Annotated in this window: 53 protein-coding genes and 1 tRNA gene (1 of these 54 running past the window's edge); 22 read left to right on the top strand and 32 right to left on the bottom strand. The window is 67.6% G+C overall.

Annotation, left to right across the window (positions count from 1 at the left end):
• The 6 genes in view from GBO37_RS06775 to GBO37_RS06800 are tightly spaced (at most 17 nt apart) and all read right to left on the bottom strand, a layout consistent with a single transcriptional unit that may run on beyond the window.
• On the bottom strand, positions 1-58 hold the start of the coding sequence (locus GBO37_RS06775; protein WP_252928012.1) for an acetyl-CoA C-acyltransferase. It extends 1,118 nt beyond the left edge of the window; 58 of the gene's 1,176 nt are visible here — the first part of the coding sequence; its start codon is at positions 56-58; its stop codon lies off the left edge, out of view.
• Positions 55-2,139: a 3-hydroxyacyl-CoA dehydrogenase NAD-binding domain-containing protein gene (locus tag GBO37_RS06780; RefSeq protein ID WP_252928015.1), complete on the bottom strand. Its 2,085-nt coding sequence runs from the start codon at positions 2,137-2,139 to the stop codon at positions 55-57. The genes GBO37_RS06775 and GBO37_RS06780 overlap by 4 nt, the downstream gene beginning before the upstream one ends.
• Before the next feature lie 17 nt (positions 2,140-2,156).
• The gene (locus tag GBO37_RS06785) at positions 2,157-2,858 is read right to left on the bottom strand and encodes an IclR family transcriptional regulator (protein WP_252928017.1); all 702 of its coding nucleotides are present in this window, start codon (positions 2,856-2,858) and stop codon (positions 2,157-2,159) included.
• Positions 2,858-4,186, bottom strand: a complete 1,329-nt coding sequence (locus tag GBO37_RS06790) for a TRAP transporter large permease (protein ID WP_045980969.1) — start codon at positions 4,184-4,186, stop codon at positions 2,858-2,860. The genes GBO37_RS06785 and GBO37_RS06790 overlap by 1 nt, the downstream gene beginning before the upstream one ends.
• Entirely contained in the window at positions 4,186-4,692 is a 507-nt protein-coding gene (locus GBO37_RS06795; RefSeq protein WP_252928019.1) for a TRAP transporter small permease, read from the bottom strand. The genes GBO37_RS06790 and GBO37_RS06795 overlap by 1 nt, the downstream gene beginning before the upstream one ends.
• Positions 4,693-4,696: 4 nt before the next feature.
• Positions 4,697-5,755 (bottom strand): C4-dicarboxylate TRAP transporter substrate-binding protein, encoded by a 1,059-nt coding sequence (locus tag GBO37_RS06800; RefSeq protein WP_046000728.1) that lies wholly within the window; start codon positions 5,753-5,755, stop codon positions 4,697-4,699.
• Positions 5,756-5,900: 145 nt separating this feature from the next.
• Here GBO37_RS06800 and GBO37_RS06805 point away from each other — a divergent pair, with 145 nt between their 5' ends.
• Together GBO37_RS06805 and GBO37_RS06810 are read left to right on the top strand one after the other, a co-directional pair.
• Positions 5,901-7,253: a L,D-transpeptidase gene (locus GBO37_RS06805; RefSeq protein WP_252928021.1), complete on the top strand. Its 1,353-nt coding sequence runs from the start codon at positions 5,901-5,903 to the stop codon at positions 7,251-7,253.
• Complete coding sequence (locus GBO37_RS06810) at positions 7,250-8,071, top strand: extensin family protein (protein ID WP_252928023.1); 822 nt, start codon at positions 7,250-7,252, stop codon at positions 8,069-8,071. Before GBO37_RS06805 ends, GBO37_RS06810 begins: the two co-directional genes overlap by 4 nt.
• A 4-nt stretch (positions 8,072-8,075) precedes the next feature.
• On the opposite strand, the gene GBO37_RS06815 is transcribed toward GBO37_RS06810, so the two are convergent.
• Entirely contained in the window at positions 8,076-8,807 is a 732-nt protein-coding gene (locus GBO37_RS06815; RefSeq protein WP_045980973.1) for a Crp/Fnr family transcriptional regulator, read from the bottom strand.
• 113 nt (positions 8,808-8,920) lie between these two features.
• On the bottom strand, positions 8,921-10,243 hold the full coding sequence (locus GBO37_RS06820; RefSeq protein WP_252928025.1) for a FliI/YscN family ATPase: 1,323 nt from the start codon (positions 10,241-10,243) through the stop codon (positions 8,921-8,923).
• Between the two features lie 99 nt (positions 10,244-10,342).
• Here GBO37_RS06820 and GBO37_RS06825 point away from each other — a divergent pair, with 99 nt between their 5' ends.
• The 10 genes from GBO37_RS06825 (at position 10,343) to GBO37_RS06870 (ending at position 15,968) form a co-directional block, all read left to right on the top strand.
• Positions 10,343-10,732: a FlgB family protein gene (locus GBO37_RS06825; protein WP_045980975.1), complete on the top strand. Its 390-nt coding sequence runs from the start codon at positions 10,343-10,345 to the stop codon at positions 10,730-10,732.
• Positions 10,733-10,744: 12 nt separating this feature from the next.
• Complete coding sequence (flgC, locus tag GBO37_RS06830; protein WP_045980976.1) at positions 10,745-11,137, top strand: flagellar basal body rod protein FlgC; 393 nt, start codon at positions 10,745-10,747, stop codon at positions 11,135-11,137.
• A 12-nt stretch (positions 11,138-11,149) separates the two neighbouring features.
• On the top strand, positions 11,150-11,434 hold the full coding sequence (locus tag GBO37_RS06835; RefSeq protein ID WP_127897719.1) for a flagellar hook-basal body complex protein FliE: 285 nt from the start codon (positions 11,150-11,152) through the stop codon (positions 11,432-11,434).
• Positions 11,435-11,449: 15 nt separating this feature from the next.
• Complete coding sequence (locus tag GBO37_RS06840) at positions 11,450-11,716, top strand: flagellar biosynthetic protein FliQ (RefSeq protein WP_042250834.1); 267 nt, start codon at positions 11,450-11,452, stop codon at positions 11,714-11,716.
• 1 nt (position 11,717) lies between these two features.
• Positions 11,718-12,434, top strand: a complete 717-nt coding sequence (locus GBO37_RS06845; RefSeq protein ID WP_045980978.1) for a flagellar hook-basal body complex protein — start codon at positions 11,718-11,720, stop codon at positions 12,432-12,434.
• 9 nt (positions 12,435-12,443) lie between these two features.
• Positions 12,444-13,229, top strand: coding sequence for a flagellar basal-body rod protein FlgG (gene flgG / locus GBO37_RS06850; protein ID WP_045980979.1), 786 nt, complete (start codon positions 12,444-12,446; stop codon positions 13,227-13,229).
• Positions 13,229-13,642, top strand: a complete 414-nt coding sequence (gene flgA / locus GBO37_RS06855) for a flagellar basal body P-ring formation chaperone FlgA (protein WP_045980980.1) — start codon at positions 13,229-13,231, stop codon at positions 13,640-13,642. The genes flgG and flgA overlap by 1 nt, the downstream gene beginning before the upstream one ends.
• An 11-nt stretch (positions 13,643-13,653) precedes the next feature.
• Positions 13,654-14,379 carry a flagellar basal body L-ring protein FlgH gene (gene flgH, locus GBO37_RS06860; RefSeq protein WP_046000723.1) on the top strand — a complete coding sequence of 242 codons (726 nt, stop codon included), beginning with the start codon at positions 13,654-13,656 and terminating at the stop codon, positions 14,377-14,379.
• A gap of 10 nt (positions 14,380-14,389) precedes the next feature.
• The gene (locus tag GBO37_RS06865; RefSeq protein WP_252928027.1) at positions 14,390-14,956 is read left to right on the top strand and encodes a hypothetical protein; all 567 of its coding nucleotides are present in this window, start codon (positions 14,390-14,392) and stop codon (positions 14,954-14,956) included.
• Between the two features lie 85 nt (positions 14,957-15,041).
• Positions 15,042-15,968, top strand: a complete 927-nt coding sequence (locus GBO37_RS06870) for a glycosyltransferase (RefSeq protein WP_252928029.1) — start codon at positions 15,042-15,044, stop codon at positions 15,966-15,968.
• Positions 15,969-15,971: 3 nt separating this feature from the next.
• Here GBO37_RS06870 and GBO37_RS06875 read toward each other — a convergent pair whose 3' ends face one another.
• The 12 genes from GBO37_RS06875 to GBO37_RS06930 form a co-directional block, all read right to left on the bottom strand.
• The gene (locus GBO37_RS06875; RefSeq protein ID WP_045980982.1) at positions 15,972-17,075 is read right to left on the bottom strand and encodes a flagellar basal body P-ring protein FlgI; all 1,104 of its coding nucleotides are present in this window, start codon (positions 17,073-17,075) and stop codon (positions 15,972-15,974) included.
• The gene (locus GBO37_RS06880) at positions 17,072-18,085 is read right to left on the bottom strand and encodes a hypothetical protein (protein WP_252928031.1); all 1,014 of its coding nucleotides are present in this window, start codon (positions 18,083-18,085) and stop codon (positions 17,072-17,074) included. Before GBO37_RS06880 ends, GBO37_RS06875 begins: the two co-directional genes overlap by 4 nt.
• A gap of 2 nt (positions 18,086-18,087) precedes the next feature.
• Positions 18,088-19,533 carry a flagellar hook-associated protein FlgK gene (gene flgK / locus GBO37_RS06885; protein ID WP_252928033.1) on the bottom strand — a complete coding sequence of 482 codons (1,446 nt, stop codon included), beginning with the start codon at positions 19,531-19,533 and terminating at the stop codon, positions 18,088-18,090.
• A 36-nt stretch (positions 19,534-19,569) separates the two neighbouring features.
• The gene (locus tag GBO37_RS06890) at positions 19,570-20,868 is read right to left on the bottom strand and encodes a flagellar hook protein FlgE (RefSeq protein ID WP_148911203.1); all 1,299 of its coding nucleotides are present in this window, start codon (positions 20,866-20,868) and stop codon (positions 19,570-19,572) included.
• Positions 20,869-20,944: 76 nt separating this feature from the next.
• Positions 20,945-21,721 carry a flagellar motor protein MotB gene (locus GBO37_RS06895; RefSeq protein WP_046000719.1) on the bottom strand — a complete coding sequence of 259 codons (777 nt, stop codon included), beginning with the start codon at positions 21,719-21,721 and terminating at the stop codon, positions 20,945-20,947.
• Positions 21,722-21,800: 79 nt separating this feature from the next.
• Positions 21,801-23,015, bottom strand: coding sequence for a phenylacetate--CoA ligase family protein (locus GBO37_RS06900; protein ID WP_252928035.1), 1,215 nt, complete (start codon positions 23,013-23,015; stop codon positions 21,801-21,803).
• A 10-nt stretch (positions 23,016-23,025) separates the two neighbouring features.
• The gene (locus tag GBO37_RS06905; RefSeq protein WP_045980988.1) at positions 23,026-23,847 is read right to left on the bottom strand and encodes an ABC transporter ATP-binding protein; all 822 of its coding nucleotides are present in this window, start codon (positions 23,845-23,847) and stop codon (positions 23,026-23,028) included.
• A gap of 55 nt (positions 23,848-23,902) precedes the next feature.
• Entirely contained in the window at positions 23,903-25,183 is a 1,281-nt protein-coding gene (locus GBO37_RS06910) for an ABC transporter substrate-binding protein (RefSeq protein ID WP_045980989.1), read from the bottom strand.
• A gap of 47 nt (positions 25,184-25,230) precedes the next feature.
• Positions 25,231-26,307 carry a branched-chain amino acid ABC transporter permease gene (locus GBO37_RS06915; RefSeq protein ID WP_045980990.1) on the bottom strand — a complete coding sequence of 359 codons (1,077 nt, stop codon included), beginning with the start codon at positions 26,305-26,307 and terminating at the stop codon, positions 25,231-25,233.
• A gap of 79 nt (positions 26,308-26,386) precedes the next feature.
• Positions 26,387-27,370 carry a branched-chain amino acid ABC transporter permease gene (locus tag GBO37_RS06920; protein WP_045980991.1) on the bottom strand — a complete coding sequence of 328 codons (984 nt, stop codon included), beginning with the start codon at positions 27,368-27,370 and terminating at the stop codon, positions 26,387-26,389.
• Positions 27,371-27,403: 33 nt separating this feature from the next.
• Positions 27,404-28,225, bottom strand: a complete 822-nt coding sequence (locus GBO37_RS06925; RefSeq protein ID WP_252928037.1) for an ABC transporter ATP-binding protein — start codon at positions 28,223-28,225, stop codon at positions 27,404-27,406.
• On the bottom strand, positions 28,222-30,198 hold the full coding sequence (locus GBO37_RS06930) for an AMP-binding protein (RefSeq protein ID WP_252928039.1): 1,977 nt from the start codon (positions 30,196-30,198) through the stop codon (positions 28,222-28,224). Before GBO37_RS06930 ends, GBO37_RS06925 begins: the two co-directional genes overlap by 4 nt.
• A gap of 171 nt (positions 30,199-30,369) precedes the next feature.
• On the opposite strand from GBO37_RS06930, the gene GBO37_RS06935 reads away from it, so the two are divergent.
• Positions 30,370-32,256: a PAS-domain containing protein gene (locus GBO37_RS06935; RefSeq protein WP_252928040.1), complete on the top strand. Its 1,887-nt coding sequence runs from the start codon at positions 30,370-30,372 to the stop codon at positions 32,254-32,256.
• On the top strand, positions 32,253-32,954 hold the full coding sequence (locus GBO37_RS06940) for a response regulator transcription factor (RefSeq protein ID WP_046000711.1): 702 nt from the start codon (positions 32,253-32,255) through the stop codon (positions 32,952-32,954). The genes GBO37_RS06935 and GBO37_RS06940 overlap by 4 nt, the downstream gene beginning before the upstream one ends.
• A 234-nt stretch (positions 32,955-33,188) precedes the next feature.
• Here GBO37_RS06940 and GBO37_RS06945 read toward each other — a convergent pair whose 3' ends face one another.
• The gene (locus GBO37_RS06945) at positions 33,189-34,631 is read right to left on the bottom strand and encodes an aldehyde dehydrogenase family protein (RefSeq protein ID WP_252928041.1); all 1,443 of its coding nucleotides are present in this window, start codon (positions 34,629-34,631) and stop codon (positions 33,189-33,191) included.
• A gap of 142 nt (positions 34,632-34,773) precedes the next feature.
• Here GBO37_RS06945 and GBO37_RS06950 point away from each other — a divergent pair, with 142 nt between their 5' ends.
• A complete protein-coding gene (locus GBO37_RS06950; RefSeq protein ID WP_252928042.1) occupies positions 34,774-35,430 on the top strand; it encodes a peroxiredoxin in 657 nt (218 codons plus the stop codon).
• Here the strand turns inward: GBO37_RS06950 and GBO37_RS06955 are convergent, their stop codons facing one another.
• A complete protein-coding gene (locus GBO37_RS06955; RefSeq protein ID WP_252928043.1) occupies positions 35,431-36,255 on the bottom strand; it encodes a glycosyltransferase in 825 nt (274 codons plus the stop codon).
• A complete protein-coding gene (locus GBO37_RS06960; RefSeq protein WP_252928044.1) occupies positions 36,252-37,046 on the bottom strand; it encodes a hypothetical protein in 795 nt (264 codons plus the stop codon). The genes GBO37_RS06955 and GBO37_RS06960 overlap by 4 nt, the downstream gene beginning before the upstream one ends.
• Positions 37,047-37,135: 89 nt before the next feature.
• Here GBO37_RS06960 and GBO37_RS06965 point away from each other — a divergent pair, with 89 nt between their 5' ends.
• The gene (locus tag GBO37_RS06965; RefSeq protein ID WP_252928045.1) at positions 37,136-38,041 is read left to right on the top strand and encodes a glycosyltransferase family 8 protein; all 906 of its coding nucleotides are present in this window, start codon (positions 37,136-37,138) and stop codon (positions 38,039-38,041) included.
• 50 nt (positions 38,042-38,091) lie between these two features.
• Here the strand turns inward: GBO37_RS06965 and pnp are convergent, their stop codons facing one another.
• The 6 genes from pnp to GBO37_RS06995 all read right to left on the bottom strand — a co-directional run bounded on the left by pnp (position 38,092) and on the right by GBO37_RS06995 (position 43,113).
• The gene (pnp, locus tag GBO37_RS06970) at positions 38,092-40,233 is read right to left on the bottom strand and encodes a polyribonucleotide nucleotidyltransferase (RefSeq protein WP_252928046.1); all 2,142 of its coding nucleotides are present in this window, start codon (positions 40,231-40,233) and stop codon (positions 38,092-38,094) included.
• A 230-nt stretch (positions 40,234-40,463) separates the two neighbouring features.
• Positions 40,464-40,994, bottom strand: coding sequence for a hypothetical protein (locus tag GBO37_RS06975; RefSeq protein WP_252928048.1), 531 nt, complete (start codon positions 40,992-40,994; stop codon positions 40,464-40,466).
• Positions 40,995-41,293: 299 nt separating this feature from the next.
• Positions 41,294-41,563 (bottom strand): 30S ribosomal protein S15, encoded by a 270-nt coding sequence (gene rpsO / locus GBO37_RS06980; protein ID WP_045982834.1) that lies wholly within the window; start codon positions 41,561-41,563, stop codon positions 41,294-41,296.
• 134 nt (positions 41,564-41,697) lie between these two features.
• Entirely contained in the window at positions 41,698-42,633 is a 936-nt protein-coding gene (locus GBO37_RS06985; RefSeq protein WP_252928050.1) for a calcium-binding protein, read from the bottom strand.
• Between the two features lie 197 nt (positions 42,634-42,830).
• Positions 42,831-42,956: a type B 50S ribosomal protein L36 gene (gene ykgO / locus GBO37_RS06990; RefSeq protein WP_042245282.1), complete on the bottom strand. Its 126-nt coding sequence runs from the start codon at positions 42,954-42,956 to the stop codon at positions 42,831-42,833.
• 82 nt (positions 42,957-43,038) lie between these two features.
• Positions 43,039-43,113, bottom strand: a tRNA-Val gene (locus GBO37_RS06995).
• Between the two features lie 155 nt (positions 43,114-43,268).
• Here GBO37_RS06995 and GBO37_RS07000 point away from each other — a divergent pair.
• Both GBO37_RS07000 and GBO37_RS07005 read left to right on the top strand, forming a co-directional pair.
• Complete coding sequence (locus GBO37_RS07000; RefSeq protein ID WP_252928052.1) at positions 43,269-44,132, top strand: N-formylglutamate amidohydrolase; 864 nt, start codon at positions 43,269-43,271, stop codon at positions 44,130-44,132.
• Positions 44,129-44,539 (top strand): NUDIX hydrolase, encoded by a 411-nt coding sequence (locus GBO37_RS07005; protein ID WP_252928054.1) that lies wholly within the window; start codon positions 44,129-44,131, stop codon positions 44,537-44,539. The genes GBO37_RS07000 and GBO37_RS07005 overlap by 4 nt, the downstream gene beginning before the upstream one ends.
• Here the strand turns inward: GBO37_RS07005 and GBO37_RS07010 are convergent.
• Positions 44,520-45,224, bottom strand: coding sequence for a DUF998 domain-containing protein (locus tag GBO37_RS07010; protein ID WP_252928056.1), 705 nt, complete (start codon positions 45,222-45,224; stop codon positions 44,520-44,522). The two genes, GBO37_RS07005 and GBO37_RS07010, sit on opposite strands and share 20 nt — an antisense overlap.
• A gap of 48 nt (positions 45,225-45,272) precedes the next feature.
• Positions 45,273-45,953 (bottom strand): orotidine-5'-phosphate decarboxylase, encoded by a 681-nt coding sequence (pyrF, locus tag GBO37_RS07015; RefSeq protein WP_252928059.1) that lies wholly within the window; start codon positions 45,951-45,953, stop codon positions 45,273-45,275.
• Positions 45,954-46,100: 147 nt separating this feature from the next.
• Here pyrF and clpB point away from each other — a divergent pair, with 147 nt between their 5' ends.
• The gene (gene clpB, locus GBO37_RS07020; protein ID WP_217845030.1) at positions 46,101-48,731 is read left to right on the top strand and encodes an ATP-dependent chaperone ClpB; all 2,631 of its coding nucleotides are present in this window, start codon (positions 46,101-46,103) and stop codon (positions 48,729-48,731) included.
• Positions 48,732-48,769: 38 nt separating this feature from the next.
• Here clpB and GBO37_RS07025 read toward each other — a convergent pair whose 3' ends face one another.
• On the bottom strand, positions 48,770-49,660 hold the full coding sequence (locus GBO37_RS07025) for a 5'-methylthioadenosine/S-adenosylhomocysteine nucleosidase (protein ID WP_252928061.1): 891 nt from the start codon (positions 49,658-49,660) through the stop codon (positions 48,770-48,772).
• 147 nt (positions 49,661-49,807) lie between these two features.
• Between GBO37_RS07025 and GBO37_RS07030 the strand changes: the two genes are divergently transcribed.
• The 3 genes from GBO37_RS07030 (at position 49,808) to msrA (ending at position 51,790) form a co-directional block, all read left to right on the top strand.
• Entirely contained in the window at positions 49,808-50,776 is a 969-nt protein-coding gene (locus tag GBO37_RS07030; RefSeq protein ID WP_127897700.1) for a nitronate monooxygenase family protein, read from the top strand.
• 65 nt (positions 50,777-50,841) lie between these two features.
• The gene (msrB, locus tag GBO37_RS07035) at positions 50,842-51,291 is read left to right on the top strand and encodes a peptide-methionine (R)-S-oxide reductase MsrB (RefSeq protein ID WP_045982827.1); all 450 of its coding nucleotides are present in this window, start codon (positions 50,842-50,844) and stop codon (positions 51,289-51,291) included.
• Positions 51,284-51,790, top strand: a complete 507-nt coding sequence (msrA, locus tag GBO37_RS07040; protein ID WP_127897699.1) for a peptide-methionine (S)-S-oxide reductase MsrA — start codon at positions 51,284-51,286, stop codon at positions 51,788-51,790. The genes msrB and msrA overlap by 8 nt, the downstream gene beginning before the upstream one ends.
• Positions 51,791-51,856 lie beyond the last annotated feature (66 nt).

Consider the following 51,856-nt stretch of genomic DNA (forward strand, 5'->3'; position numbering starts at 1 on the left):
CGCGTTTCGCGCGCCCGATGGCGGTGCGGGCGGTCGAGACGATCACGGGCTGTTTCATGCGGAGGTTCCTTGGTTCAGGTCGGCAAAGCCGCGGTTGTCGGCCACCAGTTCGGCCAGAAGCGGCGCGGGCTGCCAGAAATGGTCGTCGTCTTCGGCAAAGCGGCGGATGTCGGACAGGATGCGGTCCAGCCCGTGGGCGTCGGCCCAGTGCATCGGCCCGCCCCGCCAGCGCGGAAAGCCGTATCCGTTCAGCATCACCACATCGACGTCCAGCGGTCGCAGCGCGGTGCTGTCGGCGACCACGCGGGCAGCCTCGTTCACCATCGCGGCCATGGTGCGGGCGACGATTTCAGCGTCGTCGAAATCGCGGGGCGTGATGCCCAGATCGGACCGCACCGCGTCCAGGATCGCGTGCAGGTCCGGGTTCGGCTGCGGCTTGCCGTCAGCATAGACGTAATAGCCGCGCCCCGTCTTGCGGCCCAGATCGCCCTGTTCGTACAGGCGGTCGGCAAAGACCGGAACACGGTCGCGCGGATGGCGGTCGGCCGCCTTGCGCTGGCGGGTCATCGCGCCGATATCCAGGCCCGCCAGGTCGCTGACCGCATAGGGGCCCATGGCGAACCCGAAATCGGTCAGCGCGCGGTCGACCTGCTGGGGCGACGCACCGTCCAGCACCATCGCATCGACCGCCGCGCGGTAATGCGACAGGATGCGGTTGCCGATGAAACCGTCGCAGACGCCCGCGCGCACCGCGATCTTGCCAAGGCGCTTGGCCAGGGCAAAGCCCGTGGCCACAACCTCGGGGGCGGTGCGGTCTGCGACCACGACCTCCAGCAGACGCATGACATGGGCCGGAGAGAAGAAATGCAGGCCGATCACGTCGCGCGGGCGGCGCGTCGCGTCGGCGATGCGGTCCACGTCCAGATAGGAGGTGTTGGTCGCCAGCACCGCATCGGGCTTTGCCACGCGGTCGATGGTGGCAAAGACCTGTTCCTTGACCTCCATCGATTCGAACACCGCCTCGACGATCAGGTCGGCCTGACCCAGGGCCGCGTAATCCGTGTCGGTGCGGAATGCCCCGGACAGGATCGCATCCCGGCGCGCGGCGGCCAGCTTGCCGCGGCTGACGGCCCCCGCCAGCAGGTCGCCGACCGTCGCCTGCGCGCGGGCGGTCGCCTGGTCGTCGCGTTCGATCAGGGTCACGTCCAGCCCGGCCAGCAGGCAGGACACCGCGATGCCCGCGCCCATCGTGCCGCCGCCGATCACGCCGATCCGGTCCAGGGGGCGCGGTGCCACGCCCTTGATCTGCGGCAGATGGGCCACGGCGCGTTCGGAAAAGAAGGCATGGATCAGTGCGGCGCGCTGCGGGCTGTCCATCAGCGCCATAAAGCCCGCGCGCTCAATCGCCATGCCCTGGTCGAAGGGCCGCGCCAGGCCGTCGGTCACCACGTCCACCGCCGTCGCCTGCGCGATCTGGCCGGGCAGCTTGCGCGCCAGGGTGGCCTTCAGCGCCTGCGCGGCATCCGGGTCGGGGGCGGGTGCGGGCAGATCGCGCGTCCGGCGCGGTGCCCGGCCCGCCAGCGTTTCGGCCAGCGCCATCGCGTCCGCGGTCAGATCGCCCTGCGACAGCGCGTCGATCAGCCCCAGGTCCAGCGCCTGCGCGGCGGGAACCTGGCGGGCGCTGGTAATGATGTCCAGGGCGGCGGCGGTGCCGATCAGGCGCGGCAGGCGTTGCGTGCCGCCCGCACCGGGCAGCAGCCCCAGGGTCACCTCGGGCAGGCCCATGCGGGTGCCGGGGGCCGCGATCCGCGCATGGCACCCAAGGGCCAGTTCCAGCCCGCCGCCCAGGGCGGTGCCATGCAGCGCCGCGACGACGGGCTTGTCCTGGGACTCGATGGCGGCGATCACGTCGGGCAGGATCGGGGCCTGCGAAGGCTTGCCGAATTCCGAGATGTCGGCACCTGCGACCCAGGTGCGGCCGGCGCACAGGATCACGGCAGCGTCTGCGCCTGTGTCCGCGGCAAAGTCACGCGCCGCGTCCATCAGGCCCTGCCGCACGGCATGGCCCGTGGCGTTGACCGGCGGATTGTCGATGGTGATCAGGCCGATGCGGCCTTGGCGGGCATAGGATACGGACATCTGGGAAAACCTCTCAGTCATTCGGGCTGCCGGGCCAGGCGGGCACGCCGTCGGCCCCGACCAGCCGTTGCAGGCGGGCGACCGTTTCGCGCAGCACGGGGCCGACATGGGCATGGATGCGGTCGTCGGGCAGCACGTCGTCCAGCGCCCCGCAGGAGCCGCAGATCTTCCAGCGTGCCGCCGTCCAGCGGCGGTTCGGGATGATCGGCCAGCAGGCCCGCGAATTCCTCGCGCGTGGTGGCGCCGAGCAGGGCCAGGCCCGACGACGATCCGGCGATGGGCAGGCGGTGGCCCACCTCCAGCCAGATCGACGCCGCACGCTGCGGCCGCCAGGTGCGCATCAGGGCGACCTTGTCGCGGTCGCGCACCGCGAACAGGACCAGCGTGCCGGTCTGGTCGGCCAGGGCCTGCATCATGCCCTGCGCCGAATCCAGGAAGGCCAGCGATGCCGCCGCCACATGCCCCATCGCCAGCAGCGTCGGGCCAGGACGATAGCGGTCATTGCGCTGCGGCTGCGTCAGGTAGCCCAGGCAGCCAAGCGTGTAGGTCAGCCGCGACACGGTCGATTTCGGCAGGCCGGTGCGTTCCGCGATCTGCGCGTTGCTCAGCCCGTCATCATCGGTCCGGAACGCCCGCAGCACCGACAGCCCGCGTGCCAGCGCGGTGGCAAAGTTGCGGTCTTCCTCATAATCGGGGCGCGTGTCCGGGGCCGGGGTCATCACATGGACCCCGGAATCAGCAGCGACAGGATGGGGAACAGGATCAGCAGCAGCAGGACCAGCATGTCCACGGCCAGGAACCGCGTGACGCCGGCAAAGATCTTGTCGATCCCCACCGACTTGGTGACGTTGCTGACGACGAAGACGTTCAGGCCCACGGGCGGCGTGATCAGCCCGATCTCAAGCAGCTTGACGACGATGACGCCGAACCAGATCAGGTTCAGGCCGTAACCCTCGATCAGCGGCACCATGAAGGGCAGCGTCAGGACCATGATCCCGATCGGGTCCAGGAACATGCCCAGCACCAGATAGATCACCACAACGACCAGCATCAGCATGGCCAGCGACAGTTCGGCGTCCGACACCATGCCCACGACCGCCCCCGCCATGCCTGTCAGCGCGACGAAGCTGACGAAGATCTTGGCGGCGCCCGCGATCAGGAAGATCGCCGCGGTCTGCACCAGGCTTTCGCGGACCGCGCGCCACATCACGCCCATCGTCAGGCGGCGTTGGGCAAAGCCGATGATCGTGGTCAGCACGACGCTGACGGCCGCGGCCTCGGTCGCGGTGAACATGCCGCCATAGATGCCGCCGACGATGACCACGAACAGCAGCAGCGCGGGCCAAGCCGCGATGGCCGCATCGGTCCGGCTTGCATCGCCGCGTTCGCCGCGGGGGGCCGCGTCCGGGTCGCGGTTCACCCACCAGGCGATGACCAGCAGCATGCCCGCCAGCGACAGGATGCCCGGCAGGATGCCCGCCAGAAACAGTTGCGCGATCGATGTCTCGGTGAAGATGCCATACAGGATGAACAGCACGGATGGCGGGATCAGCGATCCCAGGGTGCCGCCCACCGCCACCGATGCGGTGGCCAGCTTGGGGTCATAGCCCATGCGCAGCATCTCGGGGACGCAGATGCGTCCCATCGTCGAGGCGCAGGCGATCGACGACCCCGAGATGGCCGAGAACCCGCCGCATCCCAGCACCGATGCCATCGCCACGCCGCCCCGCACCGGCCGCAGCCAGACCGCCGCCGCGTCATAGATGCGCGTGGTGATGCCGGCATAGAACGCGATGTTGCCCAGGGCCACAAACAGCGGCACCATCGACAGATCATAGGAATGGACCAGGTCGAAGAAATTCGAGAAGACCACCGAGCTGGTGGGGTTCAGCGCCCGTTCCGGCATCCACGCGCCGGTGCGCGTGGCATAGACCAGGAACGTGCCGACGCTGGCCACGCCCGCCAGGGCGAACGCGATAGGCACGCGCATCGCCAGCAGCACCAGAACCGCCGCCATCGCGACAAGGCCGATCGTCATCGGGTCCATCAGTTCACCTCGTTTCCGTCGGCATCCAGGATCACGTCGCCGTGGCGCAGCTGCCGCAGGTCCCCCACCAACAGCATCGCCAGACGCACCCACATCAGCAGCAGCCCGGCCATGAACAGCGCCACGCCCGGCCAGCGCGGCAGGTTCAGGTCGCCATAGTAGAACTCGCCCGAAGCGAAGGCCTGACCGGCCACCCGCCAGGACGCATAGATCAGCGGCATCAGCGCCAGAAGGCCCATGACATGGCCCAGCACGATCAGGGTCGCGCGCAGGCGCGGCGGCATGCGGTCCGATAGGAAGGTGACGGCGACGTGGCTGCGCGCCGCCGTCGCCGCCGCCATGGGCAGCAGGATGGCCGCGACCATCAGTTCGCGGACCAGGATGATCGCATCGGGCACGCTGGTTCCCCAGAACGCGCGCATCGCGACGTTGGCAAAGATCACCAACCCCAGCGCGATCAGCGCCAGGACGGCCAGGTCCAGAAGTGTCCGTTCGATCACGCGCATGGGATCAGCCGCGCTCCCAGGGATAACCCTGCGTTTCCAGCTCTTGCGTGTATTGCGCGATCAGCCCGCGGTATTCGTCCAGCAGCGCCTGTCCGTCCAGGCCCGCGGCGTCCGCCCGTGCGACCCATTCGTCCAGGTAGGGCTGGCCCGCCTCGGTCAGCCGCGCGCGATCCTCGTCCGAGAAGCTGACGATCTCCTTGCCGGCATCCTCCAGAATCTTGATCGATTCGGCGTTCGCCTGTTCGATGATGCGGCCGAATTCGTCGGCCAGCCCCTCGCCCGCGGTCATGATGACCTGCTGCTGCTCGGGGGACAGCGAATCGAACATCGACTTGTTCATGACGATGCCAAGCGCGCCGACCTGGCCCCAGTCGATGAAGGTGTAGCTGTCGAAGACCTCGTCGAACTTCAGCGCCGCGACCAGATAGGAATAGGTCTGGGTGCAGTCCAGCAGGCCGTTCTCCATGCCCTGATAGGCCTCGTAGACGCTCATGTCGACCAAGGTCGCGCCCAGGTCGCGGAAGGTCTGGCCATAGGCGCCGACGCCACGCACCTTCTTGCCCGCCAGCTGGTCGACCGAGGTCACCGCCGGCCCCTTGCAGCCCATCTGCACCGCAGAGGTCGTGTAGGTGCCCACATAGACCAGGTTCTGCGCGGCCAGGTTGGCCTTGATCTGCTCGTTGTTGCGCATCAGCGCATCGGTGGCCTTCATGCCCACCCACGGATCGGGGTTGTCCAGCGGCAGGTCGGCGATGCCGTAGGCCACCATGTCCTGGGGGAAATAGACGCCGATGACGCTGCCCAGGTCGGCCACGCCGTCGCGCAGGGACTGGACGGCGGCCTTTTCCGAAAAGAGCGCCCCGCCCCAGGTGATGTCCAGCGTCAGGTCGCCGCCCGACTGTTCGGCCACCTGATCGGCGAACCACTGCGTCGCCTCGGCGCGCGCGCCGCGGTTGGGACCGGGCTCGCCATAGATCAGCGTGGTCTGCGACATGGCGGGGGCGGCAAGGGCTGCGGTCAGGCCGGCAGCCATCAGCGCCGTGCGATACGACGGTGTGGTCATGATAAAACTCCTCCCAGTTCCACTTAGCAGGCTGCCATTCCGCACTGCGGAACGCAACCTTGAATTGACCTGATTGTGACCACTGCGCTATCTGGCGGTTTTCCGCCTGATGCCGGATGTTGCGCCTTCACCATCGGAGCTTCCCATGACGCCCCACCCCGTCCGACCGCTGCTGCTGGCCCTTGGCCTGTCCCTGGGCTGGGCCTGGCCCGCCGCGGCCCAGACCCCGGTCCTGCCCTTCACCGCCGCCGAGATCGAGGCCGCGCAGTATGACGGCAGCGATCTGCCCCGGGGCCGGTCGGCCCTGACCGCCAAGGTGCAGCTGCTGCTGGACCGGTCCGGGACCTCTCCGGGCGTCATCGACGGGTTCAAGGGCGGGATGAGCCAGAGCGCGATCAAGGCGTTCGAACGCCGCACGGGCCTGCCCCAGGACGGCGTGATGGACCCCCATGTCTGGAACCTGCTGCAGTCCTTCGCGACGCGCCCCGTCACCCAGACCTATGTCGTCACCGCCGAGGACGCCGCCGGGCTGGCCGCGTCGATCCCCACGGATTACGCGGAAAAGGCGCTGATGCCCGCCATGGCCCATACCAGCGTCGCCGAGCGCCTGGGCGAGCGGTTCCACATGGACGAGAAGTTCATCGAGTTCCTGAACCCCGGCGTGGCCCTGGTACCCGGCGCGACCATCCAGGTGATGGCGCCGAATCCCCGCCTGCGCGGCCAGGTCACGCGGATCATCATCGACAAGGACAACCGCCGCGTCGCCGGATACAACGCCCGCGGCCAGATGGTCGTGGATTACCCAGCGACCATCGGCAGCAGCGCCACCCCCTCGCCGCAGGGGGCGCACAACGTGCGGACCGTGGCGATCAACCCGAACTATACCTACAATCCCAACGTCAATTTCCGCCAGGAAGGCAACGACAGTCCGCTGGTCATCCCGCCGGGGCCGAACGGGCCGGTGGGCACCGTCTGGATCGGGCTGACCAAGCCCACCTACGGCATCCACGGCACGCCCACCCCGTCGCAGCTGTTCGCGAACCAGTCGATGGGCTGCGTGCGCCTGACCAACTGGGATGCCGAGGAGCTGGCCGGCATGGTCACCATCGGCGGCACCGAGGTCCAGTTTCTGGATGCCGGGGTCACCATCGCCGACGTGACCGGCAGCGGCACCGCGGTCAGCCCGCCCGTGGCCGAAATCGCGCTGCCCGAAGGCACGACAGAACAGATCACGACGCCAGATCCCGCGCAGCCGCTGTCGTTGCCCGATCCTCAGGCGCCTGCCACCGTCGCGCCGACGACCCCGACGGCCCCGGCTGCCGCTGCCCCGAGCCCCGCTGCCCCGACGCCGGTGGCCCCTGCGGCCACGGATCCGGCGGCCATCCCCGTCGCGCCGGACGCCGCCGAGCCGGCAAACCCTGATCCGCTCAGCGATGCCCTCAGCGGCGCGCTGCCCGAAGGGTTCGTCGTCCCGCCCCTGGAAGAGGCGCAGCCATGATCCGCGCGGCGGGGACGATCATCGCGTTGACGCTGGCGGTGGTCCCCGCCCTGGCGCAGGAGCGCCCCCCTGAGGCAGAGCCTGACACCGCCCAGACCGCCGACCGCCCGCCCGAAAAGCCCGAAGCTGCGGAACCGGCGCGAGCGCCGGACCCGGTCCCTGATGCGATCAGCGAATCGGTACCGGACGAACCTGCAGCGCAGCCCTTTGGCCCGCCGCCCCCGCCGGTCTGGTTCACCTTGGCCGAGACGGATGCGGAATACGACGCCTGTCGACTGGCGCTGTCAGTGATGGGCGCGCAATTCCGCCCCCAGCACCCCGTGACCGACCCGGACAACCGCGACTGCGGCATCGCCCGTCCGCTGCAGGTCAGCCGCATCCTGCCAGACATCGCCCTGTCGGGCGAGCCGGTGATGCGCTGTGCGGCCGCGCTGTCGCTGGCCTTGTGGACGCGGGATTTCCTGCAGCCTGCCGCGGGGCTTCTGCCCGAAACGCCGCGCCTGACCGCGCTGGAGACCGGACCGGCCTATTCCTGCCGCGACCGCGTGGGGACCGGAGAGGCCGATCCGAAACCGTCGGAACACGGCTATGGCAACGCGATCGACGTGATGGGCTTTCGCTTCGACGATGGCGATCCCGTGCTGGTGCAGCCGCGCCAAGGCGACGGCGATGCCGCCGAAAGCTTTCAAAAGGCAGCGCAGGGGACCGGATGCCTGCTGTTCACCACCGTTCTGGGACCAGGATCGAACGCCGCGCATGACGACCACCTGCATCTGGACATGGCGGCCCGGAACGGCGGCTGGCGGCTGTGCGAATGATACCTCAGCGACTCTGACGCTCCATGTCCAGATAGGTCGGGTCGAACCGGGCCAGCATCGCCAGGCCCTTCCAGTCCAGGATCGACACATCCGCCCCGGACCAGCGCAGCAGGCCGCGATCGCGCAGATCGCGCACGGCCCGGTTCACGTGGATGGGTGAATATCCCAGGATATCCGCCAGTTCCCGTTGCAGCAAAGGCAGAGAGAACTGATGGTCGGCCGCCGCGCCGACGGCGTTCAGGCGGGTATAGACCTCGCACAGCAGGTGGGCCAGATGCGCGCTGGAGCGCAGCGAGGCCGCCGCGACCAACCACTGCCGGTGGACCGCCGCGTCGATCAGCGTCGCCATCCACAACAGGCGCGTCAGGTGCGGAAAATTCTCGGTGATCTCGACCAGTTCGTCGTGATCGACGAACTCGACCTCGGCGGGACCGACAGCGACGACGGAATGTTCCAGCCCGGCCAGAACGAACCCGTGCAGATCGACGAAATCGCCCGGCACGTGCAGGGCGGTGATCACCCGTTCGTCGGGCCGCCCGACCAGGCGGTGCGACCGCGCCGACATGCCGCGCAGCATCATGCAGCTGCGTTTCGCCACCCGGTCGACAGGGACGATCACCTCTCCGGATGCGAAGCTGACATGCTGGGTGCGCAGGGCGCGAAGACGGGCCAGATCGCGTTCGGGCAAACTGTCACGTCGTTGAAGGAAGCGGATAAAATACTCGGTAATCGCCATTCCGCCCCTCCTTCTAAGGCAGCCGGACAGTTGCAAATCGGGATTCTGGACGCAATGGTCCCCCCTTGCGTTCTAACATTGATTAAGCCAACGCAACGCGGCGCCGCTTGGTTTCACGCGCGCGCGCGCATGGGCAGGCGCAGCGCGGCCTCCAACGCGGCAAAGCTGTCCGCGATGCCGGGGCAGCGGCGCGTCACGAATTCGTCCAGCTGGGGGTACAATCGCACCGCCTCGTCCAGCTTGGCGTCCGAACCGGGCGCATAGAGGCCCGCGCGGATCATCAGTTCCGATTCGGCATAGGCGCCAAGCGCCGCGCGGGCCCGCCCGATGGCCGCGTTCTCGACCGCGCTGGCGGCGTCGGGCAGCGACCGTGACACCGACCGCACCACGTCGACCGCCGGAAAGCGGCCCCTTTCCGCGATGGTGCGGTCCAGCACGACATGGCCGTCCAGCGTCCCGCGCAGGATGTCGGCCACCGGCTCCTCCATGTCCGATCCCGCGACCAGCACGCTGAAGATGCCGGTGATGTCGCCCGACCCTTCCGGGCCGGGGCCTGCGCGTTCCGCCAGCGCCATGATCAGGTTCGACACCGACGGGGGAAAGCCGCGATAGCTGGGCGGTTCGCCCGCGGCCAGGGCGATCTCGCGGTGCGCCTCGGCAAAGCGGGTGATCGAATCGGCCAGGAACAGGACGTGGCGGCCCTGGTCGCGAAAATGCTCGGCCACGGCCATCGCGGCCCAGGCACAGCGCCGCCGGATCAGCGGCGACTGATCCGAGGTCGCCGCGACGATCACCGCGCGGGCCATGCCCTCCGGACCCATCGTCTTTTCGACGAATTCGCGCAGCTCGCGACCGCGTTCGCCGATCATGGCGATTACCACGACATCGGCCTGCACACCGCGTGCCATCTGCGACAGCAGCGTGGATTTTCCCACCCCTGACCCCGCGAACAGGCCGATCCGCTGTCCCGCGACGATGGGCAGCAGCGTGTCGAAGACCGCCATTCCGGTGGCCAGCCGCGACCCAAGGCGCTTGCGCGTGGCGGCAGGCGGCGCTTCGGTCCGAAAGCTGCGGCGCGTCAGGCCCTGGGTCAGCGGGCGACCGTCCAGGGGCTGTCCCAACGGGTCGATGATCCGGCCGATCCAGGCATCGCAGGGGGCGATTCGCGGCGCGAAGTCCAGCTGCACCTGGGCGCCGACCGACAGCCCCTCGATCGGGCCCTCGGGCAGGATCTGGGCGGCGCGGGGCGACAGGCCCACGATCTCTCCGCCCAGATCGCCCGACTGCAGGGCGATTCGCACCCGGTCGCCGACCGATGCGCGCCCGTTCAGCCCTTCGGCGGCGATCAGACCCGCGCGGATCGACTGCACGCGACCGTAATGCGTGGCCAGGCGCAGCTGCGACAGCCGGCGCGCGATCGATTCAAGCTTGTCCATCCGGTCTCCTTTCGCCGCGTGTCGAAAATCCGGCGGCTGAAACGGTTTCTAAACCAATTGGGGTTAAGACCGGGTTTATCGAGATTGAGGAGAAGCCTCATGTTTGAGAAGATCGAAATGCTGCGGATGGCCCGCGCGATGGGCCAGCACACGCAGGCCCGCCACATCGAGGTGGCGCGCAACATCGCCAACGCGGACACGCCCGGTTTCCGGGCCCACGACCTGCAGCCCTTTGCCGAGACCTATCGGCAGGCCGAGGAGGGCGGCACGCTGCGCGTGTCGAACGCCCGCCACCTGGATGCGCCGCAATGGTCGCCCGGCGGGGCGCGGGTGATCGAGGTCGCGGGCCCCGTCTCTCCGAACGGCAACTCCGTGTCGCTGGAGGAGGAGATGGTCCGCGCTGCCGAGGTCAAGAGCAGCCATGACCGCTCGCTGACCATCTATCGCTCGGGGTTGGACCTGCTGCGGTCCAGTCTGGGACGCAGGTAAGGAACCACCACCATGACCGATCAGATTTCACCGCTGCGCATGGCAGCGTCGGGGATGCGTGCGCAGACCGAACGCCTGCGCCACACGTCCGAGAACATCGCGAACGCAGACACGCCCGGCTATCGCCGCAAGCTGGTGGCCTTCGAGGAGGCCGTCCGTTTCGGCCGCACGACAGGCGAGGTCCAGGCCGGCCGCATGCAGCTGGACCAGTCGGCGCTGCCGCGCATCCACGACCCCGCGCATCCGATGGCCGACCAGGACGGCTATTACGACGGATCCAACGTCGATCTGGTGATCGAGCTGGCCGACGCCCGCGAGGCGGGCCGCAGCTACGAGGCCAACCTGCGCATGTTCGAACAGACCCGTCAGATGAACGGATCACTTCTTGATCTTCTTCGCCGCTAGAAAGGCCGCCCCATGATTTCCGGATTGAACGCCGCCAACGCCTATTCCGCCGCCCGTACCGCCGTCGCCCCCCAGCAGGGATCGGAGGCCCTGGCCCGCGTGGGCCAGGCCGCCGAGGATTTCGCCGCCCAGATGGCCCAGGTCGACCAGGTCGCCACCGGCGCCATGACCGGCCAGACCAGCACCCAGCAGCTGGTCCAGACCATCGCCGAGGCCGAGCTGACCATGAACACCGTCGTGGCGATCCGCGACAAGGTCGTCGAGGCGTACCAGGAAATCCTGCGGATGCCGGTGTAGGGAAGGAACGTCGTGATGGGAGAGACGGTCCTTTTCGACATGCTGCGCCAGGCGCTGCTGATCTCGGTCCGGATCTCGGCCCCGCTTCTGGGGGTCGCGCTGATCGCGGGGGTGGTGATCGGCCTGTTCCAGGCGCTGACCTCGGTTCAGGAGATGACGCTGACCTTCGTGCCCAAGGTGGGTCTGATGCTGGTCGTCTTCTGGGTCTCGATGAGCTTCATGACCACCGCCCTGGCGGATTTCTACCTGGGCGAAATCATCCCAATGATCGCGGGCAGCTGAGATGGACAACGCAATCTATGCCAGCCTGTCGCGGCAATCCGGCCTGATGGCCGAAATGCGCGTCGTGGCCAACAACATCGCCAACGCCAACACCACCGGTTACCGGCGCGAGGGGGTGATCTTTGCCGAACACCTGTCCGCGCTGGACCGGCAGGGCGACACGCTGTCGATGGCCCACGCCCGCGGCCGCCTGCTGGACCTGCAGCAGGGCGGGCTGACGCAGACCAACAACAGCATGGACCTGGCCATCGAGGGCGAGGGGTTCTTTCTGGTCGAGGCGCCCGACGGGCTGCGCCTGACCCGCGCGGGCGCCTTCATTCCCTCGGCCGAGGGGGAACTGATGACCGCCGACGGCCACCGTCTGCTGGACGAGGGTCAGGCGCCGATCATCCTGCCGGCCGGCGCCAATGCGGTGGCCATCGGTGCCGACGGCACGCTGTCGTCGAACGGCCTGCCCTTTGGCCGCATCGGCCTGTTCACCCCGCCCGAAGGCACCGACCTGACCCGCCAGAGCGGCACCGGCTTCGCCGTCGAGGGCGAGCCGCAGCTGGTCGAGGAGGGACGCATCCGCCAGGGCTTCCTGGAGGACAGCAACGTCGACCCGATCTTCGAGATCACCCGCATGATCGAGGTCCAGCGCGCCTACGAGCTGGGCCAGACCTTCCTGGATCGCGAGGATCAGCGGATCCGCGGCGCGATCACCGCCATGACCCGATAAGGAGCCACCATGAGAGCCCTGCAGATCGCCGCCTCCGGCATGAGCGCGCAGCAGACCCGCGTCGAGGTCATCTCGAACAACCTCGCGAACATGTCCACGACCGGCTACAACGCCCGCCGTGCCGAATTCGCGGACCTGCACTACCAGCAGGCCGCCCGTCCGGGCAGCGTCACCGCCGCCGACGGCACGGTGATCCCCGCCGGGGTCCAGCTGGGCCTTGGCGTGCGCCCCACCGCGGTCAGCGTGAACCTGCAGCAGGGCGCGCTGACGCAGACGGGCGGCGACCTGGACCTGGCCATCGAGGGCGACGGCTACCTTGAGGTGACGCTGCCGTCCGGGGTCTCGGGGTATACCCGCGACGGCGGGCTGAAGCGCTCGCCCGAGGGGCAGATCGTGACCTCGGACGGCTATCCGGTCGTCCCCGACATCACCATCCCCGAGGATGCCCGCGCCATCACCATCAATGCCGGCGGAGAGGTCTATGCCTATTTCGCCGACCGGGTCGATGCCGAGCTGCTGGGCCAGCTGACCCTGGCCGGTTTCGCCAACGAGAAGGGCCTCGAGGCGATCGGGTCCAACCTGTTCATCGAGACCGCGGCCTCGGGCGGCCCGCAGGTCGTGAATCCCGGCCAGGACGGCCTGGGCACCCTGCGCCAAGGCTATCTGGAGGAAAGCTCTGTCGATGCGGTGCGCGAGATCACCGACCTGATCAAGGCGCAGCGCGGCTACGAGCTGAACGCCAAGGTCATCACCGCTGCCGACCAGATGCTCGGCGCCACGACGCAGGTGCGGTGATGCGGGCGCTGATCGTGATGCTGGCGCTGCTGCCGGGGGCGGCCTTCGCAGGCGCCCTGGGCGCGGCGCACACCCTGCCGGTCGGGCACGTGATCGCGGCGGGCGACCTGACGGTGATCGACAGCGACCGGCCCGGCCTGACAGATCCGTCCGCCGCGATCGGGATGCAGACCCGCATCACCATCTACGAAGGCCGGCCGCTGCACGCCAACATGCTGCAGGCGCCTCGCGTGATCGGCCGCAACCAGATCGTGCGCCTGCGCTTTCAGCGCGGCGCCCTGCAGATCGACACCGAGGGGCGCGCCATGTCGGACGGCGCCGCCGGAGAACTGATCCGCGTCATGAACATGGGCTCGCGCAGCACGGTCACCGCCCAGGTGATGCCGGACGGCACGCTGGCCGTCACCAATTGAGAGGAACGACGATGAAACCCGCCTATCTGCTGTGCCTGGCCCTTGCCGCCGCGGGCTGTTCGCGCGCCGCCAATATCGGCCAGCCGCCCGAACTGACCTCGCCCCGCGAGACCGAGGAATTCCTGGCGATGACCAATCCGCCCCTGAACCTGCCGCTGGATTCGGGCCGCCCCGAGGCCGCGGCCTCGCTGTGGGCCGGCACCCAGTCTTCGTTGATCAGCGACCGTCGCGCGGCCATCCGCGGCGACATCCTGACCGTCGTGATCGAGATCGACGACGAGGCCACGATCAGCAACAGCAGCGGTCGCAACCGCTCCAGCAGCGAGAGCCTGTCGATCCCGCAGATGGTCGGCATTCCGCAGCGTCTTGGCGAGAAGCTGCCCGAAGGTGCCAGCTTCGACAACCTGGCCGACGCGTCGTCGTCGTCATCCTATCGCGGCAACGGCAACATCTCGCGACGCGATCAGCTGACGTTGCGGGTGGCAGCGACGGTCGTGGACACCCTGCCCAACGGCACGCTGCAGATCCAGGGCACGCAAGAGGTCCGCGTGAACTTCGAATTGCGCGAGCTGACCGTCAGCGGCTTCGTACGCCCCGCCGACATCGATCGCAGCAACGAGATCGCCTATGACCGCATCGCCGGTGCGCGCATCAGTTATGGTGGCCGCGGCCAGATCACCGATGTGCAGCAGCCGCGCTATGGCCAGCAGATCGCCGACATCGTCCTGCCCTATTGAAGGTGTTCCCGTGATCAAGAAAATCATTCCCATCGCCCTGCCCGTGCTGGCCCTGGTCGGCGGCGCATTCGGCGGCGACATGCTGCGCGCCCCTGCATCACCGGCCGATCCCGCAACCGAGGCCGCAGCCGCGGACGATCACGGCGCGGCCTCCGCCGATGACGGCCACGGCAGTGGCGAGGATCATAGCGGCGACGATCACGGGGGCGGAGACCACGGCGGCGGCGATCATGGTGGCGGGGGTGACCCCACCGAGGCCGCCTATTTCCAGTTCCCGACCCAGTTCTTCGTGCCCTTGATGCGTCAGGGCGACCTGCGCGACGTGATGATCCTGACGGTGACCCTGCAGACCGACGGGGCCAACCTCCAGGCGCTGTCGAAGAAGGAGCACATCCTGCGCGACGCCCTGCTGCGCCAGCTGATGATCCACGCCAATACCGGCGGTTTCGACGGCAATTTCACCGCGGATCGCAACCTTGTCACCCTGCGCGAGGGTCTGCTGCAGGCCGCCAAGGCCGCGACGGATGCCCCCGTCACCGCCGTCCTGATCGAGGATATCGCCCGTCAGCCGGGCTGACCTGCTTGCCCTTGCCGCGCCTTCGGGCCAGAACCGCAGACACCCGGAGCGACCGCTTCGGGTGTCTGCTTTTCCGGAGGGGCCGTTGCACGCGCATCACGTGGTGATCCTGATGGCGACCTGGCAGGGCGCGCCGCATCTGGGCACGCAGTTGGACAGCATCGCGGCACAGACGCACGCGGATTGGTCGCTGATCGTGTCCGATGATGGGTCGACCGATGAAACCCGGCAGATCGTCGAACGGTTCGCGGCGGATCGGCCCGCAGGACAGGTGCGCCTGGTCGACGGACCGCGCGCGGGCGCCACGCGGAACTTCCTGTCGCTGCTGGATCACGTGCCCCCCGATGCATCGGCCGCGTTCTGCGATCAGGACGACCAGTGGCTGCCGCACAAGCTGGCCCGCGCGGTGTCCGCCCTGCAGGGGTTGGCCGGACCCGCCCATTACGCCGCCCGGACCATCATCACCGATGCGGACCTGCGCCCCTTGGCACCATCGCGCCGGTTCCTGCGTCCCTTGGGCTTTCGCAACGCGCTGGTCCAGGCCTGCATGGCGGGCAACACCTCGGTGTTCAACCGGCATGCCGTGGCGCTGCTGCAGCACGCCGCGCCGCATGCAATGCGGGCGGGGGTGATCTCTCATGACTGGTGGGCCTATCAGGTCAGCGCGGGCCACGGCGCGACGCTGATCCACGACCCGGAACCCGGGTTGCTGTACCGCCAGCATGCCCGATCCGAAGTCGGGCGCAACGATACCTTGCCTGCGCTGGCTGCGCGGCTGCGCAAGCTGATGGCCGGGCAGTTCGGCGGCTGGCTGCGGGCCAACCGCGCCAGCCTGATGCCCCTGGATCTTCCGTCCGACAGCCGCGCGACGCTGGCGCATCTGGGCCGGATGCTGGACAGCACCGGGCCGCAGGCCGTGATGGCCATGCGGCGTGGCGGATTTTATCGGCAGACGCGGCCCGGGACGGCGGCCCTTGCGCTGTCGGCGCTGACCGGCGCCCTGCGCGCCTGATCGCTATTCGACGATCAGGTCCGCGTGCAGGGCACCTGCCGAATGGATCGACTTCAGGATGTCGATCATGTCGCGAGGCCGCACACCCAAGGCATTCAGACCGTCGACAAGATCCGACAGGTTGGTCTCTCCGGCCACCTCCACAAAGCCGATGCCGGGTTCCTGATTCACGTCGACGGCGGTGCGGGGCACGGTCACTGTCTCTCCAGCGGCAAACGGGTTGGGCTGGGATACCAGCGGCGCCTCGGCCACGCGCAGGGTCAGGTTGCCCTGCGACACCGCCACCCGGGAAATGCGCACGCGTTCGCCCACCACGATCGTCCCGGACTTGTGGTCGATCACGACCTTGGCCCGGTCTTCGGGTTCGATCAGCAGGTTCTCGATCCGGCCGACGACGCGAGCGGGGTTCACGTCGCCCAGGCCGCGGAAGTTCACGACGACCGTGCCGCTGTCCAGCGTGACTGCCAGCTGGCGGTTGAAGTCGCGGTTGATCGCGTCCTCGACCCGCGTGGCGGTGGTGAAGTCGGCATTGCGCAGCGCGATGCGGATGTCGTCGATGCCGGCGAAATCGAACTCTACCTCGCGCTCGACCCGGGCGCCCACCGGGATGCTTCCGGTGGTGGGCACGCCCTCGACCACGCGGGCCGCGTCGCCCTGCGCCGCGACCCCGCCCGCGATGATCGATCCCTGGGCCACGGCATAGATGTTGCCATCCGCGGCCTTCAGCGGGGTCATCACCAGCGTACCGCCCAGCAGGCTTTTCGCGTCGCCGATCGCAGAGACGCTCACGTCGATCCTGCTGCCCGACCGCGCAAAGGGCGGCAGGGTGGCCGTCACGATCACTGCCGCCACGTTCTTGGACCTCAGGGCGTCATCGGTGACGTTCACCCCAAGCCGTTCCAGCAGGCCGGCCAGCATCTCCTCGGTGAAGGGGGCATTGCGCATGCCGTCGCCCGACCCGTCTAAGCCGACGACAAGCCCATAGCCGACCAGGTCGTTGCCCCGTACGCCGTCGAAATCGGCCAGATCCTTGATGCGCACGGGCACAGCCAGGGCCGAGGTCGCCACGGCCATCCACAGGATCAGTGCTTGCAGAACTGTCTTCATCGCAGGAAATCCACCAGCTTGAGGTTCGCCAGCCGTGCCTGGACCGCATAGAGAGATTCCAGCTGGCTTTGTACTTCGGTCAGGGCTGCTGCCGTCTCGAACGGGTCGGCGCTGCGAATGTCGCCGCGGGCGCGTTCCAGCGTGTTCAGGGTCGAGGTCCCGGTGACCTGCGCGCGCTCGACGGTCTGCTGGGCAAGGCCCACACGCCCCATCTCTCCCAGAACGGCGCTGTCCGCGGCGACCATCAGGGTGCCGCCCGTGGCCAGCAGTTCCCTCCGCTCGGCCACGTTGCCCGCCAGGATACCGCGGTCCAGGATGGCTGCGGTCGCCAGGCCCTTCAGCAGGTCGCGCACCGGGCCAGACGCACCGGTCGTCTGCATCTCGACCGAGACACCCTCTCCGACGGTGATCCGCTGCGGCTGGCCCAGGGTCCCGTGATAGGCCGTGTCCAGAAACCCGCCGCCCCCGGCCGGAGCGTCGAACCAGTCGGACACCGCTTGCGCGACGTCTGCGGCCGTGGTCAGCGGCGCGACGATGGCCTGCAGGCTGTCCAGGATGCTGGTCGCATCCGACAGGGGGGCCACGTCTGACGCCTCTCCGGACAGAAGGTACCGATTGCTGTTCGTGCCGTTCAGCCTTTGGATCACCGAATCGAACGCATTGGCCACTTCTGTCGACCGCGTCCCCAGCAGGGCCTGGTCGTTGAACGGGTCGGTGGCCAGGGCCAGGCCCAGCTCCGTCGTGCTGAGCCGGACCGCGTCGAACATGTCCTGCACCGCCTGCAGCCGGATGCCCGCATCCTGACCGTTCTGGCGCAACTGCCCGGCCAGCTGGATGCGGCCTTCGATCTCGTTCAGGGCGCGGGTGTTGCCGCCGACGCGCTGGCCCACATCCGCGACCTGCCCGGACGCGACCTCCTGGGTCAGGGTGGACAGGGTCGTCTTGATCCGGTTCGAGGCGACCTGCAGCGCATAGGCGCGGGCTTGGTCACCGATACTGTTCAGGGTCACGGCTACATCCTCAGGATCTGGTTGATCATCTCGTCCACGGCGACCAGCACGCGTGCATTGGCGGCATAGGACTGTTCGTATTGCAGCAGGCGTTGCATCTCGGCGTCGCTGTCCACGCCCTCGGCCATCAGGCTGGAGGCGATGGTCGACTGGCGGCTGCTGCGGATGGTCAGGTCGGCCTCGGCCTCGACCCGGCGGGTCGATACCCGCGACTCGACTGATCCGAACCGGACGGTCAGCGTGCCGTTCCCCTCGAAGCCGCTGCCCGCCTGCGCGGGGCGCGGCGCGTCCAGTGCCTGGACCAGCGCCGAAAGAATCGCGGATTGGCCCGTCGGTTCGCCGTTCGCCGCCTGCAGGCCCGACCTCAGGCGCCACAGCTGGCCCCCCTGTCCCGGATCGACCGTCGCATTCAGCGCGATCCGACCGGACAGGCCCACGACCGTCGCCGCGGTCGCGCGCGCACCGCCGTCAGTGAACAGCCCGGCATCGGCAGCCCCGAGGGACGGATCAACGGCGGGATCGACCAAACGCTGGTGCAGGTCAAAGGCCATGTCGTCCAGTTCCGACTGCATCTGCGGGGCCAGCTGATCGCGAATCTGGAAGTTGGCGGCCAAGGACCCGCCGCCGAACAGGCGCATCTGCGCTGCGGTAACCGGCGTCCCGTTCAGGGTCAGCAGTTCCAGGGGTGCGCCAACGACCTGGCCCGCGGTCACCTGATCCGCGCCTGAGAATCCCAGCCGGGCCGGCACGCTGCCATCCAGCAGCACCGCCCCCTCGGCGCTGAACAGGGCGACCTTGCCCGAGTCGCGCGCGACCTCCTGGATGGGAATGATGCTTGCGATGCGGTCGATCACCTGCTGGCGTTCGTCCATCAACGGGGTGGCATCCTTGCCGTCGGAATCCAGGATGGAGATGCGCGCATTCAGATAGGCCACCCGCTCCAGCGAGGCGTTCACCGTCGCCACGTCGGACGCGATGCCCTGCTGCGCGGCGCTGCGCGCGCCCTGAACCGCGGTCGACGCCGCGTTCAGCCGGTCCGCCAGCGCCGAGGCCGTGCTGACGACCTGCGACAGGCGGATCTCGTCATCGGGCCGCGTCGCCGCACTGCTGAGCGCGGCCTGGAAATCGGTCAGCGCACCCGACAGGGAATGCGCCTCTCCGGGAAGACCGATGACCTTTTCCATCGACCGGTGAAACGACGCGCGTGCGGCGCCGTCACCGACGGACGAGGCCGCCAGGCGCGATTCGGAGAGCAGGCTGGAATTGACGATCCTAGTGATGCCGTCGATGCGCACGCCCCCGCCGTGCAGTTGGGCGGACACCACCATGTCGCGCCGGGCATAACCGGGCGTCATGACGTTGGCGATGTTCGACGCCACCGTCTCGGTGCCGCGCGCGGTGGCGGTCAGCCCCGACATCGCGTTCGATATCGCCTTGGCAATGCTCATGTCCGGCCTCCTTCACCCGATCCCCTGCGGGACGGATCAGCGCTTGATGTTCGTGGTTTCCTGCAGCATCTCGTCGACCGTCTGGATGATCTTGGCGTTCGACGAATAGGCGCGTTGCGTGGTGATCAGATGCGTCAGTTCCTGCGCGATGTCGGTGGTCGACGCCTCGCGCGCATAGCCGGCGATGGCGCCCGTCGGCCCGTCGCCCGCATCCCACAGGAAGAAGCCGCCTGAATCGGGCGATGTCTTGAAGGCCTGCCCTTCGACCGCCACCAGGCCGTTGGGATTCGGGACGTCGATGACGGGGATCTTGTACAGCGCCTTGACGAAACCGGTGTCGTAGGTCGCCTTGACATAGCCCTGCGGGTCAACCTCGACCGCGACCAGCTGCCCCACCGGAGAGCCGTTCTTGACCACGTTCGATGGAGAGAAGCTGGCCGCCAGCTGCTTCAGGCCCGAGGCCCCGCCCGGCACGCCGATGGAAAGCTCTATGTTGCCGCCCCCGACGGTCAGCGGGATCGCCCCGGTTGCCGGATCATAGCCGCCGCCAACGACGTTCAGCAGCGCGCCGCCCGCCCCCTGGCTGTCGTCGAACGTCACCTGGAAGGTGGAGATCGGGTTGGCTGCGGGATCACTGGCACTGTCGCTGATGCTGACCGTCCAGGTGTTCGACATGCCGGTTGCATCGCTGGTGTCGGGCGTGAAGGTGATGTCCAGCGATTCCGAGGTTCCCAGGTTGCCGAAATACTCGACGCGCAGCGGCAGCGGGTCGCCCGAGCCGGTGGGCAGGGTCTCTGTCGCGGGCAGGTTGGCGCCAAGCGACACCTGCGTCGTCGGATCCCCGACGGGGCGGTTCGATTCGATGCGGATCGGCTGCAGTGCAGCCGACGTGTCGCGCGCGACAAGCGGCATGCTGCCGTCCGCGGCCGTGGGCCAGCCCATCAGCACCAGCCCGCTTTCGGTGCGCAGCAAGCCGCCCGCATCGGGACGGAACGCACCGGTCCGCGTCATCATCAGCGACGGCGTCCCCCCACCGGTTGCATCGTTCAGGGTCGTCACGGGCAGCATGCCCCGCCCGGTCATCGCAAGATCCAGCGCATTCGAGGTGGTCACGATCGCACCGTCCTGCGACACTGATCGCGTCGTCGACGCGCGAACGCCGCCTGCGGTGTAAAGGCCCGCCCCCTGCCCCACGACCAGCGCATTGAAGTCGGTCTCGACGCGCTTGTACCCGAAGGTCGATGCGTTCGCGATATTGTCCGAGATGGTTCCCAGCCGCGACGAGTTCGCGGCAAGGCCGGACACGCCGGCATTCATCGCAGAGGAGATGGACATGGACAGACACCCTTCTGATTTCGGTCTTGTCCGTCACCCTGCCCGTGAACGCTTAAGATAAGGCTAACCGCGATGGCTACCTGAGTAAAATCAGCTCTATCCGGTTGTTCAGCGGGTCCATCGGATTGCCCTGCCGGTTCTTGCGGTCCGCATAGCCGCTGACCCGCTGCACGCGCTTGCCGTCGAAACCCTGCTGTTCCAGCAGGTTGCGCACCGTATGCGCCCGGGCATCCGACAGCGGCCAGACCGGCGACGCGACCAGGGTTTCGGGATAGGCGCGCACATGGCCCGAGATCGCCACATCGTTCCTGACATGCCGGATGACCCGCGCGATGATTCCCATCAGTTCGGACAGGGCGGGCTGGGGCTGGGCGGTGTCCTCGACGAACAGGGGGGCGTCGGTCAGATCGCCCAGCTCGATCACCAACCCTTCGTCGGTCATGCGGGTCACGACATGCTGCAGCAGGTTGGTCAGCTGGGACGATTCGGCGCCCGTGCCGGTCAGGCTGTCCTGGACGGCGCGGGCGACCTCCTCGAAGTCGCCTGCACTGTCGCTGTCGGGCAGCGGCGCCTCGACCGCGTGACGGACGCCGTCCTCGGTCCCGTCGCCGCCGCCGCTGGTGGTGGCGTTCGGCGTCTGGATCACCGTCGGTGCGAAGTAGTCGGCCAGACCGGTCTTCTGCTCCTCGGTGGTGGCGTTCAGCAGCCACATCAGCAGGAAGAACGCCATCATCGCGGTCACGAAATCCGCATAGGCGACCTTCCACGCGCCGCCGTGATGGCCGCCGTCGGACGACGCCTCGACGCGCTTGATGATGATGGACGGCCCGTTCAGCCCCTTGCCCGCAGCCATGATGTCTACCCTTCGTTCCGGTCAGGCATCCTTGTCGCCGGGTCAAAGGTTTCGATCAAGTTAACGGATCAAATGCGTCCTATTCATAGCTGCGGCGATCCTCGATGACCTTGCCGTCATTGGGCAGGCTGCCCGGTGCCACCAGTTCGATGTCGCCACGCAGCTTCAGCGTGTCCATGACCGATGCGGCATAGTCGCCCCCCTGACCCGCAGTTTCCAGCTGGACGGTCATCACGTCCATCTCTCCGCGACGATCGGCGATCACGCGGGCGCGGGACACGTCCGCATGGCGCGCAACCAAGGCCGCCACCTGTTCGGGGCGCACGAACATGCCCTTGATCTTGGTCGTCTGATCGGCGCGCCCCATCCACCCTTTGATGCGCATGTTGGTGCGACCACAAGGACTGGTACCTGCAAGGACCGCAGACAGGTCACCCGTCGCGAAACGAACCAGCGGATAATCCGGGTTCAGCGTGGTCACCAGCACTTCGCCGACCTCGCCTTCGGGGACCGGATCACCGGTGCCGGGGCGCACGATCTCGACGATCACGCCCTCGTCCACGATCATCCCCTCCATCGCCTCGCTCTCATAGGCGATGTTGCCCAGATCGGCGGTGGCATAGCATTGCCGCGTGACGATCCCCCGGTCGGCATACATCTGGCGCAGCGATGGGAACAGCGCGCCGCCGCCCACCACGGCCTTGGTGAAGGAGAGGACCTCGCCCATCTCGTCGGCACGGTCCAGGATCACCTTGAGGAAATCGGGCGTGCCGGCATAGCAGGTCGTGCCGATGTCGACGGCCGCGCGCACCTGCAGTTCTGTCTGCCCGGTGCCGGCGGGCAGGACCGCCGCATCGACGGCCCGCGCGCCCGATTCGAACATCATCCCGGCCGGCGTCAGGTGATAGCCGAAGCAGTTCTGGACGATGTCTCCCTGCCCCACGCCCGCGGCATGCAGGAAGCGGCCAAGCCGCCACCAGTCGCCGTCGCGCCGACCGGGTTCATAGATCGGGCCGGGGCTTTGAAAGATGTGGTCGAACTGCGCGGCGGGGCGTGTGGTATAGCCGCCGAAGGGGGGCTGCTTGCGCTGCGCCTCGGACAGCTCGGCCTTGCGGATCACCGGCAGGCGGGCCAGCGCGGCGCGGTCGGTCACCGCCTCCGGCTCCACGTCGCGCAGAAGGCGCGCCATCGCGGGGGCCAGCTTGGCGCGGCTCAGCGCCAGCGGCAGGGCCTGGGCCAGCGCCTCGGCGCGCTGACCCTCGTCGCGCGTTTCCAGATCGTCGTAATATCCCATGATGACCCCCTCAGGCCAGCCAGCGCTTGCGCCGGCGATAGCTGCGCACCTCGCGGAAGGACTTGCGCCCCTCGTCCGACATGCCCAGGTAGAATTCCTTGACGTCCGGGTTCTCGCGCAGCTGCGCGGCCGGACCCTCCATCACGACGCGCCCATTCTCCAGGATGTAGCCCTGATGCGCATAGCGCAGCGCGACGTTGGTGTTCTGCTCGGCCAGAAGGAAGGTGACGCCCTCGCCCTCGTTCACGGCCTTGACGATCTGGAAGATCTGCTCGACCAGCTGCGGGGCCAGGCCCATCGACGGCTCGTCCAGCAGGATCATCTGCGGGCGCGACATCAGCGCGCGACCCATCGCGGTCATCTGCTGTTCGCCGCCCGAGGTGTATCCCGCCTGGCTCTTCCGCCGCTCGCGCAGGCGCGGGAAATAGTCATAGACCATCTCGAGGTCGCGCTTGATGGCGGCCGATCCGTCGCGGCGGGTATAGGCGCCGGTCAGCAGGTTCTCCTCGACCGTCAGGTGCTCGAAGCAGTGGCGGCCCTCCATCACCTGGATGACGCCGCGCCGCACCAGGGCGGCCGGGTCCAGCGCGGTGATGTCGTCGCCCTGATAGGTGATCGACCCCTTGGTCACCTCTCCGCGTTCACTGGCCAGCAGGTTCGAGATCGCCTTGAGCGTCGTCGTCTTGCCCGCCCCGTTGCCCCCCAGCAGCGCGGTGATGCCGCCCTTGGGGACCGTCAGGCTGACACCCTTCAGGACCAGGATGACGTGGTTGTAGATCACCTCGATGTTGTTGACGTCCAGCAGCGTCTCTTGGGTCCGGGTATCGAACATGGGCAGCCCCCTTGGATGCGGAACCGGCGGCGGGATGACCGCCGCCGGTCGTGGATCAGTTGCAGCGCGCGGTCAGGCCCGCCTCGGCGGCATAGGCGGCGCTGTCTTCCTTGATCAGCGGGTCCAGGATCTCGGCATCCGGCTCGATGAAGTCGGTGATCAGCGACCACGTCCCCTCGGCGGCGTTCCACTGCTGCACGCGGGCCAAGCCGTCGCCACCGTGGTTCTGACAGGACAGCGCGATGGGCGCGCCGAAATCGGGCAGGCCCAGCTCGGCCATGCGCTCGGCGGTGATGTCCAGCGCCTCGAAGCCGTCGCGCATCTGCGCGGGCGTGATCTCGGGGGTGCCGGCCAGCTCCTGCGCCTTGGCGATGGCCTCGGCGATCACCAGCGCCGCATAGGCGCCGCGCGAATAGAGCACGCTGCCCGCCTGATCGCCTGCACCGGCCGCCAGACCCTTGTCATAGACATGCGTCTGCAGGTCCTCGTACAGCGGATAGTCGCGGCCCACGCCGTGGAAGGTCAGCGCCTTGTAGCCCTCGGCCCCGGCCCCCGCCGCGCGCACGTCGTTCTCCGATCCCGACCACCAGATGCCGATGAACTTGTCCATCGGGAAGCGGATGTTCACGGCCTCCTGGATGGCGACCTGGTTCATCACGCCCCAGGCATACATGATCACGTAATCGGGCCGGTCGCGGCGGATCTGCAGCCATTGCGACTTCTGCTCCTGGCCGGGTGCGTCCACGGGCAGCAGGCTCAGTTCGAACCCGTGCTTTTCGGACAGCTCCTCCAGCGTACGGATCGGCTCCTTGCCATAGGCCGAGTTGTGATAGACCAGCGCGATCTTCTTGCCGGACAGGTCGCCCCCCTCCTGGTCCAGGATATGCTTGACCGCGACCGAGGCGCCGTCCCAATAGTTCGCCGGCGCGTTGAACACCCATTCGAAGACAGAGCCGTCCTTGGCCGAGGTGCGGCCATAGCCCGGCGTGTAGAGCGGGATGCCGTCCTGGGTGATCCGCGGGATCAGCTGATAGGTGATGCCCGTCGACAGCGGATTCAGGACCAGCGGGTTCTGGGTGCGCAGCGATTCATAGCACTCGACCCCCTTCTCGGTGTTGTAGGCGGTCTCGCATTCCGGGACCTGGATGCGCTGGCCGCCGATGCCGCCGTCGCGTTCGTTGAGCAGCGTGAAGTAATCGGCAAAGCCGTCGGCATAGGGGATACCGTTCGCGGCATAGGGGCCGGTCCGATAGGACATGTTCGGCACGATCAGGTCCGCCAGTGCGGGGCTTGCGACCATCATCGTGGTGGCCAGGGCGGCAAGGGTCAGTTTCATTGCGGGTCTCCTCCCAGAGATGCGATGCCGGTTGCCCGGTCTTGACGTTAATGCGGGAACGGCCACAGGCGCAGCTTGTCCTTGGCCAGGCGCCACAGGCGCGCCAGGCCGTGCGGCTCGACGATGAGGAAGGTCACGATCAGCGCGCCCACGATCATCAGCTCGATATGGGCGGCCAGGTCGGTGGGCCAGCCCATGTTGCCGACCAGGAAGTTCTTGAGCAGGACGGGCAGCAGCACCAGGAAGGCCGCGCCGGCAAAGCTGCCGAAGATGCTGCCCAGGCCGCCGATGATGATCATGAACAGCACCAGGAAGCTCTTGTTGATGCCGAAGGCCTCGCCGACCTCGGCAGCCCCCAGATAGACCGCGAACAAAAGCGCGCCCGCGATGCCGATGAAGAAGCTGCTGACCGCGAAGGCCGACAGTTTCGCGCGCAGGGGGTTCACGCCGATGATCTCGGCCGCGATGTCCATGTCGCGGATGGCCATCCACTTGCGCCCCAGGCTGCCGCGCGTCAGGTTGCGCGCGACCCAGGCCAGCACGAAGGCGAAGACCAGGCAGATCAGGTATTTCGCGGGCGCAGTCGCGGCCGGGCCGGTCACCGCCTGGTCGAACACCGTGCGCGTCGGCGCGGTGATCTGGCCCGAGGCCGAATAGTTGTAGAACCACGGCACCTTGTTGAACAGCCAGACCAGAAAGAACTGCGCGGCCAGCGTGGCCACGGCCAGATAGAAGCCCTTGATGCGCAGGCTGGGCAGGCCGAACAGGACGCCCACGCCGGCGGTGATGCCGCCCGCCAGCAGGATGTGGATGACGATGCTGACATCCGGGAATGCCGTCATCAGCTTGTAGACCGCATAGGCCCCCACCGCCATGAAGCCGCCGGTTCCCAGGCTGACCTGGCCGGCATAGCCGGTCAGCACGTTCAGCCCCAGGGCGGCGATGGCATAGATCAGGAAGGGCACCAGGACTGCATTGGCCCAATAGTCGTTGATGACGAAAGGAATGATCCCGAAGGCCACGGCCAGGATCGCGTAATAGCCCCAGCGGTCCAGACGGATCGGAAAGGTCTGGCTGTCGTCGCGGTAGCTGGTCTTGAAGTCGCCGGCCTCACGATAGATCATCGGGTGTTCCTTTCAGCACGGTCGGCGGGGGCCAGCCCCCGCACCCCCGGGGTATTTCTGCAATGAAGAAGCGCCATGGTCACACCCGTTCGATGATGCGTTCGCCGAACAGCCCCTGGGGCCGGAACACCAGGAAGATCAGCGCCAGGACATAGGCGAACCAGTTCTCGGTCGCGCCGCCGACCATCGGGCCGATGGTGAATTCGAACAGTTTCTCGCCCACGCCGATGATCAGCCCGCCCACGATGGCGCCGGGGATCGAAGTGAAGCCCCCCAGCATCAGCACCGGCAGCGCCTTGAGCGCGATCAGCGACAGGCTGAACTGCACCCCCGATTTCGTGCCCCACATGATGCCCGCGACCAGCGCCACGAAACCTGCGATCGACCAAACCATCACCCAGATGAAGCGCAGCGAGATGCCCACGGACATCGCCGCCTGGTGGTCGTCGGCCACGGCGCGCATGGCGCGGCCCTGCTTGGTGTATTGCGCGAAGGCCACCAGTGCGGCCACCAGGATCGCCGCGATCAGCGTGGCCCACAGGTCCAGCCGGTCGATGAAGAAGCCATAGCCGAACCATTGCGCGGTGACGGCCTCGATCCCGTCCGAGATGCCCTGCGGCAGTCCCACGTCCAGCGTCTTGATGTCGGCGCCCCACATCACGTCGCCCAGGCCCTCCAGGAAATAGGCAAGGCCGATGGTCGCCATGAAGAGGATGATCGGTTCCTGTCCCACCAGGTGCTGCAGGACCAGCTTTTCGATCAGGAAGGCCAGGCCGACCATCACCAGTGCGGTCAGGGCCACGGCCAGGACCGCGGGCACCGTCCAGCCGAAATGGTGCAGCGAGGTGCCGAAGGCCGCGTTGATCAGATGCGCGAAGGGCACCTGGCCGTTCTGGATGCCCACCAGCGTCAGTGCCGCGAACAGCGCCAGCACCCCCTGGGCATAGTTGAAGACGCCGGACGCCTTGAAGATCAGCACGAAGCCCAGCGCCACAAGCGCGTACATGACTCCGGTCATCAGGCCGTTCAGCACGACCTCGGCGGCGAAGATCAGCTGGTCCATGGGGCGCGTCCTTTCACTTCTGCACGGATCGGATCAGTCATGGGCCACCCCCAGATAGGCGTCGATCACCGCCTGATTGCCGCGCACCTCGGCGGGCGTGCCGTCGCCGATCTTCTTGCCGTAATCCATCACGACGACGCGGTCGGACAGGTCCATGACCACGCCCATGTCGTGTTCGATCAGGCAGATCGTGGTGCCGAACTCGTCGTTCACCGACAGGATGAAGCGGGACATGTCCTCCTTCTCCTCGACGTTCATGCCGGCCATCGGCTCGTCCAGAAGCAGCAGGTTCGGTTCCGCCGCCAGCGCGCGGGCCAGCTCGACCCGCTTCTTCAGGCCGTAGGGCAAACGGCCGACGGGCGTCTTGCGGATGTTCTGGATCTCCAGGAAGTCGATGATGCGTTCGACCACGGCGCGGTTCTCGTTCTCCTCGCGCTCGGCCGCGCCCCACCACAGGGCCTGGGACAGGAAGCCCGCCTTCATCTTGTTCAGGCGCCCGGTCATGATGTTGTCCAGAACCGACATGCCGTCGAACAGCGCGATGTTCTGGAAGGTGCGGGCGATGCCCAGGCGCGCGACCTGATAGGGCTTCATCGCCGGGCGCGGCTGGCCCTTGAAGATGACCTGCCCCTCCTGCGGGTTGTAGAACCCCGAGATGATGTTCAGCATCGACGACTTGCCCGCGCCGTTCGGGCCGATGATCGCGCGGATCTCTCCCTGGCGGATGTCGAAGCTGATGTCCTTGATGGCTGTCACGCCGCCGAACCGCAGGGTGATGTTTCGCAGCTCCATCACCACGGGGCCGATCTGGCGGCCGTCGGCGGTCACGTAGCCGTCCTGGGTCATCGCGTTCATTGGGCTGCTACCTTCTGACGGGCGGCGTCGCCGAATACACGGGCATCCTCGATGCGCAGGGTCGCGCTGATGGCGCCCTTGCGGCCGTCCTCGTAGGTGACCTCGGTCCGGGTATGGACGCTGGACGATCCGTCATAGAGCGCGGTGACCAGGTCGTGGAACTTCTCGGTGATGACGGCGCGGCGGACCTTGCGGGTGCGGGTCATCTCTCCGTCGTCGGGGTCCAGCTCCTTGTGCAGCACCAGGAAGCGGTGGACCTGGCAGCCCGACAGCATCGGGTCCTGCGCCACGGATTCATTCACCGCCTCGACATGGCCGCGGATGGTCTCATAGACCTTTGGGTGGCCGGCCAGTTCCTGATAGCTGCCATAGGCGATGTTGTTGCGTTCGGCCCAGTTGCCTACGGCGGTCAGGTCGATGTTGATCATCGCGGTACAGAAGTCGCGGCCGTTGCCGATGACCACGGCCTCCAGGATGTTGGGATAGAACTTCAGCTTGTTCTCGACATATTTGGGGGCGAACATCGCGCCACTGGCCATGCGGCCCACATCCTTGGCGCGGTCGATGATGCGCAGATGGCCGCTGCCCTCCTCGAAGAAGCCCGCGTCGCCCGTGGCGACCCAGCCCTCGGCATCCTTGGTCGATGCGGTGCTGTCGGCGTTCTTGTAATATTCGACGAAGGTGCCGGGGCTGCGGTAATAGACCTCGCCGTTCTCTCCGATGCGGACCTCGACCCCGGGGCTGGGAACGCCCACCGTGTCAGAGCGCACCTGCCCGTCGGGCTGCTGGGTGATGAAGACGCTTGCCTCGGTCTGGCCGTAAAGCTGCTTCAGGTTGATGCCCAGGCTGCGGTAGAAATCGAAGATCTCGGGGCCGATCGCCTCTCCGGCGGTATAGCCCACGCGCACGCGGCTCAGGCCCAGGGTGTTCTTCAGCGGGCCGAAGACGAAGATCTTGCCCAGCGCATAGGCCAGCTTGTCGCCCAAGCCGACCGTCTTGCCGTCCAGGAGCGCCGGGCCCGCGCGATGCGCCACCGCCATGCCGCGCTTGAACAGCCAGCGTTTCAGGCGGCTGGCATCTTCCATGCGGATCATCACGGATGTCAGCTGCCCTTCGAAGACGCGGGGCGGGGCAAAGAAGTAAGTCGGCCCGATCTCGCGCATGTCGGTCATCATCGTGTGTGCGCCCTCGGGGCAGTTCACGGTGAAGCCCGACCACATCGCCTGGCCCATCGAAAAGATGAAGTCGCCCACCCAGGCCATCGGCAGATAGGCCACGATCTCCTCGACCTCGGTCAGATGGTCGAAATTGGCGGTGTTGCGAGCGGTCTCGATGATGTTTCGGTTGGACAGGACCACGCCCTTGGGCTTGCCCGTCGTGCCGCTGGTGTACAGCATCACGCAGGTGCTGTCGTAATCCAGCCCGGCGATGATCGCGTCTAGCCGCTGCCCCAGGGTCGCGGCCCCCGCCCGGCCCTGCGCCTGCACGTCGGCCAGCGACGCCATGTTGGCATGGTCGTACTTCCTCAGGCCCCGCCCGTCGGTATAGATGATGCGGGCCCGCGCGCCGGTGGTCTGCTCGACCTCCAGCACCTTGTCGACCTGCTCCTGATCGCCGCACAGCACGAAGCGCGCGCCGCAATGATCCAGGACATAGGCCATCTCCTCGGCCACGGCGTCCTGGTACAGGGGCACCGGGATCGCGCCGCACATCTGCGCCGCGATCATGCCCCAGTAATGCGCCGGACGGTTGCGCCCGATGATCGCCATGTGATCGCCCGGCGCCAGCCCCTGCGCCATCAGCCCCATCGCCAGGGCGCGGATCTCGTCCGCGGCCTGGGTCCAGGTCCAGCTTTGCCAGATCCCGTATTCCTTCTCGCGATAGGCGGGGCGGTCGCCAAAGCGGGCGACGTTGCGCGCCAGCAGCGCGGGCACGGATTGCAGATCGCCCGGGGGCGTGTGCTGAACGGTCATGTATCCTCCCTCAAGGCGCGGACGCCCTGTCGCGCGGCACCTCCCCGTGCCCCGCGACACACATACCATTGGCGCCAAACCTTGCGCCAGTTTTACGCGATTCCTACGAAATGTTACGACGCTTTCGCACGCTGCACACCGGTGCTAGGCCAACGTGCGGAGGAGACCGCCATGCACCACCCCGACCCCGTCACGCGGGCCGAGATTCGCGCCGACCTGACCCGGTCGGGGCTGAACCTTATCGGCCAGGCGCTGTCCATCTTCGACGCGGACCTGCGCCTGGCGGTGGCCAACCGGCAGTACCAGACGATGTTCGACCTGCCCGACGACCTGACCCTGCCGGGCAGCCATTTCGAGGACACGATCCGCTTTCTGGCCCGGCGCGGCGAATACGGCCCGACCGAGGACCCCGAACAGGCCGTCGCCCTGCGCGTGGCCCAGGCCCGCACGTTCCAGCCCCACTACTTCGAACGCGAACGCGCCGACGGCCGGTGGGTCGCGGTCGAGGGCGCACCGCTGTCGCAAGGGGGCTGGGTCACCGTCTATACCGACATCACCGACATCAAGCGCCAGGAAGCGCTGCTTCGGGCGCGGTCGGACGCGCTGTCCGAACAGGTGCTGCTGAATGCCGAACGGCTGGCGGCGGCGAACCGCAAGTTGGCCGCGACGAACGCCGCCCTGTCCGAAGCGCAGCGCATCCTGACCCGGACCGAGGCCCGCACCCGCCAGGTGACCGAGATGGTCCCGGCCCATATCGCGCATATGGACGCGCAGTTCCGCTATACTTTCTCCAACCGGCGGCTGCCGGTGATCTTTCCGGGGGCCGAGGGCGACATCGTCGGGCTGACGCTGGAACAGGCCCTGGGGGCGGCCACCGCGCGAACCCTGCACCCGTTCATGGAGCGCGCGCTGGCGGGCGATCCCCAGGTGTTCGAGATCACCCACCCCACCTCGGGCCGACGCATCCGCATCGCGCTGACGCCGGACCGCGATGGTCAGGGGGTCTATATCCTCTCCACCGATGTCAGCGCCGAGGTCCAGTCGCGCGAGGCGCTGGCCCATGCCGCGCGGCGCAACCTGGCCGCCCAGCTGACCAGCGGCATGGCGCATGATTTCGGCAACCTGCTGACGATCATCCTGGGCCTGCAGGCCCGTCTGGCCGCCCGCGACCTGCCACCGGACGCGGCCGAGGATGTCCAGGCGACGCTGGCGGCCGCCCGGCGCGGGGCCTCACTTCTGGACCGGCTGGCGCAGATCACCGGCGCGCGCGAACCCGCGCTGGAGCCGACGGACCTGCCGACATTGCTGTCCGATCTGGCGGTGCTGGCCCGCCCGTCGCTGTCCGAAGGGACGCGGCTGGACCTGGCCGTGGCCCTGCCGCCCGGACAACTGCTGCTGGACCCCGGCGCGCTGCAGGATTCGGCGCTGAACCTGATCCTGAACGCCAATGCCGCGATCACCCCGCCCGGCGTCATCACGCTGAAGGCGCGGCGCAGCGGCGACTGGCTGGAACTGACGGTGGGCGATACCGGACCCGGCTTCACCCCCGAAGCCCTGTCCCGCGCGACCGAGCCGTTCTTCACCACCAAGAAGGGTCAGGGATCGGGTCTGGGTCTGTCGATGGTCTATGACCAGACCAAGATGGTCGGGGGCACCATGCGCCTGTCGAACGGGCCGCGGGGCGCGCAGGTGATGCTGCGCCTGCCCTGGCGGCCCGTGGCGCGGCGGATGGTGCTGCTGGTCGAGGATGACGACCAGATCCGCGCCCAGGTCCGCGACCAGCTGACCGGGCTGGGCCATGCGGTGATCGAGGCCGCGTCGCTGTCCGAGGCCCGCGCCCTGACGGACCTGCCGGGGTTGGAGGTGATCCTGTCGGACATCCAGCTGGGCGACGGGCTGGGACTGGATCTGGCGGGGACGGTACCCCTGGTGATGATGACCTCGCTGCCACCGGGCGATCCGCTGCGCGCCCGCGCGCCGGGGCCGGTGCTGACCAAGCCCGTAACGGCCCCGCGCCTGGCCGCCGCACTGGCAGCCCCCGCAAAGGAGATGCCATGACCGACGCCCCCCTGATCGCGATCCTGGACGACGAGCCGCAGATCCGCCGCATCCTGTCCGCCGCGCTGGAACAGGCAGGCTTTCGCACGCAAAGCTTCGGTCGCGCGACCGAGTTCGAGGCCGCGCTGCGCCGCATTACACCGGATGCCTGCCTGATCGATTTGGGCCTGCCGGACCGGGACGGGTTGGCGCTGGTCCATCGGCTGGCATCGGATTCGGGGGCGGTCATCATCATCGTGTCGGGACGGGCGCAGGTCCAGGACCGGGTGACGGGGTTGGAGCTGGGGGCGGATGACTACATCACCAAGCCCTTCGAGCCGGCCGAGGTCGTGGCCCGCATCCGCGCCCGCCTGCGACGGCCGTCCCAGAGCGCGACCCAACGCCCCCAGACGCTGCGCTTTGCGGGCTGGACAGCGGATTTCGACCGTTACCTGCTGACCGCGCCCGACGGCATCGAGACACCGCTGAGCCACGCCGAGGCAGAAGTGCTGCGACTGTTCACCGACAATCCCCGCCGCCTGATCACCCGCGCACAGATGCTGGAAACCCTGGGCGGCACGGCCGGCGACAGCTTTGATCGGGCGATGGACGTCCGCATCTCGCGCCTGCGGACCAAGCTGGGCGAGGATCCCAAGAACCCGCGGCTGATCAAGACGATCTATGGCGCGGGCTACATTTTCCTAGCAGAGATCGGCTGAGTTCCGCACCGGATCGCAGTTTGCCCTGCCGGGCGGTAGCGGCGCAAGCCGGCCCCCATCGAGGGGGCCGGCTTGCGCGCGGGGGCCCTGCCCCCGCAGGCCCTACACCGTCGACGTCGCCGCAATCCTGCACCGCTGTTGCATCTTGACCCGGTCCGTGGGGTATCCCCGCAGGGGGGTCCGGGGGGACGGGAAGTCCCCCCGGCACGTCGCGGGACGCAGATGGCCCGACGGTCAGGCGTCGCGGTCCCATCCGCTGATGGCCTTGCTATCCATGAACTCCTCCAAGCCCATCACGCCGCCTTCGCGCGCCCGGCCGGATTTCTTGACCCCGCCAAAGGCCGATCCGGCCCCGCGCGATTCGCCGTTCATCTCGACCATGCCCGCCCGCAGCTGCCGCGCCACGCGGTTGCGGCGCGCGCCGTCCTGGCTCTGGACATAGTTCGTCAGCCCGTAGGGCGTGTCATTGGCGATGGCCACGGCCTCCTCCTCGCTGTCGAAGGGGATGATTGACAGAACCGGGCCAAAGATCTCCTGCTGCGCCACGGTCATGTCGTTCGACACATCCGCAAAGACCGTCGGCCGCACGAAATAGCCGCGGTTCACCCCCTCCGGCAGGCCCGGCCCGCCGGCGACCAGCCGCGCGCCCTCGTCGATGCCGGCCTGGATCAGGCCTTGGATCTTGTCCCATTGCTGGCGGCTGACCACCGGGCCGATATGCTTGCCCGGCTGATGGGCCGTCGCCACGGCGGTCTCCTCGGCCACCTTGGCCGCGACCTCGACCGCGCGATCATAGACCGAGCGTTCGACCAGCATCCGCGTCGGGGCGTTGCAGGACTGCCCGCTGTTGTAGAAGCAGTGCCGCGCCCCCCGCACCACGGCCTTGTCGTCGGCATCGGCAAAGACGATGTTGGCGCCCTTGCCACCCAGCTCCAGAACGACCTTCTTCAGGCTGTCGGCCGCGGCCTTGCTGATCGCTATCCCGGCGCGCGTAGAACCGGTGAAGCTGATCATCTCGACATCCGGATGCACCGACAGCTGGCTGCCGACCCCCGCCCCGTCGCCGTTCACCAGGTTGAAGACGCCCGCGGGCACGCCAGCCTCGTCCAGCACCTCGGCAAAGACCATCGACGACAAAGGCGCGATCTCGGAGGGCTTGAGCACGCAGGTATCCCCCGCCAGCAGCGCCGGGATGACCTTCAGCGTCACCTGGTTCATCGGCCAGTTCCAGGGCGTGATCAGGCCCACCACGCCCACCGGCTCCCACGCGACCATGCTGGTCGGCGCATGCGCCCCCAAGGGCCGCACGAACTGGAACTCCTTGAAGGCGGTGATGAAATTACGGGTATGCCATGCCCCGGCCTCGGCCTGGTCGGCCAAGGACATGTCCTCGGGCGCGCCCATCTCCAGGCTGATCGCACGGGCGATGTCGGGCATGCGCCGCTCATAGATCGCCAGGATGCGCTCGACCACGGCCAGGCGTTCGGCGGGCGGCGTCGCGGCCCAGGCCGGAAAGGCACGCTTGGCCGCGGCCACCGCGGCATCGGTATCCGCCTGATCGCCGATCGAGATCACCGCGACCGCATCTTCGGTCGACGGGTCGATCACCTCCAGGTCGCGTGCCTGCACGGGGTCGACCCAAGCTCCGTCGATATAGAATTTCCGCTGGTCCAGCATCTGGTCCTCCTGACTGGCATTCGGGCAAAGCCTGTCACCCCGCAGGCCGCGCCGCAACCCCGGCCGCATGGCGCCCCCACTGGCATTCCGCGCCGCGGCGCTTATCTATGGGGCGACGCAACCAACCGGAAAAGGAGCGCCCATGTCCCTGCGCATCAATGACACGGCCCCCGACTTCACCGCCAATTCGACCGAAGGGCAGATCCGCTTCCACGACTGGATCGGCGACAGCTATGCCATCGTCTTCAGCCATCCGCGCGACTTCACCCCGGTCTGCACCACCGAATTCGGCGCCGTGGCGCAACTGGCTCCCGAATTCGAAAAGCGCAACACCAAGGTGCTGGGCGTGTCCGTGGACAGCGTGGACGACCATCAGAAATGGAAGGCCGATATCGGCAAGGTCGCGGGCGTTCCTGCGAACTTCGCCATCATCGACGACAGCGACCTGGGCGTCGCCAAGGCCTATGACATGCTGCCGGCCGAATACTACCTGCCGACCGAAGGCCGCACGCCCGCCCATTCCGCCACCGTGCGCACCGTCTTCATCATCGGGCCGGACAAGAAGGTCCGCCTGACCATGAACTATCCCATGTCCGTGGGCCGCAACTTTGCCGAGATCCTGCGCGCGCTGGACGCGGTGCAGAAGACCGACGGCGTGCCGATCGCCACGCCCGCCAACTGGGTGCCCGGTCAGGACGTGATCGTGGCCCTGTCCCTGGACGATGCCGCGGCCGAGGCGAAATACGGCCCCCTGGACATCAAGCTGCCCTATCTGCGCTATGCCAAGGACCCGGCCTGATCACGGCCAACCGTAGTGATCCAGCAGGGCGGCGATGGCACGGTCATTGCCGCCCTGCCCTGCGGCGGGGCGGTTCACCGAACGCAGGCTGACCGCCTGGCTGCCCTCCCATTCAAAGATGCGGGCACGTTCGCCGATCTTGACGGGCTGAGATCCGGCCATGCGATGCATCCAGTAGAGCCAGATGTCGTCCGCACCCGGTGACAGTCGCATGAACAGGTCGTCGCGCGTCACGTCGGCATGGAACACGCCGGGGGCATAGATCACCCCCGACACGCCGGTCGGAAAGACCAGCGGCCCGGTCTGTGGCGTCCGCAGATTGTGATCCCAGCCCTCGTAAGGGGCGGGACGGCTGCCTTCCATCACCACACCATGCGCCCGAAGGCAGGCGACGCCTGCGCCCCGATGCGCGGCTTCGACCAGACGCTCCAGCCAGTCGGCAGGATAGTACAGGTCGTCATCCGCCGTGGCGACATAGGCGTCGGGGTGCTCCAGCAGGGTCGGCACGATCTTCTTGTAGGACCGCCACAGCGGGCAGACGCGGATCTCCAACCGCGACATCGCCCGGACTTCGGCGGGCAGGTGCTGCTGATCGCCCTCGTCCAGCCACAGGATCACGCGATTGGGCTGCACCGTCTGGCGCAGAAGCGCGCGCAGCGTCGGCGCCAGCGTCGCGAACCGCGCGCGGTGGCTGGTCAGCGACACGATCAGCGGCGCAGGCAGGCCGTGCGGCCTGCCGGGACGGTCCGGGCGGCTGGCGGTTTCCGTCAGCGCGCGGGCCAGCCTGCGGCGGTGCTTGAACCGGCGGAACGCGTCGCGGATCACGGGTTTTCCCACGCGCGGCGCAGCCAGCCGATATCGCCGATGCGGCGATACCACTTGTGCCCGCGCCCGGCAAAGACGTCCTCCATCTTGGGCGCGCCGGCGAACAGCACGATCCTTGCCCCCTGGGGCAGCGACGGGTCGCGCAGATAGCTGGCCAGATTGCGCGGCACGCAGTCGTTCTTGAAGCTGACGCACCAGCCCTTTGGCCAGTAATGCAGGTTCCCATGCGCGGCCAACTGCGCCGACTGGAACTGCTGGCTGATCTCATAGTCCCGGGTGGCTGCCGCCGGATCGGCCAGATAGGCGTCCAGCACATAGCCATGATCACCCACCCGATAGCGGAACACGCTGGAATTGCCGACGCTGTGAAGGAACCGGTCGCGGTCCGGATTCACCTTGCGCAGGGGTTTTGCCCGGAACAGGTCGTCGTCACGGATGATGAAGAAGTCGCCCGGCAGATCGAAGAACGGGCCCAGGTCATCCACCACCACTAGGTCGATGTCCAAGAACAGCGCCGTCCCCGACAGGGCCGCATCGGCGCCGCCCAAGTCGCGCCGGAACAGGGCCAGCTTGCGCCAGCGGGTGTCCGAATGGCCCTGGGGCAGCCCCAGCTCGGGCAGCGCCATGGCCTCGACGCGCGGGTCCAGCCCCGCGGCGTCGTCGGTGAAGCAGATGAAGCGGTGCGGCCGGTCCAGATGCCGCCTGACCTGCGCCGCCAGCCGGTTGACGTCGGCGCTGGAATAGAGCGTGCCCCATTTCATTGTCAGGATCAGAAGCGGTTCTTCCGTCATTGCGGCTCCCGGATTCGGCGCTCGGTCGTTCCGGACTGTATGCCCCATGGCGCTGTGATATGACAGGGCAAGCCGCGCAAGAGGACCCGATGACGACGCAGACCACACGGAAGATCGTCTATGTGACCGATGGCGGTTTCCTGAAACCGACGCTCGTCTCGATCTGGAGCCTGCTCGACACGATCCGGGGGCAGGCCGAACTGCATGTCTGGGGCCACGGCCTGTCCGCGCGGGACTGGGACGCGGTCCGGAGGGTCGCGGCCGTGAACCCTGCCGTCGTCCTGCATCGTCGCGATCTCGACGATGAGGCGATGAAGGACGCCCATGGCCCCAAGGACTACATCTCGGCGGCGACGATGGGCCGCCTGTTCATTCCCCGTCATCTCAGCGGCCCGGTCCTGTACATCGACGGCGACACGCTGGTGACCGGGGACGTCGGCCCGCTGTTCGACCTCGACCTGGGCCGGCATTACGCAGCGGTGATCCGGGACTACACGCTGATCCACTGGCTGGCCGATGACGGCGTCGCGCCCGGCGAAAGGGGCGCACGCCTGCCCGAGGTGGCCCGCCTGATGGGCGGGATGCCATCGGTGGACTACTTCAACGCGGGCATCATGATATTCAACTGCGACGCCATCCGGAGCGACCCCGGTCTGCTGGCCGCAGTGGAGGATGTTGCCCGCGCATCGGCGCATTCCCATGGAGACCAGGATCACCTGAATGCGCTGTTCGCCGGCCATGTGCTGCAGCTGGATATCGGCTGGAACCTCTCCTGGGGTCGCAGGCGGCGCCATCTGCGCCTTCTGTCGAGGCTGGGCGTGACCGATTTCGGGGCGATGCCCCGGCCGTCCGCAATCATCCATTATCACGGGCCCCACAAACCGTGGCGCAAGGCGCGTCATGACCTGTGGTCAAGCCGGGGCCGCGCGACATGGCACTATCGACGCAGGCTGGCCCGGTTCGGCCGGTCCTTCCCGGACCTTCTGCCGTCATAAAAAAGGGGCGCCCGCGGGGCGCCCCTTTCCATGACGAGCTGACGCAGCGATCAGGCGTTGGCCTCTTCGGCCTTCTCATCGATCTCGGCTCCGGTCTCCTGGTCGACCATCTTCATGCCCAGACGAACCTTGCCGCGATCGTCGAAGCCCAGCAGCTTGACCTTGACCTCCTGGCCCTCCTTCAGGATCTCATTCGGATGACCCAGGCGGCGGTTGGCGATCTGGCTGACATGGACCAGCCCGTCACGCTTGCCGAAGAAGTTCACGAAGGCGCCAAAGTCGACCAGCTTGACGACCTTGCCGGTGTAGACCTTGCCCTCTTCCGGCTCGGCCACGATCGAATAGATCATGTCATAGGCCTTCTTGATCGAATCGGCGTTGGCCGACGCGATCTTGATGATGCCGTCGTCGTTGATGTCGACCTTGGCACCCGAAACCTCGACGATCTCGCGGATGACCTTGCCGCCCGAACCGATCACTTCGCGGATCTTGTCGGTCGGGATCTGCATCGTCTCGATGCGCGGCGCATGGGCGCTGAACTCGGTCCGGCCTGCGGTCAGGGCGTTGGCCATTTCCGACAGGATGTGCAGACGACCGTCCTTGGCCTGGGCCAGGGCCTGCTCCATGATCTCGGGCGTGATGCCCGCGACCTTGATGTCCATCTGCAGCGACGTGATCCCGTTCTCGGTCCCCGCCACCTTGAAGTCCATGTCGCCCAGGTGGTCTTCGTCACCCAGGATATCCGTCAGCACGGCAAAGCGGCCGTCCTCTTCCAGGATCAGGCCCATCGCCACGCCAGCGACCGGCGCCTTGAGCGGCACGCCCGCATCCATCATCGACAGCGAACCGCCGCAGACCGACGCCATCGAGGACGATCCGTTCGATTCGGTGATCTCGGACACGACGCGGATGGTGTAGGGAAAGTCCGTCGCCGCGGGCAGAACCGCCTGCAGCGCGCGCCATGCCAGCTTGCCGTGGCCGATCTCACGGCGGCCGGGCGAACCCACGCGGCCAACCTCGCCGACCGAATAGGGCGGGAAGTTGTAATGCAGCAGGAAGTTCGAGCGCGAATTGCCGTGCAGCGCATCGATGATCTGTTCGTCATCGCCGGTGCCCAGGGTCGTCACGACCAGCGCCTGCGTCTCGCCCCGCGTGAACAGCGACGAACCGTGGGTGCGCGGCAGGATGCCGACCTGGCTGACGATCGGACGGACGGTCTTGGTGTCCCGACCGTCGATGCGGGCGCCGCCGCTGATGATGTCGCCGCGCAGGATGCCCGATTCCAGCTTCTTCAGCGCCGAACCCAGATTGGCATCGGCCAGCTCTTCCTCGGTCAGGGCGTCCTTGACCTTCGTCTTGGCAGCGGCGATGGCGTCCTGACGCTCGGACTTGTCGCGGATCGCGTAAGCCGCGCGCATGTCGGCCTCGCCCAGCGTCTTCACGCGGTTGTAGAGCGCGCTGTAGTCGGGCGACTGGAAGTCGAACGGCTCCTTGGCGGCATCCTCGGCCAGGTCGATGATCAGGTCGATCACCGGCTTGATCGCGTCATGGCCGAACTTGACCGCGCCCAGCATCTCCTGCTCGGTCAGCTCATAGGCCTCGGATTCGACCATCATCACGGCGTCGGCGGTGCCGGCAATGACCAAGTCCAGGCGCTGTTCGGGGTTGTTGCGAAGGCCGTCCATGTCCTGAACCTCGGGGTTCAGCACGTATTCGCCGTTCGAGAACCCGACGCGGGCCCCCGCGATCGGCCCCATGAAGGGCACGCCCGAGATGGTCAGCGCGGCGCTGGCGGCGATCATCGCGACGATGTCGGGATCGTTGACCAGGTCGTGGCTCAGCACGGTGCACATCACCAGCACTTCATGCTTGAAGCCGGGGGCGAACAGCGGGCGGATCGGACGGTCGATCAGGCGCGCGGTCAGCGTCTCCTTTTCGGACGGACGCGCCTCGCGCTTGAAGAAGCCGCCCGGGACCTTGCCGGCGGCATAGTATTTTTCCTGGTAATGCACCGTCAGCGGAAAGAAGTCCTGTCCGGGCTTCGGCGCCTTTGCGAAGGTGACGTTGGCCATGACGCTGGTCTCGCCCAAAGTGGCGATGACGCTGCCGTCGGCCTGACGGGCAACCTTGCCCGTTTCCAGCGTCAGGGTTTCCTGGCCCCACTGGATCGATTTCTTCACTTCATCAAACATCTGATTTCCTCAAAGGGTGCTCCGGCCCTCCGGCCACCCATGTCATGTATCGCGGCCCCATTGCCGCCGCCCCTATCCTTTGCATGTGCCCCGGGGCAGGACCTCACGTCACAGATGACAGGGGCCATACAGGAAAACGCCGGATTTGGGAAGGGCGGCGACGGATGCGCCAAAGGCGGCCGGACCACGGTGCGGCCGCCCGTTTCCGGCCCGCCGACCGGGCGGTCGCGTCAGGCGGCGACCGGCGCGCGGCGATCGGCCACCGGGGCGGCGACAGCCGAAACCGGGGCCGCGGCCTCTGGCGCGCGGAACAGGTCGCGCAGTTCGGCATAACCCGCCCTGGCGAGGTTCAGCAGGCGGTCGCGCTGCAGCTGGCTTTCGGCAAAGCTGCGCGCCTGCGCCTCCTCACCCAGACGCGGCTCCTCGGATTTGACGGCAGCGGGTACGGCATCCGCGACAGGGGCGGCCTCGCCCAGCGGCGCGGGGCGCGGGGCGGCGGGGGCTGCCGTGGGCGTCGCATCGGGGACAGGCTCCGTCCCGGCCACCTGGCTGCCTTCGGCGGCCCGGGCCATCGCGTCGGGATCATAGCCGGCCTCGGCGTCCGGCGTCGGTTCCGGTTGCACCGCCACGGCCTGCTCCTCGGCCGGGACGGGCTGGGTCTGCTGCGCCGGGGCGGTTTCCTGCGGTTGCTGCGGCGGGGGGCTGCTGGGTGCCGGTGCGGTGTTCGTACGCCAGCCACTGGTCAGGCCACTGATCAACATGTCAACTCTCCTACGATGATGGCGAGCTGTTAACGTTTCAGTCACCACACGATCCAGAAGACGGTCCTGAAAGTTTTAGCGATTGCCGGGACGCGGCAAAGCCCCGCGATTGCCGGGCATGCAGGCTGTTTTCGACAGCATATTGATTTGATTTTGATTCTTTCCGGGTGGCTGCGTAGGCGGCACCACCGGGCCGTTCGGGGATCGCCAAGCGACCTGCCCTTAAGGACAGCCGCCGCCCGCAATGCAAAACGCCCGCGACAGGGTCGCGGGCGCCAGGGAAATGCGTGGTGCCGGTCTTAGCGACGCAGGCCCAGCTTGCCGATCAGGGCGGTGTAACGCGCCTCTTCCTTCTTCTTCAGATAGTCCAGCAGCTTGCGGCGCTGTGCGACCATCATCAGCAGACCACGACGCGAGTGGTTGTCTTTCTTGTGCGACTTGAAGTGCTCGGTCAGGGTGGCGATGCGCGAGGACAGGATCGCGATCTGCACTTCCGGCGAACCGGTGTCGCCTTCCTTGGTGCCGAACTCTGCGATGACGCGGGCTTTTTCTTCGACGGTGATCGACATCGGGATCTCCTTTCGGATGAAGGGTGAGGGCACAGGCCGGGATGTCGTCCAGCAAGGTCCATGAAACACCGCACGGACCGGATGTCCGGCGGATGCGCGCGTCTAGCCCATCAGGGGCGAAAAGGAAAGTCCGTTCAGCCGCCGATGGCCACGATGCGAATGTCGCCTAGGCGCAGGGCCTCGGGGTTCAGCAGGCGCCCCACGGCCTGGCCGTTCACCTCCAGCAGCGTGCTGCCATCCGCGTCCTCGCGCAGCGACAGCTGCACGTCGCGCGCGACCTGCGCATCCAGGTGCAGGACCAACTGGTCGTGATCGCCGTGGAAATCGGCTAGCGTCGGAAAGCCCTCCTGGACCTGGCGCAGCAAGAAGGTGTCGTCGCCCGCGTTGCCCGACGCAAAGTCATGCGCGCCGGGCATCAGCGTGTCGTTGCCGTCCCCGCCGTTCATCCAGACGGTTTCAGGGCCGTCATGGCCGATCAGCACGTCGTCGCCCGCGCCTCCGTCCAGATCATCCGTGCCGCCGGTCGAGACCAGCAGGTCGTTACCCTCATGCCCGGCCAGGACGTCGTCGCCCTCGCCTCCGAACAGCGAATCATCGCCCTCGCCGCCCATCAGGGTGTCGTCGCCATCCTCTCCGAACAGCATGTCATTACCGCCCTGACCGGCCAGCAGGTCGTCGCCCTCGCCACCATAGATCAGGTCGTCGCCGCCAGGCCCATAGACCGCGTCGCCCTGGACCCAGTCATCGCCGGCCCCCGCCTCGATCGTGTCGGCGCCCAGGCCGCCCCGCAGGTCGTCCGCGCCGCCCTGACCGCGAATCAGATCGTCGCCGGGCGTCCCCATCAGGAAATCCAGCCCCTCCGACCCGTCGATCACCGATTCGTCCGGCGCGGCCGGCACCTCGGGCTCCGGCTGGGGTTCGGGCATGGTGGGGGGCAGGCTCTCTCCCTCCTCCTCATCGGGTACGGGGGTGTCGTCGTCGTCATCCTCTGCATGCCGACTGGTCAGCGCGCTGACATCGACCATCATCCCGGCCATCAGCACGCCCAGAATCCCGCCCAGAATGATCATCGACCCAGACCCCGTTCGCGACCGGCCCCATGCCGATGCCCCGATACTAACGCGCCATGGCCCGGCATCGTACGGAAAAGTTGATAAAACCTTAATGCGGGTTGGCGGCCCGGCATGAAAAAACCCGCCCTGTGAGGGGCGGGTGGTACTGTCGTTTCCGCGTGACCTGCCGGATGATCCGGCCAGGACCCGACCGATCAGCCCTGGCGGGCCTTGAAGCGGCGGTTGGTCTTGTTGATCACGTAGATGCGGCCCTTGCGGCGCACGACCTGGCAGTCGCGGTGCCGGCTCTTGAGCGAGCGGAGCGAGTTGCGAACCTTCATCGGTTTTCTCCATCGTCGCGGCGCGTCGCAGCCGCATTGGAAAACGAAATGCCCCCGGTTTTGGCCGGGGGCGGCGAAATAATGGTGGGCGGTACTGGGATCGAACCAGTGGCCACTACGATGTCAACGTAGTGCTCTACCGCTGAGCTAACCGCCCGTTCCTTGGTGATTCCATCACGTTTCCTTGCGAAAACCCGGTGCAATCCCCTCGGTCCGCAGGTCTTTAACCGAGGTGTCTGGGGTATTCAAGGCCTATCGGTGGGCAATTTTTCAGGTTTATATGCGATGACGCGCCGGATGCCGAGGTCTACCTTGTCCCAGCCTGATCTGCCCTATGTCGTGACCCGCCCCCGCCACTGGCTTTCGGGGGTGATCTTCGCGTCCCCGCATTCGGGCCACGACTATCCCGACTGGTTCCTGCAGGGCACCCGCCTGCCCATCCAGACCCTGCGATCGTCCGAGGACGCCTTCATCGATCGCCTGATCGCGCCCGCCACGGCGTTCGGCGCGGTCACGCTGGCCGCGCGCATCCCGCGCTGCATCGTGGACCTCAACCGCGGCGCGGACGAGATCGACCCCCTGGTCGTGCGCGGCGTGCCGCGTCACCCGCTGAACCAGCGCACCCTGGCCGGGCTGGGGGTGATTCCCCGCGTGGTCAGCCAGGGCCGGGTGATTCACGACCGCCAGATCGACCGGGCCGAGGCCGACCGCCGGATCGACGCCTGCTGGCGCCCCTATCACGCGGCGCTGGCCGGGCTGATCGCGCAGGCCCGCGCCCGATTCGGGCAGGCGATCCTGATCGACATGCACTCCATGCCCCATGATGCGCTGTCGCATCTGCAAGGGACGCGGCCCGACATGGTGCTGGGCAACCGTCACGGCCTGTCGGCGGCGGCGCGCATCTCGGACGCGGTCAGCGCCGCGGTCGAGGCCGAGGGCTGGACCCTGCGCCGCAATGCCCCCTTCTCGGGGGCCTACATCTGCTCGGCCTATGGCCGACCCGCCCAGAACGTCCATGTCGTGCAGCTGGAGATCGACCGCTCGCTCTACATGGACGAAGCGACGATCACCCCCCGCCCCGACTTCGACGACTTCGCGGCGCGAATCGCCCGGGTGATGGGCCGCCTGTCCGGCCTGGGCCAGGATCAGTCGGGCGGGCGCGTCGCCGCGGAATGACCGCTGCGGCCTTCAACGGTGCCAAGCTGCTGCTGACCCATGGCGACCGGCTGCTGACCTGCCTGCGCGACGATCGCCCCGACATTCCCTTTCCGGCGCATTGGGACCTGCCCGGCGGCGGCCGCGAAGGACAGGAGGCGCCCGTCCAATGCGCCCTGCGCGAGCTGGACGAGGAGTTCGGGCTGCACCTGTCCCCGCAGGCGCTGACCGGTCGGGCGTTTCCGTCGCATTCCGCACCCGGACTGACGTCCTGGCTGTTCGCGGGGCAGATCAGCGCGGCCCAGATCGCCGCGATCCGGTTCGGGGACGAAGGTCAGGGATGGTGCATGATGCCGGTGGCCGACTATCTGACCCATCCGCGCGCGATCCCGCATTTCTGCCGCTGGATCACCGCGATGCGGCGATGACGGCGCGGGTCAGCGGGCGCAGGCTGTCGCCCTTGACCGCCCAGCTGGTCGCAAAGGCGAAGGTGGCCGCCGTCTCCAGCCAGAAGACCGGGCGCAGGCGCGCCAGCGTATCGTCCAGGCCCGTCGCGAACAGCAGCCCGATCAGGCCGATGCTGACGATGATCGTCCAGCCGCAGATGCGATAGATGCGGTTCGACGCGGCCTTTTCCGGCCCGTCCACGGTGCCTTTGACGAACAGCACCAGGCATAACACCGCCAGCGCGGCAAAGAACAGCCCCGCCGCGACGACATGGATCAGCGCCGACAGGCTCGGACCCGCGATGCATTCCAGCGCGGTGCAGGGTCCGTCCGGCCCGTCGGTGGGAACCAGGGCCACCAGCGCGATGGAGACCGCCGCCAGCCGCGCCATGGCCTTGTCGGTGATCCATTCGCCCGCATCGGGGCGGAACCCCTCATAGCTCCACAGGAACACGGCCTGCGCGATCAGCGTGCCGACGAAGACCTCGCGCATCGGCGAATAGTAATAGGCCGAGATGCTGGTCCGCAGCGGCTCGGGCCACAGCACCGCATAGGCGATCAGCGCCAGCGGCAGGAAGAACCCCAGGGCGCCGATGGCGCGGCGCACCGCCAGGAAGGACAGGACCAGCTCGTTGCGGACCTTCTGCACGCCGCCGTCATCGTCCATCGCAACCCCCGCGTTTCGCGCCATGCTGGGACGCAGGGGCGCCGGGCGTCAAGCCAGTTCGGCCAGGATCGCCTGCGCCGCCGCGCGCGGATCGGCGGCCTGCCAGACCGGGCGGCCCACCACGATGTGGTCGACCCCGGCGGCGATGGCCGATGCGGGCGTCTCGACCCGTTTCTGGTCGCCCAGGGCGCTGCCCGCGGGGCGCACGCCCGGCGTCACGATCAGGCGCGATCCCGGCAGGGCGCGGATGTCGGCCGCCTCGCGCGGGGAGCAGATGATGCCGTCGGCCCCCGCCTCGAACGCGCGGGCGGCGCGTTCCACGGTGATGTCGTGCAGATCGCCCGCCTGCATCAGCCCCGCGTCCAGGTCGGCACGGTCCAGCGAGGTCAGGATGGTCACGCCCAGGATCTTCAGGTTCGACCCCGCAGCCCCCTGCTTGGCCGCCGCCACCACATGCGGGTCGCCATGCACGGTCAGGAAGTCCAGGTCGAACTGCGCCAGGCCGCGCACCGCGGCCTCGACGGTCGCGCCGATGTCGAACAGCTTCATGTCCAGGAAGATGCGCTTGCCGTGCTTCTGCTTCAGCTCGTTGGCCAGGGCCAGGCCGCCGCCGGTCAGCATGCCCAGCCCGATCTTGTAGAAGCCCACGGCGTCGCCCAGGCGTCCCGCCAAGTCCAGCCCCGCCACGGCATTCGGCACGTCCAGCGCCACGATCAGCCGGTCATCCATCACGCATCCCCTTCTTTGTTCCGCGGGCCTTATGACATGCTTGAAACCACCCCGCGACCCCCCCAAATCTGATCCATCAGACCCGGACCGGGGCGTGCCGCAACAGGGCGCCACCAGCACGGGGGCTTTGCAAAAGGAGTACTGCCGATGAACATGGAAAAGTTCACGGAACGGTCGCGCGGCTTCCTGCAATCCGCCCAGACCATCGCGATCCGCGAGAATCAGCAGCGCGTGATGCCCGAGCATCTGCTGAAGGCGCTGATGGATGACGATCAGGGACTTGCCTCGAACCTGATCACCCGTGCGGGCGGCGACGCCAAGCGCGTGCGCGAGGCGGTGGATGCCGCCGTGGCGAAACAGCCCAAGGTCAGCGGGTCGGGCAGCGGTCAGGTCTATGTCGACCCCACGCTGGTCCGCGTGCTGGACGAGGCGGAGTCCGTGGCCAAGAAGGCCGGCGACAGCTTCGTACCCGCCGAACGGGTGCTGATGGCGCTGGCCATGGTCAACACGAACGCCCGCGATGCGCTGGCCGCGGGTTCGGTCAACGCGCAAGCACTGAACGCCGCGATCAACGACATCCGCAAGGGACGCACCGCTGACACGGCATCCGCCGAGGACAGCTATGAGGCGTTGGAGAAATATGCCCGCGACCTGACGGCGGCCGCGCGCGACGGCAAGATCGACCCGATCATCGGCCGCGACGAGGAGATCCGCCGTGCCATGCAGGTCCTGTCGCGGCGCACCAAGAACAACCCCGTCCTGATCGGCGAACCCGGCGTCGGCAAGACCGCCATTGCCGAGGGCCTCGCGCTGCGCATCATCGACGGCGACGTGCCGGAATCGCTGCGCAATAAGCGGCTGATGGCGCTGGACATGGGCGCGCTGATCGCGGGCGCGAAATATCGTGGCGATTTCGAGGAGCGGCTGAAGTCGATCCTGAAGGAGATCGAGACCGCCGCTGGCGAGATCATCCTCTTCATCGACGAGCTGCACACGCTGGTCGGCGCGGGCAAGGGCGACGGCGCGATGGATGCCGCCAACCTGATCAAGCCGGCCCTGGCGCGGGGCGAGCTGCATTGCGTCGGCGCCACCACGCTGGACGAATACCGCAAGTATATCGAGAAGGACGCGGCCTTGGCCCGGCGCTTCCAGCCCGTGCTGGTCGAGGAGCCGACGGTCGAGGACACGATCAGCATCCTGCGCGGCATCAAGGAGAAGTACGAGCTGCACCACGGCGTGCGGATCAGCGACGCGGCCCTGGTCGCGGCGGCGACGCTGTCGCATCGCTACATCACCGACCGCTTCCTGCCCGACAAGGCCATCGACCTGATGGACGAGGCGGCCTCGCGCCTGCGCATGGAGGTCGACAGCAAGCCCGAGGAGCTGGACCAGCTGGATCGCCAGATCCTGCAGCTGCAGATCGAGGCCGAGGCGCTGAAGAAGGAGGACGACGCGGCATCGAAGGACCGGCTGGAGCGGCTGGAGAAGGACCTGTCCGGCCTGCAGGAGCGCAGCGCCGAGATGACCGCCCGCTGGCAGGCGGAACGCGACAAGCTGCAGGGGTCGCGCGACCTCAAGGAACAGCTGGACCGCGCCCGCGCCGACCTGGATCAGGCCAAGCGCGAGGGGAACCTGGCCCGCGCCGGAGAGCTGTCCTATGGCATCATCCCCGGGCTGGAGAAGCAATTGGCCGAAGCCGAGCAGGGCGACGGTCTGATGGTCGAGGAGGCCGTCCGCCCAGAACAGATCGCCGAGGTCGTGGAACGCTGGACCGGCATCCCCACCGCCAAGATGCTAGAGGGGGAACGCGACAAGCTGTTGAAGATGGAGGAGCAGATCGGCAAGCGCGTGATCGGCCAGCAGGAGGCCGTCACCGCGGTTTCGAACGCCGTCCGCCGCGCCCGCGCGGGCCTGAACGACGAGAACCGGCCGCTTGGCAGCTTCCTGTTCCTGGGGCCCACCGGCGTCGGCAAGACGGAACTGACCAAGGCGCTGGCCGAATACATGTTCGACGATGACAGCGCGATGGTCCGCATCGACATGTCCGAGTTCATGGAAAAGCATTCCGTGGCCCGGCTGATCGGGGCGCCTCCGGGCTATGTGGGTTACGACGAGGGCGGCGTGCTGACCGAGGCCGTGCGGCGGCGTCCCTATCAGGTGATCCTGTTCGACGAGGTCGAAAAGGCGCATCCGGACGTCTTCAACGTGCTGTTGCAGGTGCTGGATGACGGGGTGCTGACGGACGGCCAGGGCCGGACGGTGGACTTCAAGCAGACGCTGATCATCCTGACCTCGAACCTGGGCTCTCAGGCGCTGTCGCATCTGCCCGAGGAGGCGGATGCGTCGGACGCCCGCCATCAGGTGATGGAGGCGGTGCGCGGCCATTTCCGCCCCGAGTTCCTGAACCGCCTGGACGAGATCATCATCTTCCGCAGGCTCTCGCGGACGAACATGGACGGGATCGTCAAGGTGCAGATGGCGCGGCTGGAGAAGCGCCTGGCAGGGCGCAAGATCACGCTGGACATGGACGACGCGGCGCGGATGTGGCTGGCCGATCAGGGTTACGACCCGGTCTTCGGCGCGCGTCCGCTGAAGCGCGTGATCCAGCGCGCCCTGCAGGATCCGCTGGCGGAACTGCTCTTGTCCGGGGAGGTCATGGACGGGGCGACCGTCCATGTCAGCGCCGGGCCGGACGGCCTGCTGGTCGGCAACCGTGTGGGCCAGGCGGGACCGCGGCTTGGCGCGATCGGCGAAGGCCCGCGCCCGCCGATCCACTAAGGAAGACGGCCCCCGGAGCGATCCGGGGGCCGTTTCCGTCAGGGCATCTCAGCCAGGAAGGCCTTGACCAGCGCCGCCGAATTGTCGGAGGCCAGCGACATGAAGACGCCCATCTCGTTCTCGCCCTCGCCGCCGCCGGCCAGGTCCGACAGCGAGCGGAAGGCGATGAACGGCACCTGGTTCGCCCAGGCCACCTGCGCCACGGCGGCCGATTCCATGTCGACCACCTGCGCCTCGAAGGTCGTGGACAGCCAGTCGCGCACCCCCGCATTGTCCATGAAGGACGACCCCGACACGCCGTTCCCGCCCACGCGGATCTGCGGCGCGGTGGTCAGGCAGTCGTTCTGGGCATTGCAGTCGGCCAGATCGGTCGCCTCGGCCACGCGGGCGGCGACCTCCAGCAGGGCCGGGTCGGCGGGAAACCAGAACCGCGTCTCGGGCTCGCCCCGGTCCGAAGCCACGGTCGTTTCGCGCGTGTAGATCATGTCATAGTTCGGAAAGGGCGATTCCAGGAACCCCGGCAGGGCGAAGCCGTCCTCGGTCCGGCGCGCCATGACCGTCTCCAGCCACTGGCCCCACTGGTCCGCCACGACCACGTCGCCGATGTTCAGCGCCGGATCGACCCCGCCCGCGATGCCCGAGAACACGATCGCCTCGATGTCGAACTGCTCCAGCGCCATCTGGGTGGTCATGGCCGCGTTGACCATCGATACGCCCGACAGGAACAGCACGACCTCCTGCCCCGACAGGGTGCCGGTGATGAACTCAGTGCCGTTGATGGTCTGGATTTCCGCGCCCTCCAGGTCAGCCTGCAGGCTGATCCATTCCGGCTCGAAGGCCGACATGACGGCGATGCGGGGCGTGTCGTCGACACCATGCGCGGCCAAGGGCGCGGCAGACAGCATCAGGGCTAGGGCGGGACGGATCATGGGGCGGGCCTTTCACGATATGCAATTCCGCCCCCGGCTTACGCTGCGGCACCCGTGATGGCCAGTGCGGCCGCCCTGTCGCCGCGTCACGGCTTGCCCGTTGCCCAAGGCGCGGGCATCGTGACGCAAATCCAAGGGAGATCATCCATGCTGCCACCGATCCTGCAGGGCCTGCGCATTCCGGTCATAGCCTCGCCCATGTTCATCGTCTCGGGGCCCGACCTGGTCATCGCGCAGTGCAAGGCGGGCATCGTCGGCAGCTTTCCGGCGCTGAACGCCCGCGAAAAGGACGGCGAGCCGTCCATGCTGGACGCCTGGCTGACCCGGATCGAAGAGGAACTGGACCGTCACAACCAAGCGAACCCCGACCACCCCGCCGCGCCCTTCGCGGTCAACCAGATCGTGCATCGCAGCAATGCGCGGCTGGAGCGTGACATCGAGATCTGTCACCGCCACAAGGTGCCGATCTGGATCACCTCGCTTGGCGCGCGGGTCGAGGTGAACCAGGCCGCCCATGACTGCGGCGGGATCGCGCTGCATGACGTGATCAACAACATGTTCGCCAAGAAGGCCGTGGAAAAGGGCGCCGACGGGCTGATTGCGGTGGCGGCGGGCGCGGGTGGGCATGCCGGGCCGCAATCGCCCTTCGCGCTGATCCAGGAGATCCGCGACTGGTTCGACGGGCCGCTGCTGCTGTCGGGCTCGATCGCAACCGGGCGCGCGGTGCTGGCGGCGCAGGTGATGGGGGCTGATCTGGCCTATATCGGCAGCCCGTTCATCGCGACCGAGGAGGCGAACGCCCAGCCCGACTACAAGCAGATGATCGTGGACAGCACGGCGGCCGACATCGTGACCTCGTCGCTGTTCACGGGCGTGTCGGGCAACTATCTGGCGCCGTCGATCCGCAAGGCGGGGCTGGACCCGGACAATCTGGCGGGGGCGGATGCCAGCGCGATGAATTTCAGCGACGGATCGTCGAAGCCCAAGGCCTGGTCCACCATCTGGGGCGCGGGCCAGGGGATCGGCGCGGTGCGGGCGGTGGAACCGGCGGGCGCGCGCATCGACCGGCTGGCTGCGGAATATCAAGCCGCGAAAGAGGCCGTTTCGCGCCTGTGACCTTTGCGGATGGGCGGGATGCTTCCCATATAGGGGATCGAACCGTCCCATCCGTGGAGGACCAGATGGCCTATGAGAAAACCCCCGACGCGATCGCCCGGCTGACCCCGGAGCAGTATCGCGTCACCCAGGAGAACGGCACCGAGCGGGCCTTCACCGGCGAATACGACCACCATTTCGATGCGGGCATCTATGTCGATGTCGTCTCGGGAGAGCCGCTGTTCGTCAGCAGCACGAAATACAATTCCGGTTGCGGCTGGCCCGCCTTCACCAAGCCCATCGACGGCAACGTGACCGAGCATCGCGACACCACCCACGGCATGGTCCGGGTCGAGGTGCGGTCCAAGCACGGCGACAGCCATCTGGGCCACGTCTTCCCAGACGGTCCGCGCGATCAGGGCGGGCTGCGCTATTGCATCAATTCGGCGTCGCTGCGCTTTGTCCCCAAGGACCGGATGGAGGCCGAGGGTTACGGCGACTATCTGGCCCAGGTCGAGGAGGCGCATCATGGTTGAACGTGCGGTTCTGGCCGGTGGCTGCTTCTGGGGCATGCAGGACCTGATCCGGCGCATGCCGGGCGTGATCGCGACGCGCGTCGGTTATTCCGGCGGCGACGTGCCTAACGCGACCTATCGCAACCACGGCACCCATGCCGAGGCGATCGAGATCATGTTCGACCCCGACCTGATCAGTTATCGCCGGCTGCTGGAGTTCTTCTTCCAGATCCACGACCCGTCCACGCCGAACCGGCAGGGCAACGACATCGGGCCGGGCTATCGTTCCGCGATCTATTACGCGGACGAGGCACAGAAGCAGGTGGCGCTGGACACGATCGTGGATGTTGACGCATCCGGCATCTGGCCGGGACGCGTCGTGACCGAGGTCGAACCGGTGGGCGATTTCTGGGAGGCCGAGCCCGAGCACCAGGATTACCTGGAGCGGTTCCCCAACGGCTATACCTGCCATTTCCCGCGCCCTGATTGGGTCCTGCCCAAACGCGACGCGGCCGAGTGAGGCACGGGCGCCCCGGAACGCGGTTCCGGGGCGTTCTCTTGCGTCCCGCGACGGCCGGGGGGCTGC

The sequence above is a fragment of the Paracoccus sp. 08 genome, from assembly GCF_024105395.1.
Lineage (GTDB): Bacteria > Pseudomonadota > Alphaproteobacteria > Rhodobacterales > Rhodobacteraceae > Paracoccus > Paracoccus marcusii.

What these genes read in the sequence shown, in the direction of transcription:
- GBO37_RS06890 (WP_148911203.1), bottom strand. Translation starts at nt 20,868, where the DNA reads ATGTCCATCTCCTCTGCGATGAATGCCGGCGTGTCCGGCCTTGCCGCG.
- GBO37_RS06790 (WP_045980969.1), bottom strand. Translation starts at nt 4,186, where the DNA reads ATGGACCCGATGACGATCGGCCTTGTCGCGATGGCGGCGGTTCTGGTG.
- GBO37_RS06835 (WP_127897719.1), top strand. Translation starts at nt 11,150, where the DNA reads ATGATTTCCGGATTGAACGCCGCCAACGCCTATTCCGCCGCCCGTACC.
- GBO37_RS06975 (WP_252928048.1), bottom strand. Translation starts at nt 40,994, where the DNA reads ATGTTGATCAGTGGCCTGACCAGTGGCTGGCGTACGAACACCGCACCG.
- GBO37_RS06920 (WP_045980991.1), bottom strand. Translation starts at nt 27,370, where the DNA reads ATGGACCAGCTGATCTTCGCCGCCGAGGTCGTGCTGAACGGCCTGATG.
- GBO37_RS06940 (WP_046000711.1), top strand. Translation starts at nt 32,253, where the DNA reads ATGACCGACGCCCCCCTGATCGCGATCCTGGACGACGAGCCGCAGATC.
- flgG (WP_045980979.1), top strand. Translation starts at nt 12,444, where the DNA reads ATGAGAGCCCTGCAGATCGCCGCCTCCGGCATGAGCGCGCAGCAGACC.
- GBO37_RS06960 (WP_252928044.1), bottom strand. Translation starts at nt 37,046, where the DNA reads ATGACGGAAGAACCGCTTCTGATCCTGACAATGAAATGGGGCACGCTC.
- flgK (WP_252928033.1), bottom strand. Translation starts at nt 19,533, where the DNA reads ATGAGCATTGCCAAGGCGATATCGAACGCGATGTCGGGGCTGACCGCC.
- GBO37_RS06800 (WP_046000728.1), bottom strand. Translation starts at nt 5,755, where the DNA reads ATGACCACACCGTCGTATCGCACGGCGCTGATGGCTGCCGGCCTGACC.
- pnp (WP_252928046.1), bottom strand. Translation starts at nt 40,233, where the DNA reads ATGTTTGATGAAGTGAAGAAATCGATCCAGTGGGGCCAGGAAACCCTG.
- GBO37_RS06895 (WP_046000719.1), bottom strand. Translation starts at nt 21,721, where the DNA reads ATGGCTGCGGGCAAGGGGCTGAACGGGCCGTCCATCATCATCAAGCGC.
- GBO37_RS06825 (WP_045980975.1), top strand. Translation starts at nt 10,343, where the DNA reads ATGTTTGAGAAGATCGAAATGCTGCGGATGGCCCGCGCGATGGGCCAG.
- GBO37_RS07005 (WP_252928054.1), top strand. Translation starts at nt 44,129, where the DNA reads ATGACCGCTGCGGCCTTCAACGGTGCCAAGCTGCTGCTGACCCATGGC.
- GBO37_RS06840 (WP_042250834.1), top strand. Translation starts at nt 11,450, where the DNA reads ATGGGAGAGACGGTCCTTTTCGACATGCTGCGCCAGGCGCTGCTGATC.
- flgA (WP_045980980.1), top strand. Translation starts at nt 13,229, where the DNA reads ATGCGGGCGCTGATCGTGATGCTGGCGCTGCTGCCGGGGGCGGCCTTC.
- GBO37_RS07030 (WP_127897700.1), top strand. Translation starts at nt 49,808, where the DNA reads ATGCTGCCACCGATCCTGCAGGGCCTGCGCATTCCGGTCATAGCCTCG.
- GBO37_RS06965 (WP_252928045.1), top strand. Translation starts at nt 37,136, where the DNA reads ATGACGACGCAGACCACACGGAAGATCGTCTATGTGACCGATGGCGGT.
- GBO37_RS06925 (WP_252928037.1), bottom strand. Translation starts at nt 28,225, where the DNA reads ATGAACGCGATGACCCAGGACGGCTACGTGACCGCCGACGGCCGCCAG.
- GBO37_RS06900 (WP_252928035.1), bottom strand. Translation starts at nt 23,015, where the DNA reads ATGGGATATTACGACGATCTGGAAACGCGCGACGAGGGTCAGCGCGCC.
- ykgO (WP_042245282.1), bottom strand. Translation starts at nt 42,956, where the DNA reads ATGAAGGTTCGCAACTCGCTCCGCTCGCTCAAGAGCCGGCACCGCGAC.
- pyrF (WP_252928059.1), bottom strand. Translation starts at nt 45,953, where the DNA reads ATGGATGACCGGCTGATCGTGGCGCTGGACGTGCCGAATGCCGTGGCG.
- GBO37_RS06785 (WP_252928017.1), bottom strand. Translation starts at nt 2,858, where the DNA reads ATGACCCCGGCCCCGGACACGCGCCCCGATTATGAGGAAGACCGCAAC.
- msrB (WP_045982827.1), top strand. Translation starts at nt 50,842, where the DNA reads ATGGCCTATGAGAAAACCCCCGACGCGATCGCCCGGCTGACCCCGGAG.
- rpsO (WP_045982834.1), bottom strand. Translation starts at nt 41,563, where the DNA reads ATGTCGATCACCGTCGAAGAAAAAGCCCGCGTCATCGCAGAGTTCGGC.
- GBO37_RS06930 (WP_252928039.1), bottom strand. Translation starts at nt 30,198, where the DNA reads ATGACCGTTCAGCACACGCCCCCGGGCGATCTGCAATCCGTGCCCGCG.
- GBO37_RS06810 (WP_252928023.1), top strand. Translation starts at nt 7,250, where the DNA reads ATGATCCGCGCGGCGGGGACGATCATCGCGTTGACGCTGGCGGTGGTC.
- GBO37_RS06985 (WP_252928050.1), bottom strand. Translation starts at nt 42,633, where the DNA reads ATGATCATTCTGGGCGGGATTCTGGGCGTGCTGATGGCCGGGATGATG.
- GBO37_RS06845 (WP_045980978.1), top strand. Translation starts at nt 11,718, where the DNA reads ATGGACAACGCAATCTATGCCAGCCTGTCGCGGCAATCCGGCCTGATG.
- GBO37_RS07025 (WP_252928061.1), bottom strand. Translation starts at nt 49,660, where the DNA reads ATGATCCGTCCCGCCCTAGCCCTGATGCTGTCTGCCGCGCCCTTGGCC.
- GBO37_RS06945 (WP_252928041.1), bottom strand. Translation starts at nt 34,631, where the DNA reads ATGCTGGACCAGCGGAAATTCTATATCGACGGAGCTTGGGTCGACCCC.
- GBO37_RS06780 (WP_252928015.1), bottom strand. Translation starts at nt 2,139, where the DNA reads ATGTCCGTATCCTATGCCCGCCAAGGCCGCATCGGCCTGATCACCATC.
- GBO37_RS06815 (WP_045980973.1), bottom strand. Translation starts at nt 8,807, where the DNA reads ATGGCGATTACCGAGTATTTTATCCGCTTCCTTCAACGACGTGACAGT.
- GBO37_RS06805 (WP_252928021.1), top strand. Translation starts at nt 5,901, where the DNA reads ATGACGCCCCACCCCGTCCGACCGCTGCTGCTGGCCCTTGGCCTGTCC.
- GBO37_RS06935 (WP_252928040.1), top strand. Translation starts at nt 30,370, where the DNA reads ATGCACCACCCCGACCCCGTCACGCGGGCCGAGATTCGCGCCGACCTG.
- GBO37_RS06950 (WP_252928042.1), top strand. Translation starts at nt 34,774, where the DNA reads ATGTCCCTGCGCATCAATGACACGGCCCCCGACTTCACCGCCAATTCG.
- flgH (WP_046000723.1), top strand. Translation starts at nt 13,654, where the DNA reads ATGAAACCCGCCTATCTGCTGTGCCTGGCCCTTGCCGCCGCGGGCTGT.
- clpB (WP_217845030.1), top strand. Translation starts at nt 46,101, where the DNA reads ATGAACATGGAAAAGTTCACGGAACGGTCGCGCGGCTTCCTGCAATCC.
- flgC (WP_045980976.1), top strand. Translation starts at nt 10,745, where the DNA reads ATGACCGATCAGATTTCACCGCTGCGCATGGCAGCGTCGGGGATGCGT.
- GBO37_RS06905 (WP_045980988.1), bottom strand. Translation starts at nt 23,847, where the DNA reads ATGTTCGATACCCGGACCCAAGAGACGCTGCTGGACGTCAACAACATC.
- msrA (WP_127897699.1), top strand. Translation starts at nt 51,284, where the DNA reads ATGGTTGAACGTGCGGTTCTGGCCGGTGGCTGCTTCTGGGGCATGCAG.
- GBO37_RS06795 (WP_252928019.1), bottom strand. Translation starts at nt 4,692, where the DNA reads ATGCGCGTGATCGAACGGACACTTCTGGACCTGGCCGTCCTGGCGCTG.
- GBO37_RS07010 (WP_252928056.1), bottom strand. Translation starts at nt 45,224, where the DNA reads ATGGACGATGACGGCGGCGTGCAGAAGGTCCGCAACGAGCTGGTCCTG.
- GBO37_RS06910 (WP_045980989.1), bottom strand. Translation starts at nt 25,183, where the DNA reads ATGAAACTGACCCTTGCCGCCCTGGCCACCACGATGATGGTCGCAAGC.
- GBO37_RS06915 (WP_045980990.1), bottom strand. Translation starts at nt 26,307, where the DNA reads ATGATCTATCGTGAGGCCGGCGACTTCAAGACCAGCTACCGCGACGAC.
- GBO37_RS06820 (WP_252928025.1), bottom strand. Translation starts at nt 10,243, where the DNA reads ATGGACAAGCTTGAATCGATCGCGCGCCGGCTGTCGCAGCTGCGCCTG.
- GBO37_RS06875 (WP_045980982.1), bottom strand. Translation starts at nt 17,075, where the DNA reads ATGAAGACAGTTCTGCAAGCACTGATCCTGTGGATGGCCGTGGCGACC.